Annotated in this window: 57 protein-coding genes and 1 tRNA gene (2 of these 58 only partly in view); 31 read left to right on the top strand and 27 right to left on the bottom strand. The window is 70.9% G+C overall.

The window, feature by feature from the left end:
• The 7 genes from OXG55_05930 to OXG55_05900 form a co-directional block, all read right to left on the bottom strand.
• Window positions 1-355, bottom strand: the start of a protein-coding gene (locus OXG55_05930) for a HipA domain-containing protein (protein MCY4102790.1). 959 nt of this gene lie to the left of the window's left edge; the window shows 355 of its 1,314 coding nt (coding positions 1-355); the start codon lies at window positions 353-355; the stop codon falls past the left edge of the window.
• The gene (locus OXG55_05925) at window positions 352-663 is read right to left on the bottom strand and encodes a helix-turn-helix domain-containing protein (GenBank protein MCY4102789.1); all 312 of its coding nucleotides are present in this window, start codon (window positions 661-663) and stop codon (window positions 352-354) included. Before OXG55_05925 ends, OXG55_05930 begins: the two co-directional genes overlap by 4 nt.
• 144 nt (window positions 664-807) lie before the next feature.
• Window positions 808-2,295: an aminomethyl-transferring glycine dehydrogenase subunit GcvPB gene (gcvPB, locus tag OXG55_05920; GenBank protein MCY4102788.1), complete on the bottom strand. Its 1,488-nt coding sequence runs from the start codon at window positions 2,293-2,295 to the stop codon at window positions 808-810.
• Entirely contained in the window at window positions 2,292-3,659 is a 1,368-nt protein-coding gene (gcvPA, locus tag OXG55_05915; GenBank protein MCY4102787.1) for an aminomethyl-transferring glycine dehydrogenase subunit GcvPA, read from the bottom strand. Before gcvPA ends, gcvPB begins: the two co-directional genes overlap by 4 nt.
• A 5-nt stretch (window positions 3,660-3,664) precedes the next feature.
• The gene (gene gcvH, locus OXG55_05910) at window positions 3,665-4,069 is read right to left on the bottom strand and encodes a glycine cleavage system protein GcvH (GenBank protein ID MCY4102786.1); all 405 of its coding nucleotides are present in this window, start codon (window positions 4,067-4,069) and stop codon (window positions 3,665-3,667) included.
• Window positions 4,066-5,178 (bottom strand): glycine cleavage system aminomethyltransferase GcvT, encoded by a 1,113-nt coding sequence (gcvT, locus tag OXG55_05905; protein MCY4102785.1) that lies wholly within the window; start codon window positions 5,176-5,178, stop codon window positions 4,066-4,068. Before gcvT ends, gcvH begins: the two co-directional genes overlap by 4 nt.
• Before the next feature lie 92 nt (window positions 5,179-5,270).
• Window positions 5,271-6,089: a hypothetical protein gene (locus OXG55_05900; protein MCY4102784.1), complete on the bottom strand. Its 819-nt coding sequence runs from the start codon at window positions 6,087-6,089 to the stop codon at window positions 5,271-5,273.
• 329 nt (window positions 6,090-6,418) lie between these two features.
• On the opposite strand from OXG55_05900, the gene OXG55_05895 reads away from it, so the two are divergent.
• The 11 genes from OXG55_05895 to OXG55_05845 all read left to right on the top strand — a co-directional run bounded on the left by OXG55_05895 (window position 6,419) and on the right by OXG55_05845 (window position 17,660).
• Window positions 6,419-8,686, top strand: coding sequence for a substrate-binding domain-containing protein (locus tag OXG55_05895; protein MCY4102783.1), 2,268 nt, complete (start codon window positions 6,419-6,421; stop codon window positions 8,684-8,686).
• A gap of 111 nt (window positions 8,687-8,797) precedes the next feature.
• Window positions 8,798-9,907 carry an ABC transporter permease gene (locus tag OXG55_05890; protein ID MCY4102782.1) on the top strand — a complete coding sequence of 370 codons (1,110 nt, stop codon included), beginning with the start codon at window positions 8,798-8,800 and terminating at the stop codon, window positions 9,905-9,907.
• Window positions 9,908-9,956: 49 nt separating this feature from the next.
• Window positions 9,957-11,273, top strand: a complete 1,317-nt coding sequence (locus OXG55_05885) for an aspartate aminotransferase family protein (GenBank protein ID MCY4102781.1) — start codon at window positions 9,957-9,959, stop codon at window positions 11,271-11,273.
• 97 nt (window positions 11,274-11,370) lie between these two features.
• On the top strand, window positions 11,371-12,339 hold the full coding sequence (locus OXG55_05880; protein MCY4102780.1) for a thiamine pyrophosphate-dependent dehydrogenase E1 component subunit alpha: 969 nt from the start codon (window positions 11,371-11,373) through the stop codon (window positions 12,337-12,339).
• The gene (locus OXG55_05875) at window positions 12,339-13,319 is read left to right on the top strand and encodes an alpha-ketoacid dehydrogenase subunit beta (GenBank protein MCY4102779.1); all 981 of its coding nucleotides are present in this window, start codon (window positions 12,339-12,341) and stop codon (window positions 13,317-13,319) included. The genes OXG55_05880 and OXG55_05875 overlap by 1 nt, the downstream gene beginning before the upstream one ends.
• The gene (locus OXG55_05870) at window positions 13,316-13,555 is read left to right on the top strand and encodes a lipoyl domain-containing protein (protein ID MCY4102778.1); all 240 of its coding nucleotides are present in this window, start codon (window positions 13,316-13,318) and stop codon (window positions 13,553-13,555) included. Before OXG55_05875 ends, OXG55_05870 begins: the two co-directional genes overlap by 4 nt.
• A 40-nt stretch (window positions 13,556-13,595) precedes the next feature.
• Window positions 13,596-14,288 carry a GntR family transcriptional regulator gene (locus OXG55_05865; GenBank protein MCY4102777.1) on the top strand — a complete coding sequence of 231 codons (693 nt, stop codon included), beginning with the start codon at window positions 13,596-13,598 and terminating at the stop codon, window positions 14,286-14,288.
• A 64-nt stretch (window positions 14,289-14,352) separates the two neighbouring features.
• Entirely contained in the window at window positions 14,353-15,162 is an 810-nt protein-coding gene (locus OXG55_05860) for an SDR family NAD(P)-dependent oxidoreductase (protein MCY4102776.1), read from the top strand.
• A 42-nt stretch (window positions 15,163-15,204) separates the two neighbouring features.
• Complete coding sequence (locus tag OXG55_05855) at window positions 15,205-15,966, top strand: SDR family oxidoreductase (protein MCY4102775.1); 762 nt, start codon at window positions 15,205-15,207, stop codon at window positions 15,964-15,966.
• Between the two features lie 31 nt (window positions 15,967-15,997).
• The gene (locus tag OXG55_05850) at window positions 15,998-16,804 is read left to right on the top strand and encodes an SDR family oxidoreductase (GenBank protein ID MCY4102774.1); all 807 of its coding nucleotides are present in this window, start codon (window positions 15,998-16,000) and stop codon (window positions 16,802-16,804) included.
• A 64-nt stretch (window positions 16,805-16,868) separates the two neighbouring features.
• Entirely contained in the window at window positions 16,869-17,660 is a 792-nt protein-coding gene (locus OXG55_05845; protein ID MCY4102773.1) for an ATP-binding cassette domain-containing protein, read from the top strand.
• 92 nt (window positions 17,661-17,752) lie between these two features.
• Here the strand turns inward: OXG55_05845 and OXG55_05840 are convergent, their stop codons facing one another.
• The 3 genes from OXG55_05840 to acs all read right to left on the bottom strand — a co-directional run bounded on the left by OXG55_05840 (window position 17,753) and on the right by acs (window position 21,317).
• Window positions 17,753-18,622, bottom strand: coding sequence for a M48 family metalloprotease (locus OXG55_05840; GenBank protein ID MCY4102772.1), 870 nt, complete (start codon window positions 18,620-18,622; stop codon window positions 17,753-17,755).
• A 97-nt stretch (window positions 18,623-18,719) separates the two neighbouring features.
• Window positions 18,720-19,283, bottom strand: coding sequence for a hypothetical protein (locus OXG55_05835; protein MCY4102771.1), 564 nt, complete (start codon window positions 19,281-19,283; stop codon window positions 18,720-18,722).
• A gap of 30 nt (window positions 19,284-19,313) precedes the next feature.
• A complete protein-coding gene (gene acs, locus OXG55_05830) occupies window positions 19,314-21,317 on the bottom strand; it encodes an acetate--CoA ligase (GenBank protein MCY4102770.1) in 2,004 nt (667 codons plus the stop codon).
• A gap of 144 nt (window positions 21,318-21,461) precedes the next feature.
• Between acs and OXG55_05825 the strand changes: the two genes are divergently transcribed.
• Window positions 21,462-23,180 carry an amidohydrolase family protein gene (locus tag OXG55_05825; protein ID MCY4102769.1) on the top strand — a complete coding sequence of 573 codons (1,719 nt, stop codon included), beginning with the start codon at window positions 21,462-21,464 and terminating at the stop codon, window positions 23,178-23,180.
• Here the strand turns inward: OXG55_05825 and OXG55_05820 are convergent.
• Both OXG55_05820 and OXG55_05815 read right to left on the bottom strand, forming a co-directional pair.
• Complete coding sequence (locus OXG55_05820) at window positions 23,152-24,198, bottom strand: SAM-dependent methyltransferase (protein ID MCY4102768.1); 1,047 nt, start codon at window positions 24,196-24,198, stop codon at window positions 23,152-23,154. The genes OXG55_05825 and OXG55_05820 overlap by 29 nt on opposite strands.
• A gap of 251 nt (window positions 24,199-24,449) precedes the next feature.
• Entirely contained in the window at window positions 24,450-25,844 is a 1,395-nt protein-coding gene (locus OXG55_05815; GenBank protein MCY4102767.1) for a lysine 2,3-aminomutase, read from the bottom strand.
• 232 nt (window positions 25,845-26,076) lie between these two features.
• Between OXG55_05815 and OXG55_05810 the strand changes: the two genes are divergently transcribed.
• Complete coding sequence (locus tag OXG55_05810; GenBank protein ID MCY4102766.1) at window positions 26,077-28,242, top strand: DUF3516 domain-containing protein; 2,166 nt, start codon at window positions 26,077-26,079, stop codon at window positions 28,240-28,242.
• Here OXG55_05810 and OXG55_05805 read toward each other — a convergent pair.
• Together OXG55_05805 and OXG55_05800 are read right to left on the bottom strand one after the other, a co-directional pair.
• Window positions 28,232-29,569 carry a hypothetical protein gene (locus OXG55_05805; GenBank protein ID MCY4102765.1) on the bottom strand — a complete coding sequence of 446 codons (1,338 nt, stop codon included), beginning with the start codon at window positions 29,567-29,569 and terminating at the stop codon, window positions 28,232-28,234. The two genes, OXG55_05810 and OXG55_05805, sit on opposite strands and share 11 nt — an antisense overlap.
• Window positions 29,570-29,578: 9 nt before the next feature.
• Entirely contained in the window at window positions 29,579-30,337 is a 759-nt protein-coding gene (locus OXG55_05800) for a hypothetical protein (GenBank protein ID MCY4102764.1), read from the bottom strand.
• A gap of 108 nt (window positions 30,338-30,445) precedes the next feature.
• Here OXG55_05800 and OXG55_05795 point away from each other — a divergent pair, with 108 nt between their 5' ends.
• Window positions 30,446-31,651, top strand: coding sequence for an acyl-CoA dehydrogenase family protein (locus tag OXG55_05795; protein ID MCY4102763.1), 1,206 nt, complete (start codon window positions 30,446-30,448; stop codon window positions 31,649-31,651).
• 67 nt (window positions 31,652-31,718) lie between these two features.
• Here the strand turns inward: OXG55_05795 and OXG55_05790 are convergent, their stop codons facing one another.
• Together OXG55_05790 and OXG55_05785 are read right to left on the bottom strand one after the other, a co-directional pair.
• The gene (locus OXG55_05790; protein ID MCY4102762.1) at window positions 31,719-32,408 is read right to left on the bottom strand and encodes an LPXTG cell wall anchor domain-containing protein; all 690 of its coding nucleotides are present in this window, start codon (window positions 32,406-32,408) and stop codon (window positions 31,719-31,721) included.
• A 135-nt stretch (window positions 32,409-32,543) separates the two neighbouring features.
• Complete coding sequence (locus tag OXG55_05785; protein ID MCY4102761.1) at window positions 32,544-33,578, bottom strand: NADP-dependent oxidoreductase; 1,035 nt, start codon at window positions 33,576-33,578, stop codon at window positions 32,544-32,546.
• 90 nt (window positions 33,579-33,668) lie between these two features.
• Here OXG55_05785 and OXG55_05780 point away from each other — a divergent pair, with 90 nt between their 5' ends.
• The 6 genes from OXG55_05780 to OXG55_05755 all read left to right on the top strand — a co-directional run bounded on the left by OXG55_05780 (window position 33,669) and on the right by OXG55_05755 (window position 38,189).
• The gene (locus OXG55_05780; GenBank protein ID MCY4102760.1) at window positions 33,669-34,598 is read left to right on the top strand and encodes an SDR family oxidoreductase; all 930 of its coding nucleotides are present in this window, start codon (window positions 33,669-33,671) and stop codon (window positions 34,596-34,598) included.
• Between the two features lie 64 nt (window positions 34,599-34,662).
• Window positions 34,663-35,394, top strand: coding sequence for a lysophospholipid acyltransferase family protein (locus OXG55_05775; GenBank protein MCY4102759.1), 732 nt, complete (start codon window positions 34,663-34,665; stop codon window positions 35,392-35,394).
• A 131-nt stretch (window positions 35,395-35,525) separates the two neighbouring features.
• Complete coding sequence (locus tag OXG55_05770; GenBank protein ID MCY4102758.1) at window positions 35,526-35,726, top strand: (2Fe-2S)-binding protein; 201 nt, start codon at window positions 35,526-35,528, stop codon at window positions 35,724-35,726.
• Between the two features lie 9 nt (window positions 35,727-35,735).
• Window positions 35,736-36,206 (top strand): bacterioferritin, encoded by a 471-nt coding sequence (bfr, locus tag OXG55_05765; GenBank protein MCY4102757.1) that lies wholly within the window; start codon window positions 35,736-35,738, stop codon window positions 36,204-36,206.
• Window positions 36,207-36,245: 39 nt separating this feature from the next.
• Window positions 36,246-37,418 (top strand): pyridoxal phosphate-dependent aminotransferase, encoded by a 1,173-nt coding sequence (locus OXG55_05760; GenBank protein ID MCY4102756.1) that lies wholly within the window; start codon window positions 36,246-36,248, stop codon window positions 37,416-37,418.
• A 12-nt stretch (window positions 37,419-37,430) separates the two neighbouring features.
• Window positions 37,431-38,189, top strand: coding sequence for a carbon-nitrogen family hydrolase (locus OXG55_05755; protein MCY4102755.1), 759 nt, complete (start codon window positions 37,431-37,433; stop codon window positions 38,187-38,189).
• Between the two features lie 72 nt (window positions 38,190-38,261).
• Here OXG55_05755 and OXG55_05750 read toward each other — a convergent pair whose 3' ends face one another.
• The gene (locus OXG55_05750; protein MCY4102754.1) at window positions 38,262-38,888 is read right to left on the bottom strand and encodes a cysteine hydrolase; all 627 of its coding nucleotides are present in this window, start codon (window positions 38,886-38,888) and stop codon (window positions 38,262-38,264) included.
• 83 nt (window positions 38,889-38,971) lie between these two features.
• Between OXG55_05750 and OXG55_05745 the strand changes: the two genes are divergently transcribed.
• On the top strand, window positions 38,972-39,427 hold the full coding sequence (locus OXG55_05745) for a globin (GenBank protein ID MCY4102753.1): 456 nt from the start codon (window positions 38,972-38,974) through the stop codon (window positions 39,425-39,427).
• 44 nt (window positions 39,428-39,471) lie between these two features.
• Here OXG55_05745 and OXG55_05740 read toward each other — a convergent pair.
• A tRNA-Leu gene (locus tag OXG55_05740) sits at window positions 39,472-39,557 on the bottom strand.
• A gap of 183 nt (window positions 39,558-39,740) precedes the next feature.
• On the opposite strand from OXG55_05740, the gene OXG55_05735 reads away from it, so the two are divergent.
• Together OXG55_05735 and pknB are read left to right on the top strand one after the other, a co-directional pair.
• Window positions 39,741-40,481, top strand: coding sequence for a protein phosphatase 2C domain-containing protein (locus OXG55_05735; protein MCY4102752.1), 741 nt, complete (start codon window positions 39,741-39,743; stop codon window positions 40,479-40,481).
• Window positions 40,482-40,532: 51 nt separating this feature from the next.
• Entirely contained in the window at window positions 40,533-42,731 is a 2,199-nt protein-coding gene (gene pknB / locus OXG55_05730; GenBank protein MCY4102751.1) for a Stk1 family PASTA domain-containing Ser/Thr kinase, read from the top strand.
• Here the strand turns inward: pknB and OXG55_05725 are convergent.
• Window positions 42,728-43,327, bottom strand: a complete 600-nt coding sequence (locus OXG55_05725; GenBank protein ID MCY4102750.1) for an aminodeoxychorismate/anthranilate synthase component II — start codon at window positions 43,325-43,327, stop codon at window positions 42,728-42,730. The two genes, pknB and OXG55_05725, sit on opposite strands and share 4 nt — an antisense overlap.
• A 35-nt stretch (window positions 43,328-43,362) precedes the next feature.
• On the opposite strand from OXG55_05725, the gene OXG55_05720 reads away from it, so the two are divergent.
• Complete coding sequence (locus tag OXG55_05720) at window positions 43,363-43,629, top strand: cell division protein CrgA (protein ID MCY4102749.1); 267 nt, start codon at window positions 43,363-43,365, stop codon at window positions 43,627-43,629.
• A 141-nt stretch (window positions 43,630-43,770) separates the two neighbouring features.
• Here OXG55_05720 and OXG55_05715 read toward each other — a convergent pair whose 3' ends face one another.
• Window positions 43,771-44,094, bottom strand: coding sequence for a hypothetical protein (locus tag OXG55_05715; GenBank protein MCY4102748.1), 324 nt, complete (start codon window positions 44,092-44,094; stop codon window positions 43,771-43,773).
• Window positions 44,091-45,209 (bottom strand): beta-ketoacyl synthase N-terminal-like domain-containing protein, encoded by a 1,119-nt coding sequence (locus OXG55_05710; protein MCY4102747.1) that lies wholly within the window; start codon window positions 45,207-45,209, stop codon window positions 44,091-44,093. The genes OXG55_05715 and OXG55_05710 overlap by 4 nt, the downstream gene beginning before the upstream one ends.
• 143 nt (window positions 45,210-45,352) lie before the next feature.
• Between OXG55_05710 and OXG55_05705 the strand changes: the two genes are divergently transcribed.
• The 3 genes from OXG55_05705 (at window position 45,353) to OXG55_05695 (ending at window position 47,765) form a co-directional block, all read left to right on the top strand.
• Window positions 45,353-45,859 carry a DoxX family protein gene (locus OXG55_05705; GenBank protein MCY4102746.1) on the top strand — a complete coding sequence of 169 codons (507 nt, stop codon included), beginning with the start codon at window positions 45,353-45,355 and terminating at the stop codon, window positions 45,857-45,859.
• Between the two features lie 58 nt (window positions 45,860-45,917).
• A complete protein-coding gene (locus tag OXG55_05700; protein MCY4102745.1) occupies window positions 45,918-46,805 on the top strand; it encodes an EamA family transporter in 888 nt (295 codons plus the stop codon).
• A 78-nt stretch (window positions 46,806-46,883) separates the two neighbouring features.
• A complete protein-coding gene (locus tag OXG55_05695; protein ID MCY4102744.1) occupies window positions 46,884-47,765 on the top strand; it encodes an EamA family transporter in 882 nt (293 codons plus the stop codon).
• Between the two features lie 73 nt (window positions 47,766-47,838).
• Here OXG55_05695 and OXG55_05690 read toward each other — a convergent pair whose 3' ends face one another.
• Complete coding sequence (locus OXG55_05690; GenBank protein ID MCY4102743.1) at window positions 47,839-48,171, bottom strand: CrcB family protein; 333 nt, start codon at window positions 48,169-48,171, stop codon at window positions 47,839-47,841.
• Window positions 48,168-48,557: a CrcB family protein gene (locus OXG55_05685; GenBank protein MCY4102742.1), complete on the bottom strand. Its 390-nt coding sequence runs from the start codon at window positions 48,555-48,557 to the stop codon at window positions 48,168-48,170. The genes OXG55_05690 and OXG55_05685 overlap by 4 nt, the downstream gene beginning before the upstream one ends.
• Window positions 48,558-48,792: 235 nt before the next feature.
• On the opposite strand from OXG55_05685, the gene OXG55_05680 reads away from it, so the two are divergent.
• From OXG55_05680 to OXG55_05670, 3 genes are all read left to right on the top strand, one after another.
• Entirely contained in the window at window positions 48,793-49,677 is an 885-nt protein-coding gene (locus tag OXG55_05680) for an EamA family transporter (GenBank protein ID MCY4102741.1), read from the top strand.
• A gap of 107 nt (window positions 49,678-49,784) precedes the next feature.
• Window positions 49,785-50,858 carry an ATP-dependent DNA ligase gene (locus OXG55_05675; GenBank protein MCY4102740.1) on the top strand — a complete coding sequence of 358 codons (1,074 nt, stop codon included), beginning with the start codon at window positions 49,785-49,787 and terminating at the stop codon, window positions 50,856-50,858.
• Window positions 50,859-50,945: 87 nt separating this feature from the next.
• Window positions 50,946-52,355: an N-acetylmuramoyl-L-alanine amidase gene (locus tag OXG55_05670; protein ID MCY4102739.1), complete on the top strand. Its 1,410-nt coding sequence runs from the start codon at window positions 50,946-50,948 to the stop codon at window positions 52,353-52,355.
• Between the two features lie 24 nt (window positions 52,356-52,379).
• Here OXG55_05670 and ligD read toward each other — a convergent pair whose 3' ends face one another.
• From ligD to mce, 3 genes are read right to left on the bottom strand one after another with little or no spacing between them, the layout of a single operon-like run.
• Window positions 52,380-53,345, bottom strand: coding sequence for a non-homologous end-joining DNA ligase (gene ligD, locus OXG55_05665; protein MCY4102738.1), 966 nt, complete (start codon window positions 53,343-53,345; stop codon window positions 52,380-52,382).
• Between the two features lie 22 nt (window positions 53,346-53,367).
• Window positions 53,368-54,285, bottom strand: a complete 918-nt coding sequence (locus OXG55_05660; GenBank protein MCY4102737.1) for a flap endonuclease — start codon at window positions 54,283-54,285, stop codon at window positions 53,368-53,370.
• 33 nt (window positions 54,286-54,318) lie between these two features.
• Window positions 54,319-54,720: a methylmalonyl-CoA epimerase gene (gene mce, locus OXG55_05655; GenBank protein ID MCY4102736.1), complete on the bottom strand. Its 402-nt coding sequence runs from the start codon at window positions 54,718-54,720 to the stop codon at window positions 54,319-54,321.
• Between the two features lie 109 nt (window positions 54,721-54,829).
• Between mce and OXG55_05650 the strand changes: the two genes are divergently transcribed.
• A complete protein-coding gene (locus OXG55_05650; GenBank protein MCY4102735.1) occupies window positions 54,830-56,023 on the top strand; it encodes an acetyl-CoA C-acyltransferase in 1,194 nt (397 codons plus the stop codon).
• A 255-nt stretch (window positions 56,024-56,278) separates the two neighbouring features.
• Here the strand turns inward: OXG55_05650 and recR are convergent, their stop codons facing one another.
• Window positions 56,279-56,383 carry the 3' end of a recombination mediator RecR gene (gene recR / locus OXG55_05645; GenBank protein ID MCY4102734.1) on the bottom strand. It continues 510 nt past the right edge of the window, so 105 of the gene's 615 nt are visible here — the last part of the coding sequence; its start codon lies beyond the right edge, outside the window; it ends in the stop codon at window positions 56,279-56,281.

Genomic DNA, 56,383 nt, shown 5'->3' with positions numbered 1-56,383 from the left:
GGCCGCCGCGGTCGCCGAGCAACTCCGCGGTCCGTTCCGGATCGCAGAACTGCACGGCCCCCGCGCATTCGGCGCCGAGCACCGTGCCGAGCAGTTCGATGGGACGCAACAGCGAGGCACCGTACCTATCGCACCACTGCTGGAGCACCTCCCGGTCGTCAGGGAGAAGGTTCTGCATCCAATACGCCACTTGCGGCGAGTCATACGGCTCGGCCCTCAGGGGGAAGCGGACCGACAGCGGTGTCGGTTCGGAAAGCGCCAGGTAACTCTCTGCGTACGCGAAGACCGCCTTGTCCGGCCCGAGAATGTCCACATCGCCAGCGTGATGAGACTCGATGAGTACGTCGAGTCTCACGACGAAGGCGCCTCAAGGCCGCCGAGAACGATGTCGTGCAGCGCCGGGCGCCGCGACGGCGCGTGCACGATCTCTATGCGCGCGTCGAGCGCGGCGAGGACGCGGCACAGCACGCCCACCTCGGCAGTGGCTTTGCCGTTCTCCATCTCCGAGATCCATTTCCGCGTCACCCGGGCGCGCTCGGCGAGTTCCGCCTGCGTGATGTCGAGTGAACGGCGAAGGCCCTGCAAGGCCGCCCCGATCTCGCTGGGGCGCGCAATGTGGCGGTAGCGTCTCGGCCCAGAAGCGTGATCACTTGGAGTGGTCATGGCCAAAGTCTAGGCGACAGACCCTGTACGGGTACATTCGACGATGTATCCGTATGGGGTCAGAGTATCTGTGTCCCCGTCCGGTGACCGTGGGAGTCGTGCCACCCGGCCAGCTGGGCCGCTCGCCGAAGACCGCCGAGCCGATCAATCCTCGGCGGGGTCGGGCTGCCAGCGGAGGACGGGGCGGCGCGCCGCGGTGGCCTCGTCGAGGCGGCCGATGGGTGCGGTCCGGGGGGCGCCGTGCAGCGTCTCGGGATCGGTCTCGGCCTCGGCGGCGATGGCGATCATGGCTGCGGCCAGGGCTTCGATCGCCTCGGGGGGCTCCGTCTCGGTCGGCTCGATCATCAGCGCCTCCTCGACGATCAGCGGGAAGTAGACCGTGGGCGGGTGGAAGCCGTGGTCGATGAGGCGCTTGGCGATGTCGTAGGTGGGCACACCGTGCTGGCGGCGCTGCCGCGAGCCCGAGAAGACCACCTCGTGCAATACCGGCCGGTCGTAGGGCAGGTCGTAGTGGCCGTGCATCAGCACGCGCAGGTAGTTGGCGTTGAGGGTGGCCTGACCGGACACGGCGCGCAGGCCGTCGAGGCCGAGGGCGCGCATGTAGGCATAGGCCCGGACGAGGACCCCGACGTTGCCGCCGAACTGCTGCATGCGTCCGATGCTGCGCTCGGGCTCGGTGAGGCGCACGACGCCGTCGCCGTCCTCGGTGACCACCGGCGTCGGCAGGTATGGCGCCAGCTCGGGACTGCAGCACACCGGTCCCGCGCCCGGACCGCCACCGCCGTGCGGCGTGCTGAAACTCTTGTGCAGGTTCAGGTGCACCACGTCGACTCCCAGATCGCCGTAGCGCACCCGCCCCATGATGGCGTTGAGGTTGGCCCCGTCGCCGTAGAGGTAAGCGCCGGCGTCGTGGATCAGGCCGGCCACCTCCTCGATGCCGTGCTCCCACAGCCCCAGAGTGTTCGGCACGGTCACCATGACGGCAGCCACCGAGTCGTCCAATTCCCGCTCGATGGTGGCCCGGTCCAACGAACCGTCGGCACCCGTGGGGATCTGGGTGACGGTGTAGCCGGCCATGGCGGCGGTCGCCGGGTTCGTGCCGTGCGCCGAGTCCGGAACCAGGATGCGGCGCCGTTGGGCGAGCTCTCCGCGATCCTCCAGGGCCCGGGCGATCATGAGCACACCGGCCAGTTCGCCCTGCGCCCCGGCGGCAGGGGCGAGGCTGACCGCAGGAAGCCCGGTGATCTCGCCCAGGCCCCGAGCCAACTCCGCCAGCGTGCGCAGGGTGCCCTGCACCTCCTCCGCCGGGGCCTGCGGATGTGCGCCAGCGAGTCCCGGCAGCGACGCCACCAGGTCGTCGACCTTCGGGTTGTACTTCATGGTGCAGGAGCCCAGCGGGTAGGTACCGGAGTCGATGCCGTAGTTCCGCGCCGAGAGTTCGGTGTAGTAGCGCACCAACTCGCCCTGGCTCAGTTCCGGCAGTCGCACCGAGTCGCGCAGCAGCCTGGGATCGGGCAGCGGCGTCGGCTCACCGTCCCAGCGGGGAACGTCGACCGCTCGGCGGCCCGGCACTCCCCGGTCGAAGCTCAGGCGCGCGCCGAAATCGTCGCTTGCGGGCCCGGGCGCGCTCACGCCTCGCCCCCGATCTCCGCCAGGGCCGCGACGAGCGCGTCGACGTGCGCGTCGGGTGTGGCCTCGGTCACCGCGAACAGCAGGGCGTCGCGCGCCTCGGGCTCGGGTCTGGCCGAGACGTCGAGGCCGGGACCGATGCCCCGCGCCCTCAGCGCGGCGGCGAGTTCGGCGGCGGGCAGGGGCCCGCGCACCAGGAACTCCGCGAACCACGGCCCGCGCTCGGGCACCTCGTAGCCGTCGAGGGCGGCGATGCGCCGGGCCGCGTCGTGGGCGCGCTGGTAGCACAACTCCGCGGCCTCGCGCAGCCCTCGGGGACCCAGTGCCTGGAGCGTGATCGTGAAGGCGAGCGCGATCAGCGCCTGCGCCGTCGAGACGTTCGACGTGGCCCGCTCGCGACGGATGAACTGCTCGCGGGCCTGCAGGGTGAGGACGTAACCGGTGCGCGGCTCAGCGGCACCGTTGCCCGGCGCCTGCAACTCCCGCGTGCGCCCGACGATGCGGCCGGGCATCTGGCGCAGGAACTTCTGGCGGGCCGCGAACAGCCCCAGCGACGGCCCGCCGAAGTGCGGGGGACCCGCCAGGTCCCGCCCCTCGCCGGTGACGATGTCGGCACCCGCATCCCCCGGTGCTCGCAGCAGCCCCAGTGCGAAGGGATCGGCGACGGTCACCAGGAGGATGCCGTCGGCGTGCAGCGCCTCCGCCATCGGTTCGAGGTCCACGATGGCGCCGAGGAAGTCCGGCTGCTGGACGACCAGGCAGGCGTGCTCGGGCGTCGCCGCCTCGCCGGAACCCACCACGTCGACTCGCAGCCCCGCGCCGCGGGCGTAGGCGCGCACGACCCCGACGGTTCCGGGGTGGATCGGCTCGAGCAGGGCGACGGCGCTGCGCTTCGTGACGCGCGCCGCCAGCAGGCAGGCCTCCGCGGTGGCGCTGGCCCCGTCGTAGAGGCCGGTGTTCGAGATGTCCATGCCGGTGAGTTCGCAGACCACCGACTGGAACTCGAACGCCGTCTGCAGGGTCCCCTGGCTGATCTCGGGCTGGTACGGCGTGTAGGCGGTGACGAACTCGGAGCGGCCGGCGAGGTGCGACGTGACGGCGGGGATGGCGTGCCGGTAGGCGCCGGCGCCCAGGAAGTCCGGCCGCGCGGGATCGACGTTCGCGGCGGCGCGCTCGGCGAGCAGGGCGATCAGTTCCGGCTCGGTGAGGGCGGAGGGCAGGTCGATGTCCGGATCCAGCAGGTCCGCGGGCAGGTCAGCGAACAGCGCGCCGAGGTCGGCGGCACCCACCCGCTCCAGCATCCGGGCGCGGTCGGCCTCGGTGGCCGGGATGTAGGGATGCGGCGAGCCGCCGGGGAGCGAGGACATCGCCGTCAGTTCGCCTCGATCTCCGCCCGGTACCCGGCGGCGTCGAGCAGGTCCGCCAACTCGGCCTCCTCCGCGATGCGGACGCGGATCAGCCATCCCTCGCCGTAGGGCGACTCGTTGACCAGTTCCGGGGCGTCCTCAAGCTCCCCGTTCACCGCGATCACCTCGCAGTCGACCGGGGCGTAGAGCTCGGCGACGGTCTTGGTGGACTCGATCTCGCCGCAGGTCTCACCGGCGCTGACCGGCGTCCCCGCGGCCGGGAGATCGAGGTAGACCACGTCGCCGAGTTGGTCCTGGGCGAAGTCCGTGATGCCGACGACAGCCTCGCCCGGTCTGGCGGGGTCACGGCGCAGCCACTCGTGGCTGGCCGTGTAGAGGAGGTCACCGGGTGTGTCGCTGCCGGTCGTCACGAGTTCCTCGCTTTCCGGTAGAAGGGGCGGCGCACGACCTCGACGGGGAGGGCGCGGCCGCGCACATCGACTTCGAGGGAGACCCCGGGGCTCGCAAACTCGGCGGGGAGGTAGGCCATGCCGATGCCGAGACCCATGGTCGGGCTGTAGCCCCCGCTGGTGAGGCGTGCCACCGTCTCGCCGCCGGGCACGCGCACCGCGTGACCGGCGCGCGGCACGCCGCGCCCGCGAGCCGCCACGTGGCCGAGACGCCGCGTGCGGGACCGGGCCTTCGCCTCGGTGAGCGCCTCCCGGCCCGTGAACGGCGCGCCGTCGTCGAGGCTCACCGCGAAACCGAGCCCGGCTTCGTAGGGGTGCGTGTTGGCGTCGATGTCGTTGCCGTGCAGCGGCAGCGCCGCCTCGAGCCGCAGCGTGTCGCGTGCGCCGAGACCGACCGGCGTGGCCCCGCCGTCGGTGAGCGCGTCCCAGAACGCGCCGGCGTGGCCGGCGTCGACGATGCACTCACCACCGTCCTCGCCCGTGTAGCCCGTCCGGGCGAAGAGCACCGGTGCACCGTTCCAGTCCAACTCCACACAGTCGCGCGGCGACAGCTCGGCGATGCCTCCAGCGAGGACTTTGCCGAGCAGGCCGATCGCATCGGGTCCCTGTACGGCGAGCATCGCCGTGTCCCCGGTCACGTCGGCGGCGTCGTCGGCGACGGAGCGCAACCGCTCGAAGTCCGCCACTGCGTTGGCCGCGTTGTGAACGATCAGCCAGCGCTCGCCGGGCAGGTGGTAGACGAAGACGTCGTCGTCGATGCCGCCGGCCTCGTTGCAGTAGAGCGAGTAGTGCGCCTTGCCCGCCTCTAGGGTGGTGACGTCGAAGGTCGTCACCGAGCGCAGCAACGAAGCCGATCGCGGTCCCTGCAGCCAGACCCGTCCGAGGTGCGACACGTCGAAGAGGCCGACCCGCTCGCGCACGGCCTCGTGCTCGCGCACCGTGCCCTGGTACTGCAGCGGCATCTCCCAGCCGGCAAAAGGTGCGAAGCGGGCACCGGCCGCCTCATGGCGCTCGCGCAGTGCCAGCTTGCGCAGCCCGCCCTCGTTGGCGGGCTCGGCGTCTCCGCCCATACGTCGAATCTATAGCCGCCCTATCGGCAACTGCGCATCCGCCACGAGGTCGCCCGGCGGCTCTCCCGCGCTCGGGCCGGTCGCCGGTCCGCTCAGTCTCGCCGCACCGCACCCCCGGAGGACCACACGGAGTCGGTGCGCATCCGGCGCGTCGCCGAGCCGTGAGGCTGTCCCGCCGCAGCCGACTCTCCTCCTGCCAGGGCCGCCGCCACGCCGAGCGACCGGCGCCCCTCCTTGGTGCGGTCGGGCCGCGGCTCTGGGCCGTCCACGGCGCTTCCCGGAGGCGGCGGGCAGCCGATGATCGTCGTCGGGCTGTCGGCGAGCATGTCCCACCCATCGAGCACCCGGGCGATGCGTTGCGCGGTTCGGACGGTCCCGCCGGTCACTGCCGAGGCCCGCTCGGCGTCGCCGTCTCCCCCGTTCGCCGCCGCGGACGACAGTTCGACGTGGGCCGCAGCGACCACGGACAGGCGCACGGCGGCCGCGGCGGTCCGGGCCGCCAGCGGTACGAGGTCCTCGAGGGGGGTCCGCGGGTCGCCGCCGATGGACGTGCCCCGCTTCAGCCAATCCAGGGCATCGGGGATGTCGCACTCGACCAGGATCCGGTCCACCTCTTCCTGGACGCCCGCGGGCAAACCGCCGGCCGCTCGGGCCTTTCGCCGGCCGCGCCGGGACTTCGCCTCGCCGGCATCGTGGCTGAATGCCTTCAGGGCGTTCTCCAGGATGGCCTGGGCCTGGGCACACACTCCTCGCATACGCGCCGCGACGGCCTCGACATAGCCCTCCGCGTCCTCGTTCTCCTGCGCCGCCCGTTCATCGGAGAGCGGATAGAGGAGCGCGCCCAGCAGCATGAGCGAGCGGCGGACATTGTCCACCGACGCGACAGGGTTCCCATTCCTCGTAGCCGGCACGCCGAACTCCTCTCGGGGCCTGATCCCTGTCTCTGAACTGGACCCGTGGCCGAGGCGACGGCAATCGGCCGCGCCTCCCACGAGAGCGATGCGCGCCGGAGCAGGGCCCGTGCGCGGCTCCGCCGGGAGCCGCCAATCGTAGTACGGCGAACGACGAGCACAAGCGCGTCGGCGCGCCGTCGCAGGGGGACCGTTTTCACCGTGGTCAACAGTGTTGACACCCTGAATGTGCAGGTTTAGCCTCCGCTTCGAGGACGACGCCCGCCGTCCTCGCGTGCAGGAACGCGTGCGGAACGAGGGGATCCGCACCATCGAGGGGAGGACCGCACATGTCCCAGAAATACCGACGCGCGAGTCGCTGGCTCGCCGCACTCACCGCCTTCGCGCTCGTCGTGGCGGCTTGCGCCGGCGACGACGAGGACGAGTCGACAACCGCACCGCCTCCGGCGGACGCGCCTGCGGCACCATCCGACGCCCCCGAGGCGCCCCCCGACGCGCCCCCCGAGGCGCCGGAGCCACCACCGGCAGCCGTGGCCGAGGGCTTCAGTCATGATTTCGATTGGGGGACGTTCACGCTGAACGCCGATACGGCTGCGAAGGCTGCGGCCGGGGAGGAGTTGAACATCGTTGTGGGTGTGAGCGGGACGGCGATCCCGATCTTCGGCGCCGCGGTGCGCACCGGCATGGAGCGGGCGTGTGAGGCGGCGCAGAGCCGCATCGACGTGGACTGCCAGTTGGTGGGCCCGGCGCAGCCGAGCGTGGTGGATCACGTGGCGATGCTGGAGGCCCGGCTGGCCGCCGGCGACGTGGACTGCCTGGCGCTGCAGTCCCACCCGCCGGAGGGCCTGGTGGACCTGGTGAACGACTACATCGCCGCGGGCGTCCCGGTGTTCACCTACAACACCGACATCGAGGCGTCGAACCGCTTCGCGTTCTTCGCCCTCCAGGAGGTCGCCGCGGCGTCCATCAACGGCCGGGTGACCGCCGAGTTGGTGCAGGCCCAGGGCCTGGACATCAACCAGGTGGCCATGGGCAGCGGCCTGCCGAACGATCAGTGGGCCCGCCAGCGCATGGAGGGCTTCACCAAGGGCTTCACCGAGGTGTTCGGTGACGCCGACTTCTTCAACGACGTGGACTCGGGATTGCCGACCGGTGAGAACTTCACCACCCAGGAGGTGCTGGACTCGGTGGGACCGTTCATGCTGGCGAACCCGGACGTGAACCTGTTCTTCCACACCGACCAGGGCGTCGAAGGCGTCGGCCAGGTCATCCAGAACCAGGGCCGCGTCGGCCAGGCGTGGACCTCGGGCTTCAACGTGAGCGACCCGATCCTGGACCTCATCGACGCCGGGGCGATCCTGGTGACGGTGGATCAGGGCTTCGACAACCAATCGGAGCTGGCCACCACGGCGTGCGTGGACCTGCTCGCCGACGGGCAACTGCCCGAGAGCGAACGCCCCGTCCTCAACCCCATCGTCATCACCCGCGACGGCGGCGAGGGACGCGAATCCACCGACGACGCCCGCGCCCGCTACGCCGCACTCGACGCCGGCGCACCGGCCGACGAGCCCGAGCCCGCCGAGCCCGACTTCAGCCTGGAGTTCGATTGGGGGACGTTCACGCTGAACGACGGCACCGCCTCCAAGATCATGAGCGGTGAGGAGTTGAACATCGTTGTGGGTGTGAGCGGGACGGCGATCCCGATCTTCGGCGCCGCGGTGCGCACCGGCATGGAGCGGGCGTGTGAGGCGGCGCAGAGCCGCATCGACGTGGACTGCCAGTTGGTGGGCCCGGCGCAGCCGAGCGTGGTGGATCACGTGGCGATGCTGGAGGCCCGGCTGGCCGCCGGCGACGTGGACTGCCTGGCGCTGCAGTCCCACCCGCCGGAGGGCCTGGTGGACCTGGTGAACGACTACATCGCCGCGGGCGTCCCGGTGTTCACCTACAACACCGACATCGAGGCGTCGAACCGCTTCGCGTTCTTCGCCCTCCAGGAGGTCGCCGCGGCGTCCATCAACGGCCGGGTGACCGCCGAGTTGGTGCAGGCCCAGGGCCTGGACATCAACCAGGTGGCCATGGGCAGCGGCCTGCCGAACGATCAGTGGGCCCGCCAGCGCATGGAGGGCTTCACCAAGGGCTTCACCGAGGTGTTCGGTGACGCCGACTTCTTCAACGACGTGGACTCGGGATTGCCGACCGGTGAGAACTTCACCACCCAGGAGGTGCTGGACTCGGTGGGACCGTTCATGCTGGCGAACCCGGACGTGAACCTGTTCTTCCACACCGACCAGGGCGTCGAAGGCGTCGGCCAGGTCATCCAGAACCAGGGCCGCGTCGGCCAGGCGTGGACCTCGGGCTTCAACGTGAGCGACCCGATCCTGGACCTCATCGACGCCGGGGCGATCCTGGTGACGGTGGATCAGGGCTTCGACAACCAATCGGAGCTGGCCACCACGGCGTGCGTGGACCTGCTCGCCGACGGGCAACTGCCCGAGAGCGAACGCCCCGTCCTCAACCCCATCGTCATCACCCGCGACGGCGGCGAGGGACGCGAATCCACCGACGACGCCCGCGCCCGCTACGCCGCACTCGGCTGAGCATCGGGTCGGTGGACATCCGGTGCTGAGGAGACACCGACGGTAACGACGCATCGGGCGGGTCCCGGAAACCGGGCCCGCCCGGCGCGGTCAGCGGCCGGCTAGGTGCACATGGCGGACATCGGCAGCAGAGGCGACCACGTCGGAGCGGCGCCGGCGGCGCCGTCCGGCGGCCGGAGCCTGCTCTGGCGGACCTCGGGTCTGGCGGCGGCCATCGTTTTGGTCGGGCTGTTCTTCTGGACGCAGAAGCCGGCGTTCCTGAGCCTGGGCGTCATCCTGACCATGATCCGGTCGATGGTGTCGCTGGGCATCATCGCCATGGCCCAGATGCTGGCGCTGCTGGCCGGCGAGCTGGACCTGGCGGTGGGGGCGCTGTACGGGCTGGCGGCGAACACGCTGGCGGCGTTCTGGCTGGGCGAGGGCCTGGCGCCGACCTCGCTGCACCTCGCCTGGGCGCTGCTGATCACCCTCGGCGTCATGCTGGCGGCCGGCGGCATCACCGCCTATGCCACCACCGTGCTGCGGATCCCCTCGTTCATCGCCACGCTGGGGATGTTCAGCATCGCCCAGGGGATCGAACTCTTCCTGGGCAACGCAGGCAATTTCAATCCCCAGTACAGCGCCACGCCGCCACCGGAGGGTCAGGTCAGCTTCTTCCGGACCCTCGGCTCGTCGGAGTTGCCGTTCGGCATCCCGATTCAGGTGGTCTGGCTGGTGGGGGTGGCGATCGTGTTCTACGTGTTGCGCCACAAGACGGTCTTCGGCTTCCGCCTGGCGGCAATCGGGGAGAACCCCGAGGCCGCCACCGCCGCCACACTCAAGGTGGGGCGCTACAAGTCCATCGTCCTGATGATCACGGCGCTGGCCTCCGGGCTGGCCGGCCTCCTGGACTTCAGCTACACCGGATCGATCGGGCCCGCATCGGGTCTGGGGCTCACGTTCCCTGTCTTCGCCGCGGTCGTGATCGGCGGCTCGAGCCTCTCGGGAGGCAAAGGGACCGTCATCGGCGCCCTGCTGGGTGCCCTGCTGCTCGCCGAACTGCGCACCGGCCTCGCTGTGTTGGGAGCCGGCGATCGCGTGCAGTTGGTCTTCGTCGGCACCATCACCATCGTGGCGGTGGCGCTCGACCACGTCACCAGCCGCCGGCAGGGGCGGAGTTTCCCGTCGCTCCAGCGGGGCAACGCCGCCGGGTCCGGCGAGACCGCGGCCGGCGCCGGCTGACCATGGGTGCCTGCTCGTTTCCAAGCCGCCAGGGTGCCGGAGCCGGTCCGTGAGCGAGCGTCCGCCGGTGCAGGTGCCCGGTCCTCGCTCGGGCGAACTCATCGCCCGCTGGGAGCGGGTCGAGGGCGCCGTGACCGGCCGCCAGGCGCCGGTGGCCTGGGAGCGGGCCTCCGGTGTCACCGTCTGGGACGCCGACGGCAACGAGTACCTGGACTGGACGAGCGGTGTGCTGGTCACCAACGTGGGCCACGCCCACCCGAGGCTGGTGGCCGCCGTACAGGAGGCCAGCGGCGACCTGCTCAACAGTTACGAGTTCCCGACACGCCGCCGCGTGGAGGCCGGGGAGGCGCTGCTGGCCCATCTGCCGGACCACCTGGACCGCTGCTTCTTCCTGACCACGGGCAGCGAGGCCGTCGAAGCCACCATGCGCCTCATGAAGCGCCACAGCGGCGCGTATGAGGTGATCGGCTTCCACGGGGCCTTTCACGGCCGCACCGCCGCCTCGGCGGCCCTCGGTGGCCTGCCCGTCACCAAGCACGGGTTCGGGCCGACGATGCCCGGGGTGATCCAGGTGCCCTATCCCTACGCCTATCGCAGCCCGGTGGCAGGCGGCCCGGCCGAACTCATCGACTACTGCATGGACCGCCTCGACGAGGCTGTGCGCGCCAACTCCACCGGATCGCTGGCCGGCCTGATCGTGGAGCCCTACCTGGGCACGGCCGGTTTCATCTTCCCGCCCGAGGGCTACCTGGCGGAGCTGCAGAACTGGGCCCGGCAACGGGGAATCCTCTTCGGCACCGACGAGGTGCAGAGCGGCTACGGGCGCACGGGCCGGATGTGGGCGTTCGAATGGGACGGCCTGCAACCCGATGTGGTGGCCATCGGCAAGGGGCTGGGCTCGGGCTATCCGGTCTCGGCGATAGCGGCCCGGGCGGACCTGTTCGGGGCCCTGGAGCGCGGCGACATGAGCTCGTCGATGGGTGGGAACCCTGTCAGCTCGGCGGCCGTGACCGAGGTGCTGGGCATCATGGACGACGAGCAACTCGTCGACAACGCCTTCAAGATGGGGGCGGTGATGCTGGAGCGCCTGCGCGAGGTGCAGGACCGCAGCGCCTTCGTGGGCGACGTCCGGGGGCGGGGGCTCGTCATGGGGTTGGAGATCGTCGCAGACAAGGGGACCAAGGAACCGAGTCGCCAGATCACCCTGCAACTGCTCGACAGAGCCGCCGGGCGAGGCCTGCTCATCGGGGCGGTCGGCATGTTCGGCAACGTGGTGCGGGTGGCGCCGCCGCTGTGCATCACCGAGGCCGAGGTGCACGAGAGCGTCGACCGGCTGGCCGCCGCGCTCGGCGACATCGTCACCTAGCGAGCGACAGAGGGGCGGTGCAAGGAACGTGAGCGAGCGGGAAACGGGCGGGGCCATCGGCTTGGAGCCCGAGTTGGCGATCTCGCTGTACCGCACCATGCGGCTCATCCGGCGTTTCGAGGAGACCTGCGTGGACCTCGTCAAGGACAACGAGATCGCAGCCGTGGTCCACGAGTCGATCGGGCAGGAAGCGGTCGCTGCCGGCGTCACGGCGGCGCTCGGACCCCAGGACTACCTCACCAGCACCCACCGAGGCCACGGCCACATTCTCGGCAGGGGCGCCGACCCCACACGGGTCATGGCCGAGTTGATGGGACGCACCACCGGCACCAACCGGGGCCGGGGCGGCTCGATGCACGTGGGCGCTCCCGACCTGGGAATCCTCGGCGCCAACGGCATCGTAGGGGCCGGCACGCCCATCGCGGTGGGCGCCACCTGGGCGGCCCGGACAGCCGGCGGCGACGCGGTCTGCGCCGCCTTCTTCGGCGACGGCGCCATCAACCAGGGAGTGGTGCACGAGGCGATGAACCTGGCCGTGATCTGGGAGGTGCCGGTCGTCTTCTGCTGTGAGAACAACCTGTACGCCGTGACGACCCCGCTGTCGAACATGACCGGCGCCCCGATCACCGAGCGAGCCGGAGGCGTCGGGATGCCCGTGTGCTCGGTCGACGGCATGGATCCCGGGGCCGTCCACGACGCCATGAGCGAGAGCATCGCCACGGGCCGCCGCGACGGCACGCCCTCGTTCGTCGAGTTCCGCACCTACCGGTACTCCGGCCATCACACCGCCGAGGCCGCGACCGGCGTGGAGTACCGCAGTGAGACCGAGATGGAGGCCTGGCGGCAGAGGGACCCCCTCGTGACCTGGCCCGAACGCCTCGCCGCGCACGGCATCCTCGACGCCGCCGGCAAGGAGGCCATCGACGGCGAGGTCGAGGCACTCATCACAGAGTCCGTGACATTCGCCCGCAACAGCCCCTGGCCCGAGCCGACCGAGGTGCTGGACCTCGCGTACGCCAGCGGCACCGGAGCGGATTTCCCGAGCCACACGTGGGGTGGGAGCTGATGGCCCGCCTGCGCTATCTCGAGGCGTTGCGCAAGGCCCTGCGCGACGAGATGATCCGCGACGACAACGTGATCGTCCTGGGCGAGGACGTGGAGGCCGGGGCGCGCGGCATGACCACGGGCCTGCGCGAGGAGTTCGGGGCAGAGCGGGTCAAGGACACGCCGATCTCCGAAGCGGGATTCGTGGGGTTCGCCACCGGGGCCGCGCTGGTCGGCAAGCGTCCGGTGGTGGAGTTCCAGATCAACACCATGATCTTCCAATCCTTCGACCAGGTCGTGAACCAGGCGGCCAAGTTCCACCTCATGAGCGGGGGTGAGTTCAAGGTTCCGGTCACGTACGTCTTCGCAGCGTCGGGCGCCGCCTTCGGGAACGCCGCGCAGCACAGCGATCACCCCTACCCGTACCTGTTGCACGCCGGTGTCAAGACCGTCATCCCCGCCACGGCCGACGATGCCTACGGGTTGATGCTGTCGGCGATCCGAGACGACGATCCGGTGGCACTGTTCTCGCCGGCGCTCATCCAGGGACGCCGGGCAGAGGTGCCCGACGAGCCCACCGCCGTGCCGTTGGGGGTCGGGCGCGTCCGGCGCTCCGGGGGCGACGTCACCGTTGTCGCCGCCGGGAGCACGGTTCCCGTCGCACTGAAGGTCGCCGACAAGTTGGCGACGGAGGGAATCGAACTGGAGATCTGGGACCCTCGCAGCCTCCTCCCGCTGGACCGCGGTGGGATCGCGCGCTCGGTGACCAAGACGGGCCGGCTGGCCATCATCGACGACGCCAACCGCACGTGCGGGTTCGCCGCCGAGGTGGCCGCGTTCGCGGCCACCGAACTCTTCGGCGACTTGCGGGCACCGATCCAGCGGGTCACCCGCGCCGACGTACCGATATCGTTCTCCCTCCCTCTCGAGGCGGCAGCCCTGCCGACGGCCGAGACGCTTGAGAAGGCGATCAGAGCCACTCTCGAGGGGAGCACGCCGTGACCGAGATCCGCGTGCCGAAGATGGGTCCGACGACAGTCGAGGTGGAGGTGATGGAACTGCTCGTGAGCGAGGGTCAGCCGATCGCCGAGGGCGACCCCGTCGCCGAGGTGGAGACCGAGAAGACGACCGTGACCATCGAAGCGACCGCGGCGGGAATCGTGACGGAGATCCTCGTGGCCGTCGGTGACATCTGCGAGATCGGCGAGGTGCTCTGCACCGTGGAGACGGAGGGTTGAGCGCCATCCCGCAAGCCCGCCCCGACGAGGGAGTCGCCCGATGGCCTCGGTGACGGGCGAGCGGCTTCGTCACGCCGGCAACGGCAACTCGACCAGGATCGACGTGCGCGATCGCTGGGAGGTGGTCCGAGACGGCATGCGGGAGATGATCGTCTACGGCGAGTTGCTCCCGGGGCAACGGCTCAACGAGGTGGACCTCGCCCGAACGTTCGACGTGAGCCGGGGTCCGCTGCGGGAAGCGCTGCGGGCACTGGAGACGGAGGGCCTCGCCGTGCGCGTGCCCCGGCGCGGGACGTTCGTCGTGCAGATGTCCGCCCAGGACGTCGACGAGATCTACTCGCTGCGAGCGGCGCTGGAGGAACTGGCGGTGCGCCGTGCACTCGAATCGCCGTCGCCCCAACTGCTGGCGACCCTCGATTCTCTCGTGGACGAGATGCGCGAGGCCACGGCGGTAAGCGACTGGCGCCGGGTCACGGAGTGCGACATCGAGTTCCACACCGCCGTCTACGAGGCCGCCGGGCACGCCCGGGTGCTCAGCGCCTGGAACTCGCTGCGCGAACCCATGCGGGTGCTCGTCGGCATGACCTCGGAGGTTCCGGAGCAGACCTGGCGTGATCACGCCCTCCTCGCACAGGCGGCGCGGCAAGGCGTCGAGGAGTACCTGGCCGCCGCCCGCGAGCACATCGAGCAGGCTCACCTCGACGCGCTCGACATCGTCAGGAAGCGGCAATGACCACCCCCGGGCCCGGTGGGCGGAGCCGGCCGGAGGCATGGCCCCTCAACGGGTGACGAGGCACGTGTCCGAGACGACCCCACTGACCGAGTTGATCAGCCTCGACGGGCAGGTCGCCCTCGTCACCGGTGCCGCCCAGGGTTTCGGACGCCGCTGCGTCGAGCGCCTGTCCGAGGCCGGGGCCGCCGTCGCCGCCGTGGACCGGCAGGCCACACGCCTGCAGCAGGTGGTCGCCGACCTGCGGGAGCGCGGCCGCTCGGCTGTCGGGATCACCGCCGATGTCACCGACGAGCCCGACGTGGAACGAGCCGTCGCCGAGACCCTCAGGGCCTTCGGCGGCCTGCACATCCTTGTCAACAACGCCGGGATCTTCTCGAACCGCCTCGTCGACGCCCTCGACCTCGCCGAGTTCCGCCGCATCTTCGCGGTCAACCTCGAAGGCACGTACATGTTCACGCGCGCCGCCGTTCGTGCCTTCCGCGCCCAGGAGGTCCGGGGCTCTGTGGTGAACATCAGCTCGATCGACGGGGTGCGACCGACGGCGCCGGGTCTGGCCCACTACGACGCATCGAAGCACGCCGTGAAGGGACTGACCCGCACGCTCGCCCTCGAACTGGCTCCTGAGGGCATCAGGGTCAATGCCGTGGCCCCCGGCTTCGCCCGCACCGAGGGCGTCGAGGAGGAGATCGCACGGCGAGCCACCGGGGGGATCGACGTGGAGGCACAGTGGGACGGGCTCATCGGGCGCGTGCCGATGGGGCGGCTGGTGGACGCCGACGACGTGGCGCGAGCCGTCCTGTTCCTGGCCTCGGATCTCAGCTCGTTCGTCACCGGCACGCTGCTGGTGGTCGACGGCGGCTCCCTGCTGAAGTAGGCGTCGCAGGGCACGGGTCGGGCGAGCGGGAGTGCGGGAGTCGTGAGCGGGACGACCATCGTGACCGGCGGCAGCCTGGGAATCGGCCGGGCGTGCGTTGCCCGCCTCGTCTCCGACGGCCATCCCGTGGTATTCACGGGACGGGACGAAGCCGCCGGTCGCAGCGTCGAGGAGTCCTCCCCCGGGGCCGTCTTCGTACAGGGCGACGCGGCCGATGAGGCGTCGGTGCGCCGGGCCGCCGAGGTCGCCCTCGAGATCGGTGAGGGATCGCTCTACGGCCTCGTGAACAACGTCGGGCACGCCACGCGCCTCGACTACCTGGACACCACGCTCGAGGAGTGGGACCGCACCCACCACGTCAACCTGCGCAGCGCCTACCTGCTGACCCGGCTGGCGCTGCCGGGTCTCATCAGGGGCCGCGGCTCGGTTGTGTTCGTGGCCTCGGTGGCCGGCAAGGTGGGCGAGGAGGGACTGGCGATCTACGCCTCCACGAAGTCGGCCATGATCGGGCTGGGCCAATCATTGGCCGTCGAATTCGGGGCAGACGTCCGGTTCAACATCGTCTGCCCCGGCCAGATCGAGACCCGCATCCAGGTGACGGTGCAGCGCCCCGAGACGATCCCCCTGGTCCACGCGCGCATCCCCGCAGGACGGGTCGGCCAACCCTCCGAGGTTGCCGCCGCCGTGGCGTGGCTGCTCTCGGAGGAGGCCGGCTTCGTGAACGGGGCGATCCTCACCGTGGACGGCGGCGAGACGGCGGGCATCCGAGCCCTGCCGGAGATCGAGTCACCCGACTCCGCCTGAGGTGGCGGGTCGGACAAGGAAAGGGAGAAACATGAGTGCGACAGGTGCGGACATGTTCCGGCTGGACGGCAAGGTGGCGCTGGTCACCGGCGGATCAGGCGGCATCGGCAAGGCGCTGGGAGTCGGCCTGGGATTGGCCGGCGCCCGCCTGGCGCTGACCGGTCGCTCGCAGGAGAAACTCGACGCCAACGCCGCGGCGGCGCAGGCTGCGGGCTGTGCGGACGTGGAGACGTTCGGCGACTTCGACCTGACACACGCTGGCCGGCCGGCGGAGTTGGCGGCCGCCGTCGCCGAGCGGATGGGGGGCATCGACATCCTCGTCAACGTCGCCGGCCTGAACCGCCGCAAGCCGGCCCTGGAATTCGCCGAGGAGGACTGGGACGCCGTCATGAACCCCAACCTCAAGGCCGTCTTCTTCCTCTCGCGGGAGGTGGCGCGCCTGTGGATCCAGGGCGGCCGGGACGCCGAGAGCGAGGGCCGGGGCAAGATCATCAACATCGCCAGCCTCGCGGGGGCGATCGGGATCGCCGAGATCGCCCCGTACGGCGCCTCGAAGCTCGGCGTCGTGGCGCTCACGCGGTCCCTGGGTGTGGAGTGGGCGCAGGAGGCGATCTGCGTGAACTGCATCGCGCCGGGCTACCACGAGACGCCCATGACCATCGCCCAGGGGATCTTCGACAACCCCAAGATCGGGCCGTGGGTGCGCAGCCGGATCCCGATGGGAAGGCTGGGAACGACCGAGGACCTGGTCGGGCCGGCGATCTACCTCGCCTCGGCGGCGAGCGACTACATGACCGGCCAGACCGTCTTCGTGGACGGCGGCTTCGAGGCGGGCTAGGACGCCGAAGGCGCCCGGGTGATCCGCTAGCGACGCCGGACCCGGCGACGTAGCCTTCGGAACGATGAACGGCACCGCCGAGCCGTCCAAAGGCCGGGAGCCACCGGCCCTGGAGGTCCGGAAGCTCGACAAGTCGTTCGCCGCGGTGCGGGCGCTCCGGGAGGTGAGCCTGTCGGTCCGCGCCGGCGAGGTGCTGGCCCTCATCGGTGACAACGGCGCCGGCAAGTCGACACTCATCAAGTGCGTGTCGGGGCTGCTGCAGCCGGACGGGGGGCAGATTCTCATCGACGGCACCGAGGTGGCCATCAACAGCCCCGAGGACGCCCGGGCGCACGGCGTGGAGACCGTGCACCAGACCCTCATGCTCTGGGGTGGCCAGGACGTCGCGGCCAACCTCTACATGGGGCGGGAGATCGAGTCGAAGAACCCGCTCCTGCGGAGGCTCCGCTGGCTCGACATGAAGGCGATGCACGCAGGATCCCGCGAGATTCTGGGCGAGTTGCGCATCAACATCCCGTCGACCCGCGAGCCCGTGGACAACCTCTCCGGCGGCCAGCGCCAGTCGATCGCCGTCGGGCGCGCCGTGGCCTGGGGCACCCACATCGTGCTCCTGGACGAGCCCTCGGCAGCGCTCGGCGTGGAGCAGTCCCGACATGTGCTCCGCCTCATCCGGACGCTCGCGGAGCGCAACGTGGCCGTCGTGTTCATCTCCCACAACATGCAGCACGTGCTGGAGGTCTGCGACGTCGCCTACTGCCTGCGCCACGGTGAGATGGTCGGCCGGGTCAACATCGACGACGTCACCGCCGCCGACCTAGTGGACCTCATCACGGGAGTCCGCCGACAGGCGGCCTGAGGCCTCGGGCGGCCCGGACCGGCAATTCTCGGCGGCCGGCCCGGACGCTCCGTTCGGCCTATCGATTCCGGCTATTCGGGAACTGCGGCGGCTCAGGTCAGGTAGCGCTGGCGCCACTCGCCGGAGCGGAGGCGCCGCACCCGCTCCTCGGTAGCCGGGTGGGTGGAGAACAGGCCGGCGAACTCCACCCGCTGGCCGGCCAGCGGGTTCACGATGTAGTGCGAGGCCTGCTCGCGCGCCACGGGCGTGGGGATGCGCCGGCCGGCCCGGTCCAGCTTTTCCAGCGCCCGCGCCAGGGGTTCGCCGTCGCCCAGCAACTGTGCGGCGGTGCGGTCGGCCTTGAACTCGCGGGTCCGGCTGATGGCCGACTGCAGGAGAGCGGCTGCGATCGGGGCCAGGATCATCGTCGCCAGCAGCACGAACGGATGCCCACCTCCCCGGTCCCTGCCGCCCCCGCCACCTGTGAACAGGGCGGCGAAGAAGGCGATCCTGGCCACGAGCGTGATCGCCATGGCGACGGCGGCCGCCACGGAGCCGATGAGGATGTCCCGGTTGCGGATGTGCATCAATTCGTGGGCCAGGACCCCCTTGATCTCGGTCCAGGAGAGGTGCTCGATGAGGCCGGCGGTGATCGCCACCGCGGCGTTGTCGGGATTCCGGCCCGTGGCGAAGGCGTTGGGCTGCGGGTTGGGCGTGACGTAGAGGCGCGGCTTGGGCAGCTTGGCGTGCGCCGCCAGCTCCTCCACGACCTTGTGGTACTCGGGGAACTCGTGACGCTCGACGAGCTGGGCGCGGGCCGAGGCGATGGCCAGCTTGTCGGAGAACCAATAGGAGAAGCCGACGATGGCGAAGGCCAGCACCGCCCCGATGATGAGCCCGCCGGTGCCGAATATGCCGCCGATCCCGATGCAGAGACCTCCGAGCAGCGCCAGCAGGACGAAGGTCTTGAAGGTGTTCTTCACGTCGCCTCCTCGATTGCTCCAGTCGGGCGCGGGGCTCGGCCCCGAGCGCCGATCAGTCCGTTCCCGCGGTGCCCTTGGCGCTTTCCCTCCGCCCCCTTCAGCCGTAGTAGCCGGAGTGGACGTACAGGCACGGCAGGGACTCGGCCGCGTACATCTCCACGATACGAGGATCGTCCTCGACGGCGAACGCCGGAACGAACCCGAACGAGCGCAGCAACCCGAGCGCCTGGCGCTTGAAGCGCACGGAATGGACCATGTCCTGGGCCGGACCGCGCAACGCCAGCAGGTCCCAGCGCAACCCGTGACGCTCGATCCAGTCGAGGGTGAGTTGACGGAGACGGAACGGCCGGGCCGTCAGCAGTACGACCTGCAGTACCTCGTCGAGGTCTCGCACCAACTCGGCATGCCGGGTCAGGGGGCGATCGCCGACAGCGGCGGCGAAGAACCCGTTCCAGTCGCGTACGGGCCCGTCGAGGTGCCACTGGCGATGCGAGGCGTCCGAGAGCACGCCGTCGACGTCCACGATGGCGGCCGCCCCCGGTACCTGCGGGCCGGTGCGCCACGTCCAGTGGTCCGGAAGCCGCGAACCGTCACGCAGCGGTGGATCGGTGGTAACGGCGCGCGCCTCGGCTCCCGCCGGACGCAGCCGCGGCGGGCTCACCGGCCCCTCGCCGCCGGACGCATCGGCCGCTCAGTCCTCGGCGGGCACCTCGGAGGCCCGCTGCCGGATCTCGGTCACCACCGAGGCGTCGGCCAGCGTGGTGGTGTCACCCAGGTTGCGCCCCTCCACGACGTCGCGCAGCAGCCGGCGCATGATCTTGCCGCTGCGGGTCTTGGGCAGGTCGGGCACCAGAACGATCGCTCTCGGCCGGGCGATCGGTCCCAGCTTCGTGGCCACGTGCCCGCGGATTTCCTCGCGCAGTTCGTCGCCGGCCTGCGCCGTGCCCCGGAGGATGACGTAGCCCACGATGGCCTGACCGGTCACCGCGTCGCTGGCGCCGACCACGGCCGCCTCGGCCACCGCCGGGTGGTCCACCAGCGCCGACTCCACCTCCGTGGTGCTGATGCGATGTCCGGAGATGTTCATGACATCGTCGACGCGTCCCAGGAGCCACAGGTAGCCGTCCTCGTCGACCTTGGCGCCGTCGCCGGCGAAGTAGCGGCCCTCGAAACGCGACCAGTACGTCTCCCGGTAGCGCTCAGGGTCGCCCCAGATGCCCCGCAGCATGGACGGCCAGGGCCGGGTGATGGTCAGGTAGCCGCCGCCGCGCGCCACCGGGTTGCCGCTGTCGTCCACCAGTTCGGCGAAGATGCCGGGAAGCGGGTGCGTGGCCGAGCCCGGCTTGGTGGTGGTCACGCCGGGCAGCGGGCTGATCATGTGCCCGCCGGTCTCGGTCTGCCACCAGGTGTCCACGACCGGGCAGCGCTCACCGCCGATGTGGGTGTGATACCACATCCAGGCCTCGGGATTGATGGGCTCACCGACGGTCCCGAGCACGCGCAGCGACGACAGGTCGTGGCGTTGCGGCTCCTGGGCGCCCCAGCGCATGAAGGTGCGGATGGCCGTCGGGGCGGTGTACAGCTGCGTGACGCCGTAGCGGGCGACGATGTCCCAGAGACGATCCTTCGGCCAGCTGGCCCGCTCGCCGCTGCGGAACTCGGGGCGCGGCGTGTCTGGAGTGCCTTCGTAGAGCACCGAGGTGGCGCCATTCGCCAGCGGGCCGTAGACGATGTAGCTGTGCCCGGTGACCCAGCCGATGTCGGCGGCGCACCAGTAGACGTCGCTCTCGGGGCGCAGGTCGAAGACGTAGCGGTGCGTGAAGGCCACCTGGGTGAGGTATCCGCCGGTGGTGTGCATGATGCCCTTCGGCTTGGCGGTCGTGCCCGAGGTGTACAGCAGGTACAGCAGGTGCTCGCTGTCGAAGGCCTCGGGGCCGCCCGGCGGGTCGGCCTCGGCGGGGTCGGCGGTGGCCATGAGCTCGTGCCACCACAGGTCGCGCCCGGGCTGCATCCGGACCTCGAGGTCGCAGCGGTTGACGACGACCACCGTCTCCACCGTCGGCGCACCGGCGGTGAGAGCCTCGTCCACATTGACCTTCAGCGGTGACGGGGCGCCGCGCCGGTAGCCGCCGTCGGCGGTGATGACCATGCGGGCCTCGGCGTCCTCGCAGCGGTCCACGATGGCATCGGGCGAGAAGCCGCCGAAGATGACCGAGTGCGCCACGCCGATCCGGGCGCAGGCCAGCATGGCCACCGGCAGTTCGGGGATCATCGGCATGTAGATCGCCACCCGGTCCCCGGCCCGCAGACCCAGCGAGCGCAGTGCGGCGGCGAAGCGGCGCACGTCCTCGAGCAACTCGGCATAGCTGATGGTGCGGGCGTCGCCGGGCTCCCCCTCCCAGTGGAAGGCCACCTTGTCGCCGCGGCCGGCGATGACGTGCCGGTCGAGGCAGTTGTAGGCCATGTTCAGGGTCCCGCCCACGAACCAGCGGGAGTAAGGCAGGTCCCATTCGAGCGTGGTGTCGAAGTCATCGAACCAGGTCACCATCTCACGCGCCTGGCGCGCCCAGAACGCCTCGTAGTCGGCGGCGGCCTCGTCGTAGAAGGACCGCGCCGCGGCGGCGCCGGCGAAGCCTTCGGGCGGTGGGAACGTCCTCTCCTCGACGTAGAAGTCGGCGATAGTCGCTTCGGCCATGCTTACACCTCGCTTCGCGCCGCAGCGGGACGATCGGCTTCCCGGCCGCGTCCCCAGGCGGCGGTAGGGCGGTCGTCGATCCTACCCGGACCCCCCGCATCGAGTCCCGGCCCTCCGGCCGGCGGGCACAAGTAGTCTGGGCAGGTGCATGACCTGCTGATTCGCAACGGCACCATCGTGGATGGCAGCGGCAGCGAGGCATTCGCCGGCGACGTGGCGATCGCCGGGGGCGTCATCGCATCGGTCAGCGCCGCCGACGGCAACGGCGTGACCACCGCCCGACGGGTGGTGGATGCCGAGGGCCACCTGGTACTGCCCGGCTGGGTGGACATCCACACTCATTACGACGGCCAAGCCACCTGGGATCCCGAGATGACGCCGTCGTCCTGGCACGGCGTCACCACCGCGGTCTTCGGCAATTGCGGCGTGGGTTTCGCGCCGGTGACCGCCGGCAGCGAGGACTACCTCATCAACCTCATGGAGGGCGTCGAGGACATCCCGGGAACGGTGCTGGCCGAGGGCATCGACTTCTGCTGGGAGTCCTACCCGGAGTATCTGGACGCGCTGGAGGCCATGCCGCGGGTGATGGACGTCGCCGGGCAGTTGGCGCACGGTGCCCTGCGGTTCTACGTCATGGGCGAGCGGGGCGCCGATCACGCCGAGGTGCCCGACGACGCCGAGTTGGAGCGGATCGAGGCCCTGACAGCGGAGGCGCTAGGGGCCGGAGCGCTCGGCGTGACCACGTCCCGCACCCCCAAGCACCGCGCCGCCGACGGCCGGCTCACGCCGTCGCTGTCCGCCAGGGATCCCGAGTTGGCCGCGCTGGCGCGGGGGATGCGCGCCGCCGGTGCAGGCGTGCTGCAGGTGAACTCGGACTTCGGTCCCGGCGAGTTCCAACTCATGCGAACCGCCGCCGAACTGGCCGGACGGCCGCTGTCGGCGCTGCTGGTCCAGATGGACGCCTGGCCGGAGCGCTGGCGCGAGACGCTGGCCAACATCGTTGCCGCCAATGCCGAAGGCACCGAGGCCAACGGCCAGGTGGGCTGCCGGCCGATCGGCGTGCTGCTGGGCCTCGACGCCACCGTCAACCCCTTCGGCAACCACCCCGCCTACCGGCGGTTGGCACACCTCCCGACCGCCGACCGCGCGGCCCTGATGCGCAACGACGGCGCCCTGCGGCGAACGCTCATCGACGACCGGCTCGACGACGGTCACACCCGCTGGATCGACTACGCGCTCGGCCGCACCTACGAGTTCGGCGACGACCTGGACTACGAGCCGCACCCGCACCGGTCCGTCGCCGCACGAGCCGAGGCGGCCGGCGTCAGCCGCTGGGAACTCGTCCTCGACCTCCTCGCCGCGGGCGACGGCGACGACCTCCTGCTCTACACGTTCGAGAACTACTCCGGCGGCAGCCTCGACGAGGTGGCCGAGATGCTGGCCGATCCCCACACGATCTGCGGCATCGGCGACGCGGGCGCCCACGTCGGCACGATCTGCGACGCCGCCTACCCCACCTTCCTGCTCACACACTGGGCCCGCGACCGCACCCGGGGCAGGCGCTTCCCGCTGGAGTTCCTGGTCAACAAGCAGACCCGCCGCACCGCTCTCGCCTACGGCCTGGCCGACCGGGGGCTGCTGGCACCCGGCTACAAGGCCGACATCAACATCGTGGACTTCGGCGCCCTCGGCCTGACGCGCCCGCGGGTGGTGTACGACCTGCCCGCCGGCGGGAAGCGGCTGGAGCAGCGCTCAGTGGGCTACCGGCACACCTTCGTGTCGGGCGTGGAGGTGGCCGCCGACGGCGAGTTCACCGGCGAACGCCCCGGCCGCCTCATTCGCGGCGCCAGACCGCGACCGTAAAGGCCCCCAAACCGTCCCGGTCGCACAGAGCCTCCGCCTCGTGCACGCGGCTGCGCGCCTCGAGGGCGGCGAGATCACCGACCGACGCCCGCTCCCGCCAGACAGCGCGGCCCTCGTCCACCAGGTCGTCGATGCCGAGGGAGCGAAGGAACGTCGCCTGATCGCACACGTGCGCTCCCGGATGGGCCGTCAGGATCTGATCCAGCGGCACCTCCACGGTGATGTCGGAACTCCCGACGTCCCGGAGCGGCTCATGTCCCCGGACCCCGGCGCGGTAGGTGCGCACCCACTCCCAGGGCGGCCGAGCAGCCAGAGAGGCGGTGCTGTCGGTGTAGTCGATCGCGACGAGACTGCCGGCACGCAACGTGTCCAGCGCCCGGCCCACCCACTCGACGGCCGCCGATGCCAGCGGGATGCGGCCGCCCACGGGAGCCTCGGGAACCAGCGCGTCGGCGACCATCTGCTCCTCGGTCGGCAACGGCCGCAGTTCCGCGACGAACGCGTCGGAGCTGTCCGCTCGAACGAACACCTCGGCCCAACCGTCAACGGTGCGCTCCAAGAGCCGGCACGGAAGGTTGTCCAGCAACTCGTTGGCGATGACGAGGCCGTCGAGCACCCCGTCGGGCAGGTCGGCCCGCGACTCCAGACGCGCACCCGGCACCGGCGGGCGGTCGATCAGCTCCTCGTGCACCCGGCGCAGTGCGCCCGACCGCTCGACGAGCATGTAGCGAAGCGCCCCGGCACACGCCGGGTTGGCCGCCAAGACGCTCCGCGCCAGAGTGCCGGATCCGGCGCCTGCATCCACGAGCGTGAAGTCACCCGGCCGACCGAGCCGCTCCCAGCAACGGTCCGCGAGACGCGCCACGAGGCGTCCGAACAGCGGCCCGACCTCCACACTGGTCAGGAAGTCCCCGGTCCGCCTGCCCGCGCCACCCCCCGACTTATAGAACCCGCCAGGCTCCCCATACAGAGCCGACTCCATGAACGCATCGAAGCGCAGCGTGCCGTGGAAAGTCACAGGAAGATGCAGGTCAACGGCCTCCGGCAGTGGATTCCGGCCTTCGCCGGAATGACGCGGAGCAGCCGCGAGGGAACCGGCAGAATCAGCGGGAGGTAGCCACGGCCGCGAACCGAGGGCGGGGGTGCCGGGGGCCAGCGCAGGCGGCCATTCTAGGCCGCCGGAGCGCCACCGGCGGCCCGGCCCGGACTGCGGCAAACCCGCGAACGCGGGGCCGCGCCAGCCGGTCGGCTACAAATCTGCGACGGCCGTCAGGCGCCCGCAGGCTCCTTGCGGACGATGTCGACGCTTATCGGCTGGCGGGTGGCGCCGGTGATGGCGGACAGTTGCATCTCGTTCAACTCGGCGTCGAAGAAGAAGCCGTCGTCGAACGGGGCCGGCTTCAGGTCGTCCCACCAGACGGCGGCGGGGTCGTAGGCGGCGAAGAAGATGCGGTTGGTCCACTCGGCGTTGCGACCCTGCAGCATCCGCAGGGCGAAGACCTTCTCGCCGTTGACCTGCATGATGTCCAGCACCTGCACCTTGCCCGGCGTGGCCGACATGGAGGGCCCGCGCATGGTGCGCCCGAGGCCCGACACGTCGCGGAACGCCCCGTTGTAGACCTCCAGGGCCCGCTCCAGGGGCAGTTCGAAGTACCGCTTGGCGCCCGTGTCACGCTCCACGAACATGTAGTAGGGGATGCAGCCCAGCTTCACCTGGCGGCGGATCATGTCAGCCCAGATCCTCGAGTCGTCGTTGACGTGACGGATCAGCGGCGCCTGGCAGCGGATGACCGCCCCGGTGTTCAGGATGTTGCGCACCGCCTTCTCGGAGGCCTCCGTGGCCAACTCCACCGGATGGGAGTAGTGGCCCATGATGGCCAGGTGATTCCCGGCGGCGACGATGTCGTCGAACAGCCGCAGCGTGTCGTCGGCGTCCTTGTCGTCGATGAAGCGGTGCGGCCAGTAGGCACCCGCCTTGGTGCCGATGCGGATGGTGATGCGCTCGAACTCGGGCTCCAGCAGCGGCTCGATGTAGCGGCGCAGCACGTCGGTGCGCATGATCATGGGGTCGCCGCCGGTGAACAGCACGTCGGTCGCCTCGGGGTGTGCCCGCAGGTAGCGCACCAGGTTGCCGCCCTCCTTGGTGGCGAACTTCAGGTCGTCGAGTTTCACGAACTGCGGCCAGCGGAAGCAGTAGGTGCAGTAGGCGTGGCAGGTCTGGCCCTGGGCGGGGAAGAACAGCACCGTCTCGTCGTACTTGTGCTGCATGCCCGGCATCGGCTCGCCGTCGACGGCGGGGACGTTCATCTGCACCTGGCCGCTGGGGTGCGGGTTCAGGCTGCGCTGGATGTTGCGGGCCGCCTCGTCGATCTCCTTCGCGGGCGCCTCGGCGCGCACCATGTCGGCGATGGTGGCGAAATGCTCGGGATCGATCATCCCCTCCTGGGGGAAGGTGAGTTGGAAGATGGGATCGTCGGGGATGTTGTCCCAGTCGATCAGCTGCTCACAGACGTAGTTGTTGGTCTTGAAGGGGAGCACCCGCGACACCACGTCGGTGACCAACTGCTGGTGCTCGCTGAGCGTGTCGAAGCCGGGGATGTCCTGCATGTTCCGACGCTGGAACGTCCGGAACACCGGTGTCTGCCCGTTGGTGGCCTGTACCATCTTGCTGCCCCCTTCTGAAGCACGTCCTCCTGTTGGAACCCGAGAAGCCGAGCACTCCCCCGTCACCGGCTCGGTGCAAACATCCTACTCAGAAACCCGCTCCTCATCCCCAGCGGACCTGTGGGGCCGAGAAACGACGCGCCGCGGCACCCTGGCCCCGGCGAACGCCGCCGATCCCTGGATTCCGGCAGAATGACGGCCCGAGAGCCCGAATGACGATGCGAGAGCCACAATGACGACCCGAGAGGCGGACGGAGGTGCTCGGAACGTCGCGCCGCTGGCGGCCCGCCTCGATGCCGCTTCGCCGCTCGACGGCTTCGTGGAGTACGTAGAATCGGAGGGGATCTCGCTCTATCCCGCCCAAGAGGAGGCGCTGCTGGAGATCCTGGACGGCCGCAACGTCATCATGAACACCCCGACCGGCTCGGGGAAGTCCCTGGTGGCAGCGGGCGCCCACTTCGCCGCCCTCGCCGCCGGTCGCCGCAGCGTGTACACCGCGCCGCTGAAGGCGCTGGTCAGCGAGAAGTTCTTCGCGTTGTGCGACTCCTTCGGGGCCGAGCGGGTCGGCATGATCACCGGCGACGCCGCGGTCAACCCTGGCGCTCCGATCGTCTGCGCGACCGCGGAGATCCTCGCCAACTGGGGCCTGCGCGACGGCGCCGAGGCCGACGTGGACGTGCTGATCGCCGATGAGTTCCACTTCTACGCCGACCCGCAGCGCGGCTGGGCGTGGCAGGTGCCGCTGCTGACGCTGCCCCAATGCCAGTTCCTGCTGCTTTCGGCCACGCTGGGGCCCACTCAGCGCTTCGCCGACGAACTCACGGGGCGCACCGGCAGGGAGACGGTGACCGTGCGGTCCGGCGAACGCCCCGTGCCTCTGGGCTTCGAGTACGGAACGCTCCCCCTGCACGCCTCCATCGAGGATCTCCTGGAACGCAACCGGGCGCCGATCTACGTGGTGCACTTCACCCAGCGGGAGGCCATCGAGGCGGCGCAGGCCTACACCAGCATCGGGGTGCTGAGCCGCGCCGAGCGGGACCTCGTCGCCGAGGCTCTCGGCGGCTTCAAGTTCGACTCACCCATCGGGAAGGACCTGCGGCGCCTGATCGGCCACGGCGTCGGCGTGCACCACGCGGGGCTGCTTCCCAAGTACCGGCTGCTCACCGAGCGGCTGGCCCAGCAGGGGCTGTTGAAACTCATCTGCGGCACCGACACTTTGGGCGTGGGGGTCAACGTGCCGATCCGCACGGTGCTGTTCACGCAACTCTGCAAGTACGACGGGCAGCGCACCCGCCTCCTGAACGCCCGGGAGTTCCACCAGATCGCCGGGCGGGCGGGGCGGGCCGGCTTCGACGAGCGGGGCTACGTGCGGGTGCAGGCCCCGGCACACTGGATCGAGAACCGGATCGCCACCGAAAAGGCCGCGTCCGACCCCAAGGCCAAGCGGAAGCTCACCAAGCGCCGCCCTCCCGAGCGCAACTACGCCCACTGGAACGAGGAGACCTTCGAGCGGCTCACCGCCGCCGAACCTGAGCCGCTGACCTCCAGCTTCGAGGTGAGCCATCAGATGGTGATGCACGTACTGGACCGGCCCGGCGACGGCTGCGCCGATCTGCGGCGGCTGCTGGTGGAGAACCACGAGACCCGCCGGCGACAGCGGCGGCACATCCGCCGGGCGGTGGCCATCTACCGCTCGCTGGTCGACGCCGGGGTGGTGGAGGTGCTGGAGACTCCCGACGAGTGGGGGCGGCACGTCCGGGTGACGGTGGATCTGCAGGACAGCTTCGCCCTGCATCAGCCGCTCTCGCTGTTCGCGGTGGAAGCGCTGGGGGTTCTGGATGCGGCCGAGTCCGAGTACCCGCTGGATGTGCTGTCGGTGATCGAATCGGTCCTGGAGAACCCCGGACCGGTCATCGCAGCCCAGGTCGAGCGTCTGCGGAGCGATCTCCTCGGAGAGCTGAAGGCGCAGGGCGTGCCCTACGAGGAGCGGATGGAACGGCTTGCCGACGTCGAGCACCCCAAACCCCTGCGGGCGTTCCTCTACGGCGCCTTCGACGTCTTCCGCCGGCACCACCCCTGGGTGGAGGGCGACAACGTGCGCCCCAAGTCGGTCGCCAGGGAGATGCACGAGCGGGCCATGACCTTCGACGAATACGTCAACCACTACGGCCTGAAGCGCTCCGAAGGCCTGCTGCTGCGCTATCTCAGTGACGCCTACCGGGCGCTTTTGCAGAACGTCCCGGCCGAGCGCCGCACGCCGGAGTTGGACGAGTTGACCGACTGGCTCGGGGCGCTGGTGCGCGGGGTGGATTCAAGCCTGCTCGATGAGTGGGAGAGGCTCACGGCGGTCACCGCCGAGGCCGAGGCGGCCGACGAGGGGGCGGCGCTCAGGCGTTGAGCAGCAGGAAGATGCCGGCGATCGTGAAGGCCAGCATCATCACCAGCAGCCCGTACTGGGATCGCAGCGCTTGCCGCGGCGAGAACCGCTGCACCGCCTTGTCATGCGCCAGGACCACGCCTGCCAAGTGGCCGGCCACGGTCATGAGGGCCTGGACGAGGGCGATCACCCCGGTGGAGATCAGCAGGTAGTTGACGTCGAAGTGGGCCGTGCCGAACAGGTCGGCGGTCCCGCCGAAGGGCCGTGACAGCAGGGCCAGGAAGTTCTGGCCCTCGAAGACCACCAGCGAGAAGTAGTGCCCCACGTGGTAGGCGAAGGCGATCGGCACGATGGAGGGAGCGAAGTCGGTCAGCATCTGCCGCAGCGGCGTACGGGTCAGCGCAGCCCCGACGGCCATCGCCGCGATGTACAGCACGACGAAGTCGGCCGCGAACTGCAGCAGTCCGAAGGCACCGAAACCCACGGTTTCCCAGCCGATGCGCGGGCCCAGCAGGCCGCCCCACCACTCGGTGCGGGAGATGCCGTCGAAGCTCGTGGTACCCGGCATCAGCAGCAGCACGAAGGTGTGCGGCAGGGTCATGCGCAGGCTCGCCAGTCCCACGATCGGGGGACGGGTGGCCAGGCGTCCCTGCCCGTCCCCGCAGAAGACCCCCATGGTGCCGACGTGGCGGAACACCACGCCGAACCCCTCGCTCCGGCGTAGCCACTCGCGCCCCCAGAGTGACGCCCCGCACAGCATCAGCACCGAGTAGGCGGCGATGGCGATGCCGAGGATGCGTGTCTCCGGGGGGTTGGGGTGAACCAGTTCGAGGGCGGCGAAGCAGAGCACCGTCGCCACGCCCAACCAGCCGCTGTGCACCGGGTCGGGGCGCCAGAGCTTGTGCGCCGGGACGTGGCCGAAGAACCGGCGACGCACCGCCGCGCCGAGGTGGGCCAGCGTCTCCCAAGGGCTCAAGAGGCGCCACACGTCCCCGAAGACGGCCGACAGGAACAGCAACCCCACCCAGAACCCCACGTACACCGCAACCGGGGCGATCGTGGCGTAGGCCCCGAGATCGCCGAACAGCGAGGCCACCAGCACCACGGCGAACATCGCCAAGCCGAACAGCCGCAGCACGACCGCCAGCACTCGAGCCGCCGGCTGGACCGCCTCGGGCAGAGGCCGGGGTGCGAAGCGACCCTGCAGCCGCGGCTTGGGCCAGAAGCTGCCGAGCAGCAGGAACGAGATGACGAGCGCGGCACCCGCCACGTAGGCGAACATCCACACAGGGATCGGCAGGTCGCCGCGCACCCCGATGCCGTGCGCCAGCACGCCTGCATGGCTCACCCTGGGCTCCTAGGAGACCTGCAACTGGAAGAGCTCCCGGTGCGAGGGGTGGAGTTCGGCCTCCCAGACACCGGGGAGCCTGGCCTCGAAGGTCAGCGTGACCTCAGCGCCCGGTTCGAGTTGCAGGTACAGGTCGTACCCATGGAGGTGGACCTCCTCCGCCACGTCGGAGGTGACACGCACCTCCACCGTGTCGCCGAGGGAGGCCTCGTAACGGCGCTCGGCCTCGATCCGGCCATCCACCAGCGTGATGCGTATCGTCACATCCGCCGCAGGCTGGGTGGTGGTGGTCGGCGGGGGTGCCTCGGTGGTGCTCGTGGTCGTCGGCGGCGGGGGCACCCCCGTCGTGCTCGTGGTCGTCGGCGGCGGCGCCTCGGTGGTGCTCGTGGTCGTCGGCGGCGGGGGCGCCCCCGTCGTGCTCGTGGTCGTGGATGGCGCCGGGCCGGGTTCGGGCGGTTCATGGCCACGTGGTGGATCCTGCTCGGCCGCCGGCGCCGCCGCCGGTCCGGGCGCAGGCGGATCAGCCGGCGCCTCGGTCGTGGCAGGCGCGGCAGGCTCGGCCGTACTCGTGGTCGGCGGCGGCTCAGTTGGCGGCGGCGGCTCAGCTGGCGGCGGCGGATCGGTCACAGGCGGATCAGCCGGCGCCTCGGTCGTCGGCGGCGGCGCTGGTTCGGTCATGCCCGGCTCCGGCTCTGCGGCGCCACAGCCGGCAGCGAGCAGGATCGACAGGGCCAGCGTGGTGGTGGCAAGGCTGCGCCGGAGCGTCATGATTAGCATTCTGGCAGCGGGGACGGCCCGACTACTACCCCCGGCGGATAGGCGCGTGAACTCGAGGCTTCCCCGGACGAGCAACGATCAGAGGGGACCGCGCCACCGATGAGCAACATCAGCACCGACCACCTCCGAGGCATGGCACGCGATCTCCTCGCCGACATGTCCGGCGAGACGAGCACGGCCACGTTCCGGGGAGAGCAGTTCGACCGGGGTCTGGCCTGCGTGCACTTTCCGGCCGGCCGCGGCGGGCTCGGGCTGAAGCCGGATGCTCAGGCCGTCGTCGACGAGGAGTTGGCGAACGGCGGTCGCCAGTACCACAACCTGGCCGTCAACCCGATCGGCATCGGGATGGGCATGCCCACGGTGCTGGCCCACGGCACCGACGAGATGAAGGACCGGCTGCTGAGACCCTGCTTCACCGGTGAGGAGATCTGGTGCCAGCTGTTCAGCGAGCCGGGCGCCGGCTCGGACGTGGCCGGTCTGGCGGCCCGCGCCGTCCTCGACGGGGAGGAGTGGATCGTCAACGGCCAGAAGGTGTGGACGACGCTGGCCCACGTGGCGCGCTGGGGGATGCTGCTGGCCCGGACCGATCCCGACCAGCCCAAGCACAAGGGCATGACCTACTTCATGCTGGACATGCAAGCACCGGGAGTCGAGGTGCGGCCGCTGTATCAGATCACCGGCGAGGCCGAGTTCAACGAGGTGTTCATGACCGATGTGCGGGTTCCCGACTCGATGCGCATCAGTGCGAGGGGTCAGGGGTGGGGTGGCGCCATCACGACGCTCATGAATGAGCGGGTCGCGCTCGGGGGAGGCGTGCCGGCCCGAGGCTCCGGGAACATCGGGACCCTCATGAAGGAGTGGATCGACCACGCGCCGGAACCCGGCACCGCCGACCACCACGTGGCGCGGGACCGGGTCGCCCGGCTGTGGATCCGCGCCGAACTGCTCCGCCTCACGAACCTGCGCGCCCGCGAGTCTGCATCGGCGGGCGTCCCCGGCCCCGAGGGATCGGTCGGGAAGCTCCTGTCGGCGGAGTTGAACAAGGAACTCCTGGAATGCGCCGTCGACGTGAAAGGCAGCCGCGGCATGGTGCATGTCCACGGCTATCCGATGGTGCGTCCCGGGCAGGCAGGCGTTTCGGGCTCCTTCGAGACCAGCCGGATGTTCCTGCGCGCACGCGCCAACTCCATCGAAGGCGGCACATCGGAGATCATGCGCAACATCCTCGGTGAGCGTGTGCTCGGGCTTCCGAAGGAACCTCAGGCGGACCGGGACGTTCCCTGGAGCGACATCCCCCGCAACTGACGAGGGCCGGACTGCAGTCCGGCCCTCGCGCTATTCGATTCGTGAGGCCCGCGGCGCGGGCGGTCGATTACCGGGTTGCGGTGCGCACGCGCCGCCCGGCGCCGATCACCAGTAGACCGGCCGCCAGGATGCTCGCACCGACGATGGCGAGCGGACCACTCTCGTGACCCGTCTCGGGCAGTTCCTCCTCGCCCGGATCGTCCATCGGCTCCTCCGCGGCCGGATCGTCCATCGGCTCCTCCGCGGCCGGATCGTCCATCGGCTCCTCCTCGCCCGGATCGTCCATCGGCTCCTCCGCCACACCGATGGCGAGGACGGCGACCGTCGCGTATTCCTCCGGATCCGAGAGGGTGTCCACGCTGAGCCATCCGGCCAGGATCACGAGGGCGCCGTTGTCGATGTCGGCGCCGGTGATCGTGGTCGTCCACTCGGTCGTGAAGCCGCCGTCGTCCCACTCCACGGCGATTGCCGAAGCCATCAGGTCCGGGCACATGGCGATCGCCTCGGGCGCGCTCGCCAGGGTCAGCGGGGCCGTCGGATCGCCCGCGGCTCCGGGGCAGGCGACGATGAAGAACGGTGACGGTTCGGTCCAGTTGGCGCCGGTCACGGTGACCGTGACCGAACCCTCCTCGGCCGGCACCGCCGGCGGGTCCAACGTGATGGAGGGAGGATGGTCGTCGGCGGCCGCGGGCGACGCCCACAGCATCCCGATCAGCGCCATGACCCCGGCAAGTACGAGCAATCTCCTGAGCTTCATCGTGCGACTCTCCCGGTGCGACACTCCAACGCGGGGAGATCATAGCGCACCGCGCATCTCCGGACCGGAGGTGCGCGAAACAATCCCCCATTTTCCCCGCAGACGATTGCGGCCGGCAAATCGGCTCGGGCCTCCTCACAGTCGCAGCAGCTGCTTGCCCTCGTTGGCCCCGGTGAACAGGCGCAGGAACGTGCGGGGAATGTTCTCGAAACCCTCCTGCACGTCGACACGGTAGGCGATCTGGCCGGCTTCGACCCAGCGGCGCAAGTCGGCGAAAGCCTCCGGGATCCGGTCCAGGAAGTCCCACAGAAGCAACCCCTGGATCGAGGCGCGCCGGACGATCAGTTGGAACAGGTTGCGGGGCCCCGGCTGCAGCTCGGTGTCGTTGTAGCCGGCGATCAGTCCGCACAGTGCGATCCGGGCACCGAGGGCCAGGTTGTCCAGCACCGCCTCCAGCGTGCTGCCGCCCACGTTCTCGAAGTAGACGTCCACCCCGTCGGGGCAGGTCTGGCGCAGGCGGCGAGCGACGTCGGTGCTCTTGTAGTCGATGGCGGCATCCAATCGCGCCTCACTCAATAGCCAGTGGCACTTCTCGGCACCGCCGGCGATCCCCACCACACGGCAACCCCTGATGCGGGCAATCTGCGCTGCCACCGAGCCGGTGGCTCCCGCCGCGCCCGACACGACCACGGTCTCGCCCGGTTCGGGGCGCCCCACGTCCAGCATCCCGACGTAGGCCGTGAGACCCGTGCTGCCGAGCGGGCCCAGCAACATCTCCCTGGGCACATCGGTCGGCACCTGGCGGTAGCCGCGACCGGCGGTCTGGGCGGACCAGCGACCGGACACGTACTCCGACCAGCTCATCATCCCGAAGACCGCGTCGCCGGGGGCATAGGCCGGGTCGTTGGACACGACCACTTCCGCCAGACCGGGAGCCCTCATCGGCGCTCCGAGTTCCACGGGCGCCACGTAGCTCTCCCGATCGTCCATCCAGCCGCGCATGGCGGGCTCGAAGGACAGCCAGCGGATCCGACCCAGCACCTCTCCCGGTCCGATCTCCGGAACCGGCCGCTCCACCAGTTCGAAGTCCGCCTCCGAGACCATTCCCGACGGTCGCCGGGCCAGCAGCCATTGCCGGTTGCGCCCCACGGCGCTCTCACCTGCCGTCATCTCACGCTCCGTTTCGTGCCATCGGGACGCCGTAACATGATCGCAGGCATCGAAATGCCCGCGAGCGACGACGGATGATAGGGGAGACACATGGCCGGGCTCTGCGAAGGACGGGTGGCCGTGGTCACCGGGGCGGGACGGGGCATCGGCCGCGAGCACGCCCTCATGCTGGCCGCCGAAGGCGCCAAGGTGGTCGTCAACGACCTCGGCGGCGACGCCGCCGGCGGAGGCATGGACATCACCCCCGCCCAGCAAGTGGTCACCGAGATCACCGCCGCGGGCGGCGAGGCAGTGGTCAACGGCGACGACGTCAGCGACTTCGGTCAGGCCAAGGACATGATCCATCAGGCCATCGACACGTTCGGGCGGCTGGACATCCTCATCAACAACGCCGGGATCCTGCGGGATCGCATGGTCTTCTCGATGGCCGAGGGCGACTGGGACGCGGTGATGGCCGTCCACCTGAAGGGCACCTTCGCGCCGACCCACCACGCTGCCGCCTGGTGGCGCCAGCAGGCCAAGGCCGGCGGCGAGCTCGACGCCCGGGTGATCAACACCTCCTCACCGTCGGGTATCTACGGCAACGTCGGCCAGACCAACTACGGGGCCGCCAAGGCGGGCATCGCCGCCTTCAGCGTGATCTGTGCCATGGAGTTGGCCCGCTACGGGGTCACGGTGAACTGCCTGGCCCCCAACGCGCTCACCCGCCTGACCATCCCCATCGTCGGGGAGGACAACGCGCCGAAGCTGGCAGAGTCGTGGTCGCCGCGCTGGATTGCGGTGGTCGCCACCTGGCTGGCCTCTCCGGAGGCCTCGGGCGTGACGGGCCGCGTGTTCCACGTGAACGGCAACCAGCTCGGTATCGCCGAGGGGTGGCGGCTCGGCCCGATCACCGACCAGCCCGACGACCCCGCGCAACTCGGTGACGTGGTGCGCTCGCTGATGTCCGACGCCCGCCTCAACGTCGACATGGGCGGCCTCGAGGCGGAGGGGCCCGGGCGCCCGTCGAAGACGATCTAGCGGATCGCCTGCGTTCGGGGAACGTCGTGCGGGTGCGCTCGAAGGGCCGTTCGAGGATCCGCCCATGAGCATCGCCGCCTCGAGACGACTGCACCGGCGAGTCCTCACCACCGCCGACCGCTGGTCCTCGATGCGGGTCTACTGGCTCTGCCGGAACATCGGGCTGCTGGCAGGCCTGTTCTATTTCCGTGTGCGCGTGCGTGGGAAGGAGCACCTGCGCACCCCCGGACCGGCCATCCTGGCACCGGTTCATCGCTCCAACCTGGATGTGCCCCTCATCGCCGGGCACTGCCCGCGGCGGTTGCGCTCTCTCGCCAAGCAGGCCATGTTCCGGGGACCGGTCAGCCGCTGGTTCTCTTCCTGCATCGGCGCCTTCCCCGTGCAGCGCGACCAACTGGACCGGGTGGCGCTGGAGACGGCGCAGACGCTGCTGGAGCGCGGCGAGATGCTGCTGGTCTTCCCCGAGGGGACGCGCGGCAACGGGCCCGCCGTCGACGGCGTGCACAACGGCTGTGCCTACCTGGCGACCGCGACGGGGGCTCGGGTGATTCCCATCGGCGTGGCCGGCACCGAGGAGGCCATGCCGCCCGGCGCCAAGCTGGCGCGGCCGCGGCGGGTGGTCGTCACCGTCGGCGAACCCATCGAGCCGGCGCAGGCCACCGCGCAGGCGGACACGGGACGGGAGCAGCGCCGGGTCCTGTCCGATCACGTCCGAGCGGAGATGCAGCGACTTCTCGACGAGGCGCACGATGCCCTGGCGGCCCGCGCGCGACGACGCGCCGGCCGCGCGGGTTAGCGCCGGCCGGCCGCCGGAGCGCCGCGTCGCACGCCCCAGGACCCCGCGAGAGCCGGGGTCGGTTGTATGCGAGATCCGGGCGGGTTAGGTTAAGGACACCTAACCCGCCCGCAACCGTCGAGACCTCGCCGATGATCGTTTGCCACTGCCTCGCCGTCAACGACCGGCTCATCGAGGCCGTCGCAGCCGGGGAGTCCCTGACGGTCGAGGACGTCATCGAGCGCTGCGGGGCGGGCGCACGCTGCGGCGGCTGCCGCGAGTCGATCCAGCAGGTGCTCGACGAGGCCCGGCAGCGCCCGACGGCCTCTCTCTCGGTCGGCGCCGGCCGGTAGGCTGACCCCATGCAGGGGTCACCGAAAGTCATCGAGTTCCTCAATGAGGCGCTCACGTCGGAGCTGACGGCCATCAACCAGTACTTCGCGCACGCCAAGATCTGCGAGAACTGGGGGTATAACCGGCTGGCGGCCAAGTACCGGGAAGAGTCCATCGAGGAGATGAACGACGCCGAGAAGCTCATGGATCGCATCCTGCTGCTCGACGGAATGCCCAACGTGCAGCGCCTGAACAGCGTCCGGATCGGCGAGACCGTGCCCGAGCAGTTGGCGTCGGACCGCTCGCTCGAGGAGCACGCCATCGCCATGTACCGCCGGGGCGTGGCCCTGGCGCTCGACGAGGGAGACCCGGGCACCCGGGAGCTGCTGGAGCACCTCGTCGTGGGCGAGGAGGAGCACCTCGACTGGATCGAGTCCCAGCAGCAGATCATCGGTGACATCGGCGTGGAGCGGTACCTCCAATCGCAGATCGGCGAGTGACCCGCAGGCGCTGACGGACCGCCGGCCATAGGCTCGGGCATGGTCGAACGGGCCCCGTACCTCACGACCCGACTCCAGGGCTTCGGCGCCACGATCTTCGCGGAGATGTCCGCTCTGGCGGTGCGCACGGGCGCCATCAATCTCGGCCAGGGCTTCCCCGACACCGACGGGCCGCCGGAGGTGCTGCAGGCCGCCGTCGACGCCATCGGCGGAGGCCGCAACCAGTACCCGCCCGGCATCGGCATTCCCGAGTTGCGCCATGCGGTCTCGGCTCACCAGAAGCGCTTCTACGACCTCTCCTACGACCCCGACAGCGAGGTGCTGATCACCGCCGGGGCCACCGAGGCCATCGCCTCGGCCCTGCTCTCGCTGTGCGAGGTGGGCGACGAGGTGGTGTGTTTCGAGCCGTACTACGACAGCTACGCGGCCGGGATCGCCATGGCCGGGGCCGTCCGCCGGCCGGTGCTCTTGCGCGGCCCCGACTCCTCCTACGTGCCCGAGGAACTCGAGGCCGCCATCGGGCCGCGTACCCGGCTCATCCTGCTCAACTCACCGCACAACCCCACCGGCAAGGTCTACAGCCGCACCGAGCTGGAGCACGTTGCCGAGCTGGCGATCCGCCACGACCTGCTGGTGGTGACCGACGAGGTCTACGAGCACATCGTCTACGAGGGTGAGCACATCCCCCTGGCCACACTGCCGGGCATGCGCGACCGCACCGTCACGATCAGCTCGGGCGGCAAGACGTTCTCCACCACCGGCTGGAAGATCGGCTGGGTGTGCGCCACGCCGGAGCTGGTCACCGCGGTGCGGACCTCGAAGCAGTTCCTGACCTACGTCAGCGGCGGGCCCTTCCAGTACGCCATCGCCGAGGGCCTCAACCTCGGCGACGACTACTTCCGATCGCTGGCCGACGGCCTGCGGGAACGCCGCGACCGCCTCAGCGCGGGTCTGGCCGACGCCGGATTCGACGTGTGGAACTCGGCCGGCACCTACTTCGTGACGACCCACCTGGCGCCCATGGGCGAGCTGGACGGCGTGGCCTTCTGCTGGTCCCTGCCGGAGCGCTGCGGGGTCGTGGCGGTGCCCAGTGTGGTGTTCTACGACAGCAAGGACGTGGGGCGACCGCTGGTCCGGTTCGCCTGCTGCAAGCGGCCCGAGGTGATCGCCGAGGCCGCCGAGAGGCTGGCCACGCTCCGGTCGAACGGATAGGGGGGATCGCCGGTGAAGGTCGCCGCGCTGCAACACGACATCGTCTGGGAGGACCGCGAGGCCAACTTCGCCCACCTGGAGCCCATGATCGCCGGCGCCGGCGCCGCCGGGGCGCGCCTGGTCGTGCTCACCGAGATGTTCAGCTACGGGTTCTCCCTGGAGGCGGACCGGATCACCGAGGCGCCCGGGGGGGCCAGCACCCGCTTCCTGCGCCAGACCGCGGCCCACCACGATCTCTGGGTGTGCGGATCGATCCCGATCCTGGCGCCCGGCGACGCCCGTCCCTGCAACCGCTTGATCCTCGCCGGACCCCGTGGCGAGCTGCACAGCTACGCCAAGATCCACCCCTTCCGCTACGGCAACGAGCACCTCGTCTACGACCCCGGCGACAAGACGGTGACCGTGCAGGTGGAGGACCTGCGGGTCAGCCTGTTCGTCTGCTACGACCTGCGTTTCGCAACCGAGTTCTGGTCGCTGGCGCACGACACCGACCTCTACATCGTCCCGGCCAACTGGCCCCGCCCGCGACGCGCCCACTGGCAGGCGCTGCTGGTGGCCCGAGCCGTGGAGAACCAGGCGTACGTGGTGGGAGTGAACCGGGTCGGCTCCGGCGGCGGGCTGGACTACGCCGGCGACAGCCGCATCGTGGATCCCATGGGCGAACTCCTCGCCGCCGGCGCCGAGGTGGAGGCCACCCTCATCGCCGAGGTGGACCCGGCGCGGGTCACCGAGACCCGCGAGCGCTTCCCGTTCCTGCAGGACCGCCTCTGAATCGTCGACCTTCTCTTCCGGGTGTCGAGCCGTTCAGCGGCCGGCCCGCCGGAGCGGCCAACGGGCGGACGATCAGCCTCCCGACCAGGCGGCGACGATGTCGTCGGTCGTCGAGATGGTGGCCACGAACGCCAGCGAGTGATCGATGGCCATCTCCGCGTACTCCGTCGGGATACCGGTTACGGCGTCACGGGGAATGACCACGTCGTAACCGCGGTTGATGCCGTCGAACGTCAGACCGGTGATGGCCCAGTTCACCGCCACGCCGGCCGGAATGATGGTCGTCACACCCTCGTTGCGCAGCACGGAGTCCAGTTCGCTGAGCGGGAACGGCGACACGCCGTGGTGACGGACGATCGTGAAGTCGGCCGGCTCCACGCCGATCTCGTCGAGCACCGCGACAGCGGCGCTGCCGGGTCGCATCTTGACCGGTGCTTCGTCGACAACCCTGAAGAGTTCGAGAGCGGTGTTGCCGCCCCAGCCGTCGGCACGCTGATGGAAGACACTGTGGATGACGCGCGCACCCGCGGCTCGGGCGGAATGCACCAGCCGTACGACCGCGTCGATGCAACCCGATGAGCGGGCGGCCTCGGCCAGGGCCGGCAGCCCGGATTCTGTCCCAACGATGCCGTTCTGGCATTCCTGCAGAACGACGGCGGTACGGGAGGGTTCGAGGATGTCCGAGAGGGAACGTGTCATGCGGCGCACTCTAATGAGTCACCCGCGGGCCTGCCGGAGCCTGAAGAGGTCGCGAACGGCTGCGGAACGGCCAGAATTGACCGATGGCCTCCTCGGCAAGCGATGCGGTCCCCGCATCGGTGTACCAGCAGTTGGGCGGAACGGACTTCTTCGACGCGCTGGTGGCGCGGTTCTACGAGGGGGTGGCGGGCGACCCGGTACTACGCCCGCTGTATCCCGAGGACATGACCGACGCCGCGACCAACCTGCGGGATTTCCTCATCCAGTACTGGGGAGGACCCGACGACTACAGCCGGCGTCGCGGGCATCCCATGCTGCGGGCCCGCCACTTGCCGTTCAGCATCGGCCGTCAGGAGCGCGACGCCTGGATGCACCACATGGCGGCGGCGGTCCGCTCCTCCGGCGCGCCGGCCGAACTGGCGGCGGAGTTGCTGGACTACTTCGAGCGGGCGGCCACACACCTGCTGAACGCCGAGCCGCCGCGGCCGGGCCATCTGCCCATCGTGCCGCCACCCGGAGAGCGTCGGGCCGACAACTGAGCCCGCCGCCGGCTCCGGTGAATCCGGCCGTACGTGGGAGCGGGTGCGCGAGGAGGGACTTGAACCCTCACGTCCGTAACGGACACAGGAACCTGAATCCTGCGCGTCTGCCAAATTCCGCCACTCGCGCCGGGGTGGCAAGGGTACTCGGGGACACCTGCGGCCCCACGACCGCCGGGGCCGGCACGACCGTGGGGCCGGCGGCAGCGTCCGGATGGGGCGGCACGGTCGCCTCCTAGAATCGACCGATGCCCGCGTGCACTGCCGCCGACCCGCGGCGGGCCTATTCGCGGCGGGCCCGAGACGGCGCGGCATGAGCCGGCGGAACTTCCGCCTCGACGCCGACGCCCGCACCCACGTCGGAAGGCGCCGCCGGCGCAACGAGGACGCCTTCCTACTGACCGAGGACCTCTTGGCGGTGGCCGACGGCCTGGGCGGGCACCCGGGCGGGGATCTGGCATCGGCCGTGGCGGTCGAGTCGCTGCACTCCTCCGGCGCTGCCGCCGATCCCGAGAGCCTCCGCAGCGCCTTTGTCGAAGCACACCGGGCCGTCCAGCGCCGCGCCGCCGAGGACCCGGGGTTGGCGGAGATGTCCACGACGCTGTGCGCGCTGGCGCTGGACCCCGCCGGGCAAGTGGTCCTGGCCAACGTCGGCGACTCCCGGATCTACCGGTTCAGTGACAGCCGGCTGGAACAGGTCACCTGGGACCACAACTGGGCGAACGAGTACGTGCGGATGGGCATGAGTTCGGCGGCGGCGCGACGTATGCAGGGAGCCGAGTCCCTGTCCCGCGTGATCGGGGTGTTCCCCGAGCCGTGCGAAGTCGACACCTGGAGCCTCGACGCCGACGACGGCGATCGCTACCTGCTGGCCAGCGACGGGCTCACCCGGGAACTGCCCGCCGACGACATCGCCGGACTGCTGGCAGCCGGAGGACCCCCGGGGGAAACCGCCACCGAACTGGTCGAGGCGGCCAACGATCGCGGGGGGCACGACAACATCACCGTGATCGTGGCCGACGTCGCCGCGCTCGAGCGACGCCGGTTGCTGTGACCGGGAACGACGCCGAGTCCGCGGCACCGCGCTCGTAAACTTTCCGGAGTCATGGCAGCACAGAACCCACCCGTGCTCGGCGGGCGCTACGAACTCCGGCGCCGCTTGGCCCAAGGGGGGATGGCCACCGTCTATCTCGCCAGGGATCGCCAGTTGGACCGGCAGGTGGCGATCAAGATGCTGCACCCCCAGTTCGCCTCCGATCCGACCTTCGCCGAGCGCTTGCGGCGGGAGTCCCGCGCCGCGGCCGGGCTGAGCCATCCCAACATCGTCGGCGTCTTCGACTGGGGACGTCAGGGCGAGCGCTACTTCATCGTCATGGAATACGTGAGCGGTCACAGCCTCGCCGAGATCATCGCGGCACGCGGCCCCCTCGGTGCGGAGGCGGCCGCCGCCATTGCCTTCGAGGTGGCCGCGGCGCTGGCGTTCGCGCACCGTGCGGGCATCGTGCATCGCGACGTCAAACCCCAGAACGTGCTGCTGAGCAGCGACGGTCACGTGAAGGTGACCGACTTCGGCATCGCCACGATGGTCGGTGCAGGACCGTCGGCGGGGCTCACCGAGACGGGCTCGGTGGTCGGCACGGCCGCCTACCTGTCGCCCGAGCAGGCGCAGGGCGAGCCGACCGACGCCCGCAGCGACCTCTACTCGCTCGGCGTGATGCTGTACGAGATGCTGTCGGGCTACCCGCCGTTCCGGGGCGAGGGGCCCGTCGCCGTCGCCTACCAGCACGTGCAGGACCCGCCGGTGCCTCTCGGGGAGATAGCCGAGGGTGTGCCGCAGGCACTGGACGCCATCACGATGCGCCTGCTGGCCAAGGAGCCCGACGATCGCTACGAGCGGGCCGAGGATCTACGCCGCCACCTGCAGATCGTCCGCGAGCGGCTGGACGAAGTCTCCCCGGAGCCCCCCGCCGCCCCTGCCGCTCCCCCCTCACCGGAACGGCCCCCGGCGCTTCCGAGTCCCCCGCCGACGCCGCGCCGGCCGGTGGTCTCGGGCCCACCGCGCCGCCAGGACCCGCGGCCGCCTGCCGCGCCACGCCAGCGACCTCCCCGCCCCCAGGTGCGCCGCGCGGCGCCGCGGGGGATCACCCAGTGGTGGACCGGCCGGATACCCGCAGCCCGTCGCCCGCCCGGCTACGGGGAGCGCCCCGGCAGCTACCGGGGCGGCAACCGCGACGTCTACGGTCGCCTCGAGCGGCAGCGGCGCTCCGGCCTGTTCTTCGTCGGCTTCGCCGTCCTGCTGGTGGTTCTGCTGATCATGATCGTCGTGCTCGTGAACGTGCTGAGCCCCGACGACAACGGCACCAGCACCCCCGCGCCGGCGACCATCGACGTGCCCTCGGTGTACCAACTCGAGGAAGCGGTGGCGGTGCGCACGCTGGAGTCCGCAGACTTTCGCGTTATCACCGTACGGGAGGCCAACGCCGAGATTCCCGCCGGTCGGGTGTTCGACCAGCAGCCCCGTGCCGGCACGAAGCTGGCGCCCGGCTCGGCGATCACCCTCACGATCAGCGCGGGCGCCTCGGCGGTCCCCGTTCCCAACGTCCTGGGCTGGCAGGCCATCGACGCCGAGCGGGCGCTGCGGGGGGCGGGGTTCGCCGTCAACCTGGTCCAGGTGGGCAGCGAGAGACCGGCCGGGGAGGTCCTGCAGCAGGAGCCGGCGCCGCTTGTTCCCCACGAGGCCGGCGCCGCGGTGACGCTGAACATCTCCGCTGGACCTTCGGCCATCCTGGTGCCGAACGTGGCGGGCATGGACGACGTCGACGCGGCGGTGGCGATCACGAACGCCAGGTTGGTGGTCGTGCGCCAGGACGAGCCGTCCGGGACAGTGGCCGAGGGCGCGGTCATCCGCACCGAGCCCGCGGCGGGCAGCCAACTGGCCGAGGGCAGCCAGGTATTCGTCTTCGTCTCCTCGGGGCCGGAGATCGTGGAGATGCCGGACCTGACGGGCCTCAACCCCACCACCGCGCTCATCCAGCTCGACACGCTGGGGATGACCGCCGACGTGGTGGCCGTGGCCCCGCTGCCCGGCGAGACGCCGGGACTGATCGTCTCCCAGGACCCCGTGGCCGGGACGCCGATCACGCCGAGTTCGATCCTCACGCTCTACGTCACCGGGGAATCCGGGACCGGCGAACCCGAGCCGCCGCCCACCGACGAACTCACGCCGCTCGAAGGCGAGACACCGCCCGTCGAGGGCGGGATCGATCCGTCCGGGCTGCCCGAACGGCCGCCCGCAGAGGGCTAACCGGCCGGCGGAGACTCCGCCGGTGGCAGGCCCAGGAAGTTCGCCAGGATGGCGTGGCCGTCGATGGTCATCTGCGACTCCGGGTGGAATTGCAGCCCTTCAACGGCCATGGAGCGGTGGCGCAGCCCCATGATGACGCCGTCGGTGGTGCTGGCGGTGACCTCCAGGCTGTCGGGAACCGAAGCGGGGTCCACCACCAGCGAGTGGTAGCGGGTGGCCTGCAGCGGGTTGGACACGCCGGCGAGGACACCGCCGCCGTCGTGGTGGATCTGCGACACCTTGCCGTGCATCACCGAGGGAGCGCGCACGATCGTGCCGCCGAACACCTCGGCGATGCACTGGTGTCCCAGGCACACCCCCAGGATCGGGCAGCGGCCCGCCAACTCCCTGATGGCGTCGCAGCAGATTCCGGTGTCGGCGGGCCGTCCGGGGCCGGGACTGACCAGCAGGGCCTCCGGCGCCAGCGCCAGGGCGTCGCGCAACGTCAACTCGTCGTTGCGCGCCACGATCGTCTCTGCACCCAGTTCGCCCAGGTACTGGACCAGGATGTAGACGAACGAGTCGTAGTTGTCCAGGACCAGCACCCGACGTCGCACGGGTGTTGAGGGTACCGGCCGCCTATCCTGCGGGCATGGCGAATCCTCCCAAGCGCAAGGTTCAAGGGGGCAGGGTGACCCCCAAGGGAACGCGGCCGGCGGGGGAGCAGTTCCTGCCCCCCGAAGCCAAGGTGAGCCCCATGTGGGTTCCGATCCTGCTGTTCTCGCTGCTCGCCGCCGGGACGATCCTCATCATCGTCAACTACCTGGGGCTGATCCCGGGCGGCACGAGCAACTGGTGGCTGCTGGCGGGCCTGGGGCTCATCCTCGGCGGGGTGGTCACCGCAACCCAACTGCACTGACGGTCCCGGGACGCAACCGGTCCCAGCGGGTCGAACCAGCGCGGCGCGGCCCACATCCGGGGCGGGAAGGGACGCAAACTACATACTCGTACTTCCCCCCAAGCTTTTCCACACTTGTGGGAAACGCTGCGGCTAGGCGCCTCAGTCCTCGATCGGCGCCATGACCGACATCTCCTCCCCGCAATGGCGGGGCGGCTCAGGATCCTCCATGGGCGCGATCGTCATGCGGACCTCGGTCCCGCACAAGCTGCAGCGGTAGGTGAGACGCACCTTGCGCAACTCGCCCGGGGGAGGCGGCTCGGGCTGCGGCTGCGCCAGCAGGCGGAGAATCACGATCCCCAACCAGAGGATCGCCAGGCCTCCGAGGGCGGCGGCCAGTGCCTTGAAGGCCGTACCCACAGCACTGGCCAGCACGGCGTCGACGGCCGTGACGTCGACGGCGGCGGCCATCCCGGCGGCGGTCATGCCTCCAACAGTACGGCCACCCCGTGCCCGTCGGCGGCGTCGCAGGCCGCCAGGCCGTGCCCGCCGCCGTCCAGCGCCGCCAGGGCGCGCACCAGACGTGCCACGAGTCCCAGTCCCGTGGCCCCCTGCGGGTGGCCCAGCGCCAGAGAACCGCCGTCGGGATTCAGCAACTCAGCCCAGCCGGCGCAGCTGATCTCCCAGTGCACGATGTCGGTGGCGAACGGCTCGGCGAGCTCGACGCGACGGATGCCCGCGGCGCCGACACCGGCGAGCGCGGTGGCGCGCCGTGCCGCCTCGGGCGACGATCCGCATCCGGCGGTGGGATCGCCGCCCACGGCCGCCGCCGCGGCCACTCTGGCAACCGGTTCCAGGCCGAGCCGGCGAGTCGCCGCCGGCGATGCCACGAGGGCCGCAGCAGCGCCATCGGCCATGGGCGCAACGGTCGCCGCTGTCAGGAGTCCGTCGCGGCTGTAGAGCCCCTCGGGCCGCTGCCGGTCCACCGCTTCCCCGGCACGAAGCAACTCGTCGCCGCCGGTGAGGGGTAGCAGTTCGGCCGCCAGACGACCGGCGGCCTGCGCCTCCTGGGCGCGCCGGCGGGTCCGCCTTCCAACCTCCTCGAGCCGATCCCTTCCCACGCCAAGCCGCTGCGCCCACCGCTCCGCCGCCGGACCGGGAGGCAGGTGTGCCTCGCCCGGTGTTGGGGACAGCGGCAGACCGAAGCCACGCTGGCTCATGTCGGCACCGGCCGGCACCGTGCTCATCAGTTCCACCCCTCCCACCAGCGCCACCCCGCAGCGGCCCGACCGCACCGCGTCGACCGCCCGGATGAGGGCAACGAGGGACGACGTGTCCTGGGTGCTGACCACCGAGGCAGGTACCCCGGACAGACCTCCGGCCGCCCGCGCCGCGGCTGTGGCCACGTTGGCCGCCTGCGCCCCCACCGGGGTGGCGCATCCCACCAGCACCTCGTCGACCGCGCCAGGGTCCGCGCCGCTCTCGGCGAGCACCGCGGCGAACACCTCGGCGAGCAGTTCGGCGGGATGGCGATGGGCGAAGGTGCCGTGACGGGCACCGAACGGGCTACGCCGTGCCCGCAGGATCAGCGCCTCGGGCACGTCAGGCGGACCGGGAATCCCCGGCGGGACCCCACCCGGCCCGCGGAGATGGCGGCACTAGGATCAGCGACCGCACGGGATGCGGATCAGGCGCTCGGAGTCCTCCGTGCACGCAGCGTCCGGCGTGACTCGACGGGAGGGCCGTGGAAGTAGGCGATTGGGCACTGCTGCTCTTGCGGGTCGTGGTCGGTGTGACGCTAGCCGCACACGGGTACAACAAGTTCTTCAGCGGTGGGCGCATCGCCGGCACGGCGCGCTGGTTCGAGAGCATCGGCATGCGACCCGGCCGGCGCCACGCCATCCTGGCCGCCGGCGGCGAGATCGCCGCCGGACTGGCGCTGGCCGCGGGATTTCTCACGGCTCCGGCAGCCGCCGGTTTCGTCGGGTTGATGGCCGTGGCGTTCTGGGTGGCCCACCGGGGCAAGGGACTCTTCGTGATGAACGACGGCTGGGAGTACACCGCCGTCCTGGCCACGGTGGCGGTGGTGATCGCCATGGTCGGGCCGGGTGAACTCGCCCTGGACAGCGTCATCGGCATCGCGGAGGTGCTCGACGGTTGGGTGGGGCTCGTCATCAGCCTCGGGGGTGGCCTCGTGGCATCGGCACTGCTGCTGGCGGCGTTCTACCGCCCGCCCGCCCGCGACGACTGAACCGTCAGAGCCACGCTCCGGCAACCGCCAGCGCCCCACCCGCCGCCCTCCCGACACGATGGCCCTCCTGCTCGGTGTCCTGGTGGCGGCGAGCATCGGTTCCGCAGACTTCCTGAGCGGCCTGGCGGCACGCCGCATGCGCACGTCGGTGGTCGTGACGCTGTCACAACTCTGGGGCCTCGTGGCGCTGGGGATCTTCCTCGCCATCACCGACCGGACCCTCCCACCGGTATGGGATCAGTGGTTGGGTGTCTTCGCCGGTCTCGGGCTGGTGGTGGGCATCTGCTGCCTGGTGCGGGGCTTGGCGGTCGGACGCATGTCGGTGGTGGCGCCGACAGCGGCCGCGGTCGGCGCGGCGGTGGGCGTGGCCTACGGGTTCATCATCGGCGAGCGCCCGGGAGCCCTTGCCGTGATCGGCGTGGTGCTGGCCATCGCGGCCGTCGTCCTGATCGCCCGGGTCGCCGAGCACCACGAGGCAGATGTCCGCGCGTCGCCGGCCCACGCTCGCCGCATCGTCGCCGGCCGCTCCCAGGAGATGGTCCTGGCCGTCGGCGCAGGGCTGACGCTGGGCGTCACGCAGATCTTCTTCGCGGCCCCGAGCGACGACGCCGGGATGTGGCCCGTCGCCACCTCGCGCCTGACGGCGGGCGTCCTGGCCGGGATGTTCGTCCTCTCGCGGGTTCGCAGTGACGGGCGCCCGGCGCGGCTCACGGCCGGAGACGCCCGCCTCGTCGCCACCTACGCCCTGCTCGACACGCTGGGGACGTGCCTGCTGATCGAGGCGTTCCGCCAGGGACTCGTGAGCCTGGTGGCCCCGGTCGCGGCGCTCTTCCCGGCGGCGACGGTGCTGTGGGCGCGCCTGATCCTGCGCGACCGCATGAACCGGGGCCAGATCGTCGGGTTCGGCCTGGCCGCCGCCGGGCTCGTGCTCATCGGCCTGGACTGAGGGCGTCAGGCCGCTGCGCCCGGCGCTGGGTAGTCTCGCCCGATGCGCCACCGGTCGGCCCCGCGGGGCGGGTGAGTATTGGAGGTCGTCCTCGGGCTGGCGGTGGCGGTGAGCCTGGGGGTCTCCGACGTGATCGGTGGCGTCGCCGGGCGGCGCCTGGGACCGCTGCGCACCACGACAGGCATCTATCTCACAGGCACGGTGCTCATCGGCATCTACCTGCTGGCCACGATGCAGTCCCTTGGCGGCGCCCGCGAGATGCTCCTGTCGGCGCTGGGAGGTCTGATCCTGGCCTTCAGCGCCCTCTGCTTCTACGCGGGAATCTCCTGGGGGCGCCTGTCGATCATGTCGCCGGTCTCCTTCGCCGCCATCGCCGGGCTGACCTTCGCCGTCGGGTTGCTGCGCGGCGAGCGCCCGTCGACGCTGGCGCTGGCCGGCGCGATCCTCATCATCCCGGCGGTCGTGCTGGTGTCCCGCCCGACCCGGACACCCCGCCCGTTCGACCGCAGAGACTCCGAGCGGCGTTTGGGGCTCGCCGGCGAGTTGGCCCTGTCGATGTGTGCGGGCGGCGGCTTCGTGGTGTTCCAGATCCTGCTGCTGGAGATCGGGGTGGAGGACGGACCCGCGCCGCTTCTCATCGCGCGCGCGGTCGGCGGTGTCCTGGGGCTGGTGGCCCTCGCCGCGCTCGGCAGGAGGCCCCACACCGGAACGGCGAAACCCCCACGGCCACGGGCGGCCCTGGTGGTCGGCGCGGCGGGAACGCTGCTGATCCTCGCCCACGCGTTGCTGATCGAGGCCCTGAACAGGGGATTCCTTTCGGTCGTGGGGCCGATCACCTCGCTGACGCCGGCCTTCAGCGTGCTCGGGGCGCGCATCTTCCTGCGTGAGCACGTCAGCCGCCTCCAGACAGCCGGCATGGTCGTCATCATCGGCGGGCTTGTCCTGCTGGCACTCGGCTAGCCGCGGCCACCGAGTACCGGGCCGGCAGCGGGCGAGCGGCAGCCGCACGCTCCCGGAACCCTCACCGGGGCGCTCAGCTGACCGCCAGGACGCCGAGGTAGGCCGCGGCCACGCCGCCGACCAGCGAGGCGGCCGCATAGCCTGCCGCCCGCCGGCGATGACGACGCCACAGCTCGATGGTCTCCACCGCCATGGTCGAGAATGTCGTGAGCGAGCCGAGTGCACCGCTGGCCAGGATCACCGTCGCGACGGCGCCGCCTCCGGCCAGCAGTCCGAGAGCGAACGAGCCGATCAGGTTGACCGCCAGCGTGCCGTAAGGGAACTTTTCGAGGTTGAGGCGCCTCGAGGCCTCCACGCGCAGCAGGGTCGCCGCCGCGGCGATCGCCACGAAGCCGATCGCGGTCACGTCGCCGCCCCCCGATCGGGGCCGCGCCATCGGCGACGCGCCCACCCGGCCAGGACCGCCGCCGCAATCGCCGGGCCGAGAGTCGCTGCGGTATAGAGCAGTCCGGCGCCCGGACGCCCCGACTCGAGGTATCTGGCCACGATCAGGCTGAAGGCCGAGAACGTCGTGAAACTGCCGCAGAAGCCTGAGCCGACGATCGCAGCGGCGGCCCGCCGTCCGTGCAACTCAGTGGCCACGAGCCACCCCAGAACCGCGCTGCCCGCCACGTTGACGATGAGCGTCGCCCACCACTCGGAGCTGTCCGGCCAGAGGCTGTGCACCCACCAGCGCGCCGCGGCACCGGCGATGCCACCAAGGGCGATCGGCAGCAGGAACCGAGGATTCATCGATCCGAACGTAGCGCTGCGGTGGGACTAGCCTCGCCGGATGCCCATGGCCGGCGAGCAGTTCCCTGCCTGAGGAATGGACGTCCTGCTCGGCGTCGGCGTGGCTCGTGCTCGTGGCGCTCGGCTGAGGACGACCGGCGGGAATCCGACGGCCCCTCGGCCGGGCAACCCGCTCCGGGCGCCGCACTAGTCTTGCCGAGTGATTTCCGGAACGACCCCGCCGAGTCTCTGAGTCATGGACGTCATTCTGGGCATCGGCGTGGCCGGCGGCCTCGGGCTGGCGGACTTCTTCGGCGGTATGGCGGGCAGGCGCACCGGTCCGGTGCGCACCGTCGTCGGTGCCCAGCTGGTCGGCGGGGTGATCATGGGGATCTACCTGCTGGCCACTTGGCGGTCGGTCGGCAGCACCCGCGAGATCCTCCTGGCGCTCCTGGCCGGGGGAGCGCTGACGCTCGGGGTGGGCTTCATGTACACGGGGTTCACGTTCGGCCGCATTGCGGTGGTCGCACCGGTGACCGCTTCCGCCATCGCGATCTTGACGTTCGTCGTGGGACTGGTGCGCGGTGAGCGCCCGTCCTCGCTCTCCCTGGCGGGTGTGGCGTTGGCGATCGTGGCCGTGGTGCTCATCTCGCGACCGCCCAAAGCCGGCCACGCGACCGCTCCGCCGAACGAGCCCGGGCGGCGGATCGGGCTGGGCGGCGAGCTGGGCCTGTCGCTGGCCGCCGGTGCGTCGCTCGCCACGTTCCAGACCACCATCGGCGAGATCGGGGACGCCGCCGGCTTTGCGCCCCTGCTCGTCGTCCGCGCCGCCGCCCTGGCCCTCAGCCTGGCCGCCCTGCTGGTGGTCTGGCGGCGAGCCGGTGCCCCACGTCCCCGGCTACCGCGGCGCAGCACCGTCGTACCGGTGGTGGCGAGCGGGGTTCTGCTCCTGCTGGCACACGCTCTGCTGCTCGAAGCCCTCTCGCTGGGCCTGCTGTCCATCGTCGGCCCGATCACGGCCCTGTCACCCGCCTTCACCGTGATCCCGGCGTGGCTCTTCCTGCACGAGCACATCAGCCGCGTCCAGGTGTTGGGAATGGCGGTGGCGACCGCCGGGCTGGTTCTCGTGGCGCTCGGCTGAGGGATGACCGGGCGCGCCGGCCGACGGCGGCGCGACGATCGATAGAAATCCTCGGCAGTCGTCCGGGACACCACCGACCGGGCCGGCCGCGGCCTACCGTACGAACCGTGCACCTGCCGGTCATGCCGCCCGTGGCTCCGATGCTGGCGCGGGCCGCCGAGTCGCTCCCCGTCGCCGCAGCGGACGAGATGTGGTTCGAGCCCAAGTGGGACGGCTTCCGTGCCGTTGTGTTCCGCGACGGCGACGACCTGGCGATCGGCAGCCGCAACGAACGGCCTCTGACCCGCTACTTCCCCGAGCTGCTGGGCCCGCTGAGGGCGCGCCTGCCTCAGCGCTGCGTGTTGGACGGCGAACTGGTCATCGTGGGGCCCGGTGGCGGGCTGGACTTCGCCGCCCTCAGCGCTCGCATCCACCCGGCCGCGAGCCGGATCGCCCGGCTGGCGGCCGAGACGCCGGCGCGTTTCGTGGCCTTCGACATCCTGGCACTCGGCGATCGCGATCTCACCGGCCGACCGTTCAGCGAGCGCCGCCGAACCCTCGCCGATGTCGCAGCAGGGTTCGGCCCGCCGGTGCATCTGACACCCGCCACCACCGACCGTTCGCTCGCCACCGCCTGGTTCGAGCGGTTCGAGGGAGCCGGGCTGGACGGCGTCGTCGCCAAACCCGCCGGAGGCACCTACGAGTGCGGGAAGCGCGCCCAGTTCAAGATCAAGCACCGTCACACCGCCGACTGCGTGGTGGCCGGCTACCGCATGCACCGCAGCGGCGACGGGGTGGGTTCGCTGCTGCTGGGGTTGCACGACTCCCGGGAGGTCCTGCATTACGTGGGCGCGGCGTCGGGCTTCACGGCGGACGGGCGTGCCGAACTGGCCGGACTGCTGGCCGGGCATCGAATCGACGACGCGGTGACACATCCCTGGACGGTCGAGGGCGCCGAGGGGCGCCTGCCCGGTGCTCCGAACCGCTGGCGGTCGGGCGTCGACGCCTGGGTGCCATTGCTGGGCGCCCCCGTGGCGGAGGTGGCATACGACGCCGTCCTGGCGGGACGGTTCCGCCACAGCGCCCGACTACTGCGCTGGCACCCCGATCGGGTGCCCGAGAGTTGCAGCTATGCCCAGATCATCCGCAGCGCCCCGGTCGAACTGGCGGAGATCTTCGGGGCTGTCGATCCGGCGGAATGATGTCGGCAGCGTTGCGTGCGCGCCACGGCACGATCGTGCCGGTGAGGTTGCGCCGCCGCCGAGCGCCCAACGGCTAGACAGCACATAGTGCATACGGATCCCTTCGGCGGCGAAGTTCCCGCACGCGTGTACCGCCGGCGGAGGCTGTTGTTGCTCGGCGGGCTGATGCTCGCCATCGCCATCATCGTGGTGGCGGTCACCCGCATCGGCTCCGACGACGCCGCGGAGCCCAACGGGACCGGCAGCGGCACTGCGGAGACGACGATCGGTGCGCCGCCGGCCCCTGAGCCCTCGCCGGCCGGCGAGGCAGGACTCTCCGACCCTCCGATCGAGACGGTCCCGACGACCGAACCACCCACGACGACCGAACCGCCCACCACCACGACCACCACCGAACCGCCACCACCCGCCACCACGACGACCGAGCCGCCACCACCCACCACCACGACCACCACCGAACCGCCACCGCCCACCACCACGACCACCACCGAACCGCCACCACCGCCGCCGGTTGCGCTGCTCACCCCGACGGGCATCCCGGTCACGGTTCTTGAAGTGCTCGAGACCGGCTATCTCATACGCACGCCGTGCGGCAACACCGCCGAGATCGCCGGCGGCGAACGCATCGAGCCCGTGCAGGTCGTCCTGGATCCCGGCCACGGGGGACCCATCGAGACCGGCACGGTGGGCCCCAACGGTCTCGTCGAGCGCGATCTGAATCTGACGCTCACCGATGCCGTGCTCGCCGAACTCGCCGAACGCGGCATCGCCGCCGCCACGACCCGGACGAGCGACTACATGGTCCGCCTCAGGGTCCGCGTCGAGTTCGCCGACGCCTTGGAGCCTGCCGCGGTCGTGTCGATCCATCACAACGGCCCAACCTGGGACCTGGGGGACGCGCCGGGGACCGAGGTGTACGTGCAGTCCCAGTCCGCCAGCGAGATGCGCCCCGAGTCGGCCCGTCTCGGCGGCCTGCTGTACGAGGAGATCACCGAGGCCCTCAGCACCTTCGAGGACGTCGAGTGGAGCGGCCTCCCCAACGCCGGTGTCAAGCGCGTGCTGCTCCCCGACGGGATCGACACGTACGCGCTCATACGGGGTCCCGTGATGCCGTCGGCGCTGGTGGAGTACGGCTATCTCACGAACGCCTCGGAGGCCGAACTCTTCGCCACCGAGGAGTACATCACCGTCGCCGCCGGTGCGACGGCCGACGCCATCGAAGCGTTCCTGGAGACCGACCGGCCGGGGAGCGGGTTCATCGAGGAACCCCGCATCTACGACCCGCCCGCCATCGACATCGAGTGCATCGATCCGCCGCTGGAGCCCGAGCCCGGCGACCCCGTCGATGAGACGGCGGAGGGCGCCGGAACGGAGCAACCGGAGGGCACCGACGAGGAGACCGGCGCGGAGTCGAGCGAACCCGACGACGATCCGGCAGCGGAGACGGGCGGCGAGCCCGCTGATCCCGACGCCGCTGAGGTCGAGTCAGGCGAGTAGCCCGGCGCCGCCGCACCGGGGGTGCTACGAGCGGCGTGGGTGGTGCGGGGGCCAGGGGGCGTCGGCGGTGCCCTGCGCAGCCTCCTGGCGGGCCAGCGCCAGCAGCGGCGCCAGCGAGCCGGCGCCGTCCTCCAACCCCGCCTCCACGTCGCCCGCGGTGCGCCAGCGATCGGGCATCATGGCGAGCGTGAAGTCGCCGGGCTCGGCGCCGGCCACCTCCTCCCAGCGCAGCGGTGCTGCCACCCGGCCGTCCGGGCCGGGACGCACCGAATACGCCGAGGCCAGCGTGCGGTCGCGGGCGTTCTGGTTGTAGTCCACGAACACGCGCCGTCCCCGATCCTTCTTCGACCAGGCGCTGGTGATGAGATCGGGCCGGCGCCGTTCGGCGGCCCGGGCCAGCGCCAGAGCGGCGTCCCGCACCTCGCTGAAGCCGGCCACCGGCACGATGCGCACCACGATGTGGATGCCCCGGCCGCCCGAGGTCCGGGGCCAGCCTGCCAGGCCGAACTCATCCAGCAGTTCCCGCAGCAGGAAGGCCGCCCGCCGCACCGCCTCGAAATCCAGGTCGGGCGCCGGGTCCAAGTCGACGCGCAACTCGTCGGGGCGGTGCGGCTCGAAACGGCGCACCGCCCAGGGATGCAACTCCAAACACCCCAGGTTCACCGCCCAGACGATGTGCGCCAGGTCGGCGGGGCACAACTCGGTGGCGGTCCGTCCCGACGGGAACGCCACGACAGCCGTCTCGAGCCAGTCCGGGCGTCGCTCCGGCACGCGCTTCTGGTAGAAGCTCTTTCCCCCGGCGCCGTCGGGGAAGCGATGCATCACCGTCGGCCGGCACCAGACCCCCCGCAGCGCCCCCGGGCCGACAGTCAGGTAGTGCCGGACGAGGTCCAGCTTGGTCTCCCCGCGAGCGGGAAAGAAGACCTTCCCCGGGTTGGAGATGCGCACCTGGCGCCCGTCCACCTCAATGGTCGTGAAGTCGCCAGCCACCGTGGCAGCCCTTGGGGTTCGCTCAGCCGCCGGAGCGGCGCCCCGCCGCCAGCGCCGCGGCCTGCGACGCCAGGCGCTCGGCGTCGACGCGCCCGCAGAACTCCGCGAAACCGGGGCGGGGCCCGACCCAGGCCAGGGAATCCACCGCCCCGCCGGCACCTGCCGGGGCGCTGTCCAGGACCCCGGGCACGTCGGTCACGAGCGTGGCCAGGCGCCGGTACAGGTATGCCTCGTCTCGCCCCGCCGCCAGCCGGGCGGCCAGAGTGACCGCGCCACGCACCGCCACGTCCCACTGGCCCGAGGAGTCGGGGATGTTCTCGATATGGCCGTAGCGGGCCAGCACCGCCGCGGCCGACTTCGCCCCCCAGCCCGCCAGACCGGGGAATCCGTCGGCGCTGTCACCCACCAGCGCCAGGTAGTCGGGGATCGAGGCGGGCGGGACGCCGAAGCGCGCCACGACACCGGCCCGATCACTGATGCGGCCACCCCGGCGATCGAACTGCACCACCCGACCGTCGTTGCTCACGCACTGCGCCAGGTCCTTGTCGGGTGTGCAGATCATGATCCGTTCCACGGCGGGATCCGTTGCCGCCCGGGCCGCAGCCGTCGCCAGCGCGTCGTCGGCCTCGTAGTCGGTCATCGCCCAGACGGTGAAGCCGGCGGCGTCGGCCAACTCTTCCAGCAGCGGGAACTGCGCCAGCAGGTCCGCATCGACACCCTCGCCGCTCTTGTAGCCCGGATACATCTCGTTGCGGAACGACGGGATCACATGATCGGTGGCGACGCCCACGTGGCTGGCGCCGTCGGCCACCAGGCGCAGCAGACCGCTCACCGCCGCCCGGGCGGCGGCCACCTCCCGGCCATCAGCGGTGCGGTGCGACGGGCGGGCGAAGAACTGCCGGAACAGTTCGTAGGTTCCGTCGACCAGGTGAACCTGCATCGATCCGCCCCGGTGCCGCCGTCGCCCCCGCGCCTAGGGCTGGACCAGCTCGATCAGCGTGCCGAAGGATCCCTTCGGATGCACGAAGGCGATCGTCGTGCCACGCGAGCCGGGCCGGGGCTGCGAGTCCAGTGGAGTGGCGCCGGCGGCGACCATGGCGGCCAGCGCCGTCGCGCAGTCCGCCACCCGGTAGCCGACGTGGTGCAACCCTTCGCCGCGGCGTTCGAGGAACCGCGCCACCGGCGAGTCCGGCCTCGTCGGCGAGATGAGTTGGATGTAGGAGTCGGCCACGGCGAGCAGAGCCTCCTCCACGCCGTCGCGCTCGACGGTCTCCCGGTGCGCCACGCTGGCGCCGAATGCCCGGCGGTGGTAGTCCACAGCGGCCTCGAGATCTCGCACGGCGATGGCCACGTGGTCGATCTCGGTGAGCAGCACGGCCCCATGATGCCCGGCCCGGCGCCGCCGCCCAACGCGCCGGGGCCGCGGCGGCGCGGCACCGCTAGCGTGTCCGGAAGAGTTCCAGCCCGTCGCGACGGAGGCCGAGATGAGTCCAACGTTGATCCTGGGGGGCGCCCGGACGCCGATCGGTCGGTTCTCCGGCGCGCTCTCGTCCTTCTCCGCCACCGACCTCGGCGGGCTCGCCATCAGCGCCGCCCTCGAGGCCACCGGCGTCCCCGCCGCCGAAGTGGACTACGTGTTCATGGGGCAGGTGCTGCTGGCCGGCGAGGGCCAAGCCCCCGCCCGCGCTGCCGCCACCAAAGCAGGTGTTCCCCTCACGGCACCCGCCGCCACAGTGAACAAGGTCTGCCTGTCGGGGCTCAACGCCGTCTACCTCGCCGGGCGGATGATCGCCGACGGCGACGCCGACGTTGTGGTGGCCGGCGGCATGGAGTCGATGAGCGGGGCCCCCTACCTGCTGCCCGGCGCCCGCGCCGGCCTGCGGGCAGGAGATGCCACCCTCGTGGACTCGATGATGTACGACGGTCTGACCTGTGCCATCGAAGGCCGGTCCATGGGCCTCAGCACCGAGCACCACCTCGCCTCCATCGGGGGCATCAGCCGCGACTCGCAGGACGCCTTCGCGGCCGCCTCGCACGAGCGGGCGGCACGCGCCACCAAGGACGGGCTCCTCGACAGCGAGATCGCCGCCGTCGAGGTACCTCAGCGGCGCGGCGACTCCACCGTCGTGGCACACGACGAGGGCATCCGCCCCGACACCAGTGCCGAGTCGCTGGCCCGGCTGCGCCCCGCTTTCGATCCGGAGGGAACGGTGACACCCGGCAACGCCTCGCAGATCTCCGACGGCGCCTCGGCATTGGTGCTGGCCTCGGCCACCGCCGCCGAGCGGCTCGGCGCCACGCCGCTCGCCGAAGTCGTCTCCTACGGCCAGGTGGCCGGCCCGGACACGTCGCTGCTGACCCAGCCGGCGACGGCCATCGGAAAGGCCCTCGAACGGAACGGTGCCGAACTCGGTGACATCGACCTGTTCGAGATCAACGAGGCGTTCGCCGCCGTGGTCCTGGCCAGCATGGCCGCCCTCGGCGTGCCGCACGAGGTGGTGAACGTGAACGGCGGTGCGGTCGCCCTGGGGCACCCGATCGGCGCCTCCGGCAACCGCGTCCTGCTGACCCTGCTGCACGAACTGCGCCGGCAGGGCGGGGGTCTGGGCGCCGCCGCCCTCTGCGGCGGCGGCGGACAGGGCGACGCTGCCCTGGTGAGGGTTCCCGCCGCCTCTTAGCGGAGACGTTACGGACGTAACATTTCAGGCGTCCGTCTGAACAGCGGAAACAGCACAGGCTCGGGAGTCCTTGACATTTCCGCGTGAAGTCTGTAACATATGCCTCGTGGTTCTCATCGGGGTTTGCACGATCTTCCCCTCCCCCGGTGCGACGGTCGGGGCGCTGCCTCGTCGGGCTGCAACGTAGCCCGCGCCCAGCAGCCCTCGAGGAGCGCCTCGACCGTATTCTCCAGCCGGAAGTCCCGCCGGCCGGTCTCAGTCCCGCAGGATGTCCCGCCGACCGGCGAGTGCCCGGCCCAGAGTCAGTTCGTCGGCGTATTCCAGGTCGCCGCCGACGGGAAGCCCGCTCGCCAGGCGGGT

Source organism: bacterium (genome assembly GCA_026708055.1).
GTDB lineage: Bacteria > Actinomycetota > Acidimicrobiia > Acidimicrobiales > CATQHL01 > VXNF01.
The sequence above is the reverse complement of the archived record's forward strand: the minus strand, read 5'-3'. Positions and strand labels throughout refer to the sequence as shown.

Bases quoted from the DNA above. Each gene is read 5' to 3' on its own strand.
- OXG55_05720 (MCY4102749.1), top strand. From the start codon at position 43,363: ATGGCGAATCCTCCCAAGCGCAAGGTTCAAGGGGGCAGGGTGACCCCC.
- OXG55_05715 (MCY4102748.1), bottom strand. From the start codon at position 44,094: ATGACCGCCGCCGGGATGGCCGCCGCCGTCGACGTCACGGCCGTCGAC.
- OXG55_05890 (MCY4102782.1), top strand. From the start codon at position 8,798: ATGGCGGACATCGGCAGCAGAGGCGACCACGTCGGAGCGGCGCCGGCG.
- OXG55_05800 (MCY4102764.1), bottom strand. From the start codon at position 30,337: ATGACGCTCCGGCGCAGCCTTGCCACCACCACGCTGGCCCTGTCGATC.
- OXG55_05700 (MCY4102745.1), top strand. From the start codon at position 45,918: ATGGCCCTCCTGCTCGGTGTCCTGGTGGCGGCGAGCATCGGTTCCGCA.
- OXG55_05880 (MCY4102780.1), top strand. From the start codon at position 11,371: ATGCGGCTCATCCGGCGTTTCGAGGAGACCTGCGTGGACCTCGTCAAG.
- OXG55_05850 (MCY4102774.1), top strand. From the start codon at position 15,998: ATGAGTGCGACAGGTGCGGACATGTTCCGGCTGGACGGCAAGGTGGCG.
- OXG55_05650 (MCY4102735.1), top strand. From the start codon at position 54,830: ATGAGTCCAACGTTGATCCTGGGGGGCGCCCGGACGCCGATCGGTCGG.
- OXG55_05810 (MCY4102766.1), top strand. From the start codon at position 26,077: ATGACGACCCGAGAGGCGGACGGAGGTGCTCGGAACGTCGCGCCGCTG.
- OXG55_05845 (MCY4102773.1), top strand. From the start codon at position 16,869: ATGAACGGCACCGCCGAGCCGTCCAAAGGCCGGGAGCCACCGGCCCTG.
- OXG55_05770 (MCY4102758.1), top strand. From the start codon at position 35,526: ATGATCGTTTGCCACTGCCTCGCCGTCAACGACCGGCTCATCGAGGCC.
- OXG55_05790 (MCY4102762.1), bottom strand. From the start codon at position 32,408: ATGAAGCTCAGGAGATTGCTCGTACTTGCCGGGGTCATGGCGCTGATC.
- OXG55_05925 (MCY4102789.1), bottom strand. From the start codon at position 663: ATGACCACTCCAAGTGATCACGCTTCTGGGCCGAGACGCTACCGCCAC.
- OXG55_05780 (MCY4102760.1), top strand. From the start codon at position 33,669: ATGGCCGGGCTCTGCGAAGGACGGGTGGCCGTGGTCACCGGGGCGGGA.
- OXG55_05750 (MCY4102754.1), bottom strand. From the start codon at position 38,888: ATGACACGTTCCCTCTCGGACATCCTCGAACCCTCCCGTACCGCCGTC.
- OXG55_05785 (MCY4102761.1), bottom strand. From the start codon at position 33,578: ATGACGGCAGGTGAGAGCGCCGTGGGGCGCAACCGGCAATGGCTGCTG.
- OXG55_05680 (MCY4102741.1), top strand. From the start codon at position 48,793: ATGGACGTCATTCTGGGCATCGGCGTGGCCGGCGGCCTCGGGCTGGCG.
- gcvPA (MCY4102787.1), bottom strand. From the start codon at position 3,659: ATGTCCTCGCTCCCCGGCGGCTCGCCGCATCCCTACATCCCGGCCACC.
- OXG55_05875 (MCY4102779.1), top strand. From the start codon at position 12,339: ATGGCCCGCCTGCGCTATCTCGAGGCGTTGCGCAAGGCCCTGCGCGAC.
- OXG55_05745 (MCY4102753.1), top strand. From the start codon at position 38,972: ATGGCCTCCTCGGCAAGCGATGCGGTCCCCGCATCGGTGTACCAGCAG.
- OXG55_05895 (MCY4102783.1), top strand. From the start codon at position 6,419: ATGTCCCAGAAATACCGACGCGCGAGTCGCTGGCTCGCCGCACTCACC.
- bfr (MCY4102757.1), top strand. From the start codon at position 35,736: ATGCAGGGGTCACCGAAAGTCATCGAGTTCCTCAATGAGGCGCTCACG.
- OXG55_05815 (MCY4102767.1), bottom strand. From the start codon at position 25,844: ATGGTACAGGCCACCAACGGGCAGACACCGGTGTTCCGGACGTTCCAG.
- OXG55_05660 (MCY4102737.1), bottom strand. From the start codon at position 54,285: ATGCAGGTTCACCTGGTCGACGGAACCTACGAACTGTTCCGGCAGTTC.
- OXG55_05795 (MCY4102763.1), top strand. From the start codon at position 30,446: ATGAGCAACATCAGCACCGACCACCTCCGAGGCATGGCACGCGATCTC.
- pknB (MCY4102751.1), top strand. From the start codon at position 40,533: ATGGCAGCACAGAACCCACCCGTGCTCGGCGGGCGCTACGAACTCCGG.
- OXG55_05865 (MCY4102777.1), top strand. From the start codon at position 13,596: ATGGCCTCGGTGACGGGCGAGCGGCTTCGTCACGCCGGCAACGGCAAC.
- OXG55_05735 (MCY4102752.1), top strand. From the start codon at position 39,741: ATGAGCCGGCGGAACTTCCGCCTCGACGCCGACGCCCGCACCCACGTC.
- OXG55_05775 (MCY4102759.1), top strand. From the start codon at position 34,663: ATGAGCATCGCCGCCTCGAGACGACTGCACCGGCGAGTCCTCACCACC.
- OXG55_05685 (MCY4102742.1), bottom strand. From the start codon at position 48,557: ATGAATCCTCGGTTCCTGCTGCCGATCGCCCTTGGTGGCATCGCCGGT.
- OXG55_05760 (MCY4102756.1), top strand. From the start codon at position 36,246: ATGGTCGAACGGGCCCCGTACCTCACGACCCGACTCCAGGGCTTCGGC.
- gcvT (MCY4102785.1), bottom strand. From the start codon at position 5,178: ATGGGCGGAGACGCCGAGCCCGCCAACGAGGGCGGGCTGCGCAAGCTG.
- acs (MCY4102770.1), bottom strand. From the start codon at position 21,317: ATGGCCGAAGCGACTATCGCCGACTTCTACGTCGAGGAGAGGACGTTC.